Below are 56680 nucleotides of genomic sequence, written 5' to 3' on the forward strand. Positions count from 1 at the left end.
CCGCCGAGCCTGGTTTTCCGGCCGAGATCGTCGCAGTGATTGCCGACAAGGCCGATGCCGGAGGCCTTGCCAAGGCTGCAGCGCTCGGCATCCCAACCTATGCGTTCCTTCGCAAGGATTTCGACAGCAAGGATGCGCACGAGGCGGCGGTCCTTGCCGAACTCGAGCGGCTGTCTCCCGATATTATCTGCCTTGCCGGCTATATGCGGCTGTTGTCGGCGAACTTCATCCAGCGCCACGAAGGCCGGATCATCAACATTCATCCGTCGCTTCTGCCGCTCTTTCCGGGTCTCCACACCCATCAGCGCGCCATTGACGCCGGCGTGAAAGTGGCGGGATGTACGGTGCATTTCGTCACCGAGGGCATGGATGAGGGTCCGATCGTCGCGCAGGCGGTCGTACCGGTTGTCGACGGCGACACGGCCGACACCCTTGCCGCTCGCGTGCTGACGGTCGAGCACCGCACCTATCCGATGGCGCTCAGGCTGCTGGCGGAAGGCAAAGCCTGGATGGAAGACGGACGGGTCGTCACGCAGGGCATCAGTCCCGTGCCCGCGTCTTCAACTCTGATTTCGCCGGCCGTATAAACCACCACTACTTTGCCGAAGCCAACCGCCGGTCGAGCGCGTCGAGCACACGCCGGGTCAAGGCGGGATAGTCCTCGTCGAAATGGTGACCGCCTTCGATCGCGACGACATCGACGCCCGCGCCCTTCAGGTCAGGGCAGGCGTCGTCTTCTTCCTCGGTGCCGTGAATGCACTGCACCAAAGAGGGGTCGATGTGCTTGATATCGTCGAGCGGATCGCCGCCATCGCCCTGCCCGGCCGCGCCGAGCCAGCCAAGCACCGAAATCTTGTAGTCGACCTGATGCGATAGCGCCATCAGCGTGACCTGCCGCACATGGGCGCGCTCTGCGGGCGGGAGCAGATTGAAAGTGCGTGGCAGGATATCGGCACCGAAGGAGTAACCGATCAAGAGAACATTGCGGACGTTCCAGCGCTTGCGATAGTAGCTCATCACCTTGGCGAGATCGTCGGCCGTCGCCTGCGGTTCGCGCTCGGACCAGAAATAACGCAGAGAATCGATGCCGACGACAGGGACACCTTGCTGCTGCAGGACGTCTCCGACCTGCTTGTCGATATCGCGCCAGCCGCCATCGCCGGAATAGATCACCGCCATGGTGTCGCGTGTCGGCTTGGTATCGAGCACCGTCAGGGGCAAGCCGAATGGATTGTCTGCCGCGCTCTCGCTGTCGATCAGATCCGTCAGATGACCTGATAGCGCCGCATAGGCTTCGTCGTCGCTGTCTTCCTGCGTGATATCAGGGTGTTTTTCGATGAGTTTAGCCACATGGCTTCGGCCGTCGTCGGATGCCGTCGGCGTAAAGACGACGGAGATCGGGTCCGGCAGGGCACCGTCCGTCAGGCCGTACACCATGCGATCGGCCTTCAAGGTCTTCTCCGCCGGCGTGCAGAGCTGCTTCGTCAGCGCAACGCCTTCCTCCGGATCGACCGCAAGCGTCTGGCCGATGGTCGCAGCCGGCGTCTGTGCGGCGATGGCCAGCGCCATGGCCCCGCCCGCTCCGACCCCGGCCACAATCGGCGGGAGGTAGGCATCGCTCTTGAGGACGCGCTGGACCTGCTGGCTCAACGCTTCGATATCCGACACCGTGTAGATGCAGTCGCCGTCGTCCTTGGCGAGCGAGGCAAGATAGGCCTTGAGGTCGATACCGATGACGACCGCCTTGTCGTCGACAAGGGCGCGAGCGACCGCATCTTCCTTGTCGCTCCAGCCATCCGCATTGGACAGCAGAACAACAAGGGCGGATGCCTTGTCCTTCGGGACGAGGATATGGGGTGCCGGGATCATGCCGGTGTCGTAGGTCGCCGCCGTCTCCTGCCCTAAAGCCGGTGCAACCGTCGCGATGGCGAGAAGGGCGGCACCTGCCAGAGGCTTCCAGATCATCGGGATCCGCATCATTTCTTCATCACTCCCTTGAGGCCGCCGCCGATCAGGAATGTTACATCCATCAAGGCAAGGATCGGATTGATGCCGCCGCTCGCCACGAGATAGCGCGGCTGCCAATGGGGGTGGAACTTCGACTTGAAGGCGCGAAGTCCCTTGAAATTGTAGAAGCGTTCGCCGTGCTCGAAGAAGGTTCGCCCTGCCCGATCCCAGACCGGCGCGATCTGGCGCGAGGACATACCAGACAGCGGCGCCATGCCAAGATTGAAGGTCCGGTACCCCTCGGCCTTCAGATATTCCATCACCTTCGCGAACAGGAAATCCATCGATCCCTTGGGGGCATCCGGCGAGAAGCGCATGAGATCGACGGTGCCTTCCTGCTTGGTTGCCGTCACCAGGATATTGGCGAAGGCGACGATCCGTCCCTCGTAGGTGAGGATCGCGACCGGCTGTTCGGCCAGATACTCAGGATCGAAAGCCCCAAGCGAAAAACCCTTTTCCTTGGCATTGTGATGGGCAAGCCATGCATCGGAAATCGCCGTCAATTCGCCCATGATCGCCGGAACGTCTGCTGGAGCCACCATTTTGAACTCCAGCCCGTCGCGCTGGGCGCGGCTGACCTGCTGGCGCAGATTGGCCCACTTGCCGCCCTTCATCTCGAAACGGGCGAGATCGACATGGGCGAGCTCGCCGAGCCTGAAGGCGCGAAGTCCCGCATCGGCATAGTAGGCGAGCCCAAGTGGCGAAACCTGATAGAACACCGCGCGGCAGCCGCTGGCGCGGGCCCTCTCGAAGAACTGCCAGATCAGTTCCGGCCAGGCATCGACCGGCCCCACCGGGTCGAACAGCGCGATCCACGAGCGGGCGCGCTGGCCATACATGATGAAGGCGCGACCATCGGCGGAAAACATCAGGCTCTTGTCTCCCATGCGCACCAGATTGGCATCGGACATGTCCTGCGCCTCGACGATCGCCAATGCCCGCTCCATGGCATCGTCGGTTGCCGGCTCCGCGCCTGAGGCCGCCGGGCGCATCAGGCTCCAGATGGCAACAGCGCTGGCGCCGATCGTCACACCCAGAAGCGCACGCAGGCCGCGCGGCGCCTCGGCAGAGAATTCGAACTGCCACCAGAGTTCATGGCTGTATTCGACGTCGCGATAGACGAACAGCAGGACGACCAGCCCACCCAGGCAGATCACCCCGAGTGCCGTCAACCACGGCAGCGTCAGCGCCTGGCCGAAGAGCGAAGCCGGCCGAACAAACAGACGGCGGCTGGCGAGGAGACCGACGAGAAAGAAGGCAAGCATGCCGGCCTCGACCAGCGCGATCGCCTTGATCAGCGAAAGCAGCAGTGCGGCAACGGCGATTGCGACCGACGCCCACCAGGCGCCATCGAGCCGCTGTGCGAGCCCGCGCGAGACGATGACGAGCGCAAGGCCGAGCAAGCTTGCCAGAAAGTGCGCGCCCTCGACGATCGGCAGCGGCAGCAGACCCTCGAGGAAGGCGAGATTCTCATCCGGCGTCGGCGTGACGCTCGACAGCACCAGCATGATCGCCAGCACGATGCCGAGTGTTGCCAGGAGAAGCGGCGTGATACGGCCGCCGATACGGCGCACGCTGGAGGCGACGGGATGGCCGGAAAGCTGACGAAGCTCGGTGCCGATGACAACCGCGATCGCGATCAGCAGCGGCAGCACGTGATAAATGACACGGTAGAGAACCAGCGCACCGAGGATCGTGTCGACATCGGCGCTGTGACCGAGCGTGGCGATGATGATCGTCTCGAAGACGCCGAGCCCGGCCGGAACATGGCTGAGAACGCCGATACCGACGGCAAGCGAATAGATCGCCAGGAAGGCGGGCCAACCGATTGTGCCCGCCGGAAGCAGCACGTAGAGCACCGTCGCCGATGCCGCCAGATCCAGCGCCGTGACGAGGAACTGGCGCGAGGAGGTGCGCGAATCCGGCAGGCGCAGTGTGAAGCGCCCGAGGCTGACCTCATGACCGTCACGCGCCTTGACGAAGACAGCGAGCACGACGCCGAGAATGGCAACCGCGATCATCCGCAGCCAGAAGGGGTTAAGACCCGTCAAGGGCGCCACATATTCGCCGACGCCGAGCAGGCTCAGGCACGTGACCGTCAAAAGCCCAAGGCCGAAGGCGAGCGTCACGAAGGCGATGATCCGGGCGATGTTTTCCGGCTCGATGCCCAGCCGCGAATAGGACCGGTAGCGGATGGCGCCGCCACTCAAGGCGCCAAAGCCGGCCGTGTTGCCGACCGCATAGGCGCAGGCCGCCGTCAACGCGACATCGGCATAGGGCAGCTTGCGCCTGACGTAATCAAGCGCGCCGACATCGTAGAAGGTGAGCGCGAAAAAGCTCAAGGCGGTGAAGAACACCGCCGCGGCGACAGAGGTCCAGCTGGTATCTGCAAGCGCCTGGACCACGTCGCCGTACTGCACTTCGGAGGTCAGATGAAAGATCGCCAACCCGAAGAGGGCGATCACCAGCAATGTCGCAAGTGCCTGCAGATAGCGCCGGTTACGGCGCAGAAAGGGTCTCCATCCTACCTCGATCTGCTGATCGTCGTTGGCTGCACGTTCCGTAAGGGAGGACGTCATGGGTTGCCCATGTCATTGATGAAGACATCAGCGCTGTAGCCTACCCGAGAACGATCAAAAAGTGAAATATCCGTAATGTATTGTTCTCTTATAAAACAAGGTCTTATGCCGTGAGCTTGCCGCGGTTCAGCTGGGCCCACTGCAGCAGCATGATGGTTTTGGCATCGCAGATCTCGCCGGTCGCGATCATGGCGACCGCTTCATCAAAGGGAATTTCGAGAACCTCGATATCCTCGCCCTCATGCGCCAGGCCGCCGCCATCACCGGCCTTTTCTGTGACATCAACAAGCCCAACGAAGAAGCTGGTGCGCTCGGTGAGCGCGCCGGGGCTCATATAGGCATCGAAGAGGTGAGTGGCCTTGTCGACATGGTAGCCGGTCTCCTCCAGCACCTCACGGCAGATCGCGACTTCAGGCGTATCGTCGTCGAGCAGGCCGGCCGGCGCTTCGATCATATAGGCGGGATCGCCCTGCAGCAGCACCGGCACGCGCAGCTGGCGGACGAGCACGACGCTCTCACGCCTCGGATCGAACAGCAGGATGGTCGCGGCGCTGCCGTGATCATGCACTTCACGCGTGAGCGTCGCCGTGCCGCCGCCTGACATGTCCTGCTCAAGGGTGATTTCTTCCAGATGAATGAAACCGTCCGAGAGCGTGCGCCGCTCGATGATCCTGACACGGGGATCGTGGTGGTTCGTCATGGCGGGGTCCTTGGTCGGGAGAGGAAAGGATGTGGTCGCAGTCGACCGTCAGTGAATGTGTTCCGAAGGGGCGCAGCTTTCGCGTTCCATCTGCAAGGTCGTGTGGTGCAGGTCGAACTCGTCGCGCAACCGTTGTTCGATCGCACGCCGCACCGTCTCGCCGTCGGCCTCTTCCGCCAGAACGACATGCGCCGTCAGCGACGGCTGGCTCTGGGTGATCGCCCAGAGATGCAGATCATGCACCGAGGCAACGTCGGGCACGGTCGTGATTGCCGCATGGATATCGGCCAGGCGCATGCCAGGCGGCACGCCTTCCAGCAGAATGTTGACGCAGTCCTTCAGCAGCACCCAGGTGCGCGGAAAAACCATGAAGCCGATACCAACGGCGAGCAACGAATCGACCCATTGCCAGCCGGTAAACCAGATGATCGCCGCGCCTGTTATCACCGCCAGCGACCCGAGCATGTCCGACCAGACCTCGAGATAGGCGCCCTTGACGTTGAGGCTCTCGTCCTTGTGGCTGGTCAGAAGCCGCATGGAGATCAGGTTGACGACAAGACCGATGACGGCAATCAGCAGCATGCCGCCCGACTGGATTTCCTGCGGCAGCGACAGGCGCTGCCAGGCCTCGTAGAGAATGTAAAAGGCGACGGCGAGCAGCAGCAGGGCGTTGAAGGCCGCCGCGAGAATCTCGAAGCGGGCATAGCCGTAGGTGCGCAGCAGATCCGACGGCCGGCGGCCGACATGGATGGCGACCAGCGCGATGGCCAATGCCGCCGCGTCGGTCAGCATATGCATCGCATCCGAGATCAGCGCCAGGCTGCCGGTCAGAATGCCGCCGACGACCTCGGCCAGCATGAAGCCGCCCGTCAGCCCGAGCGCACCCCAGAGACGCGAGACTGGCGTGTTGCTGACATCCGCATGTTGATGGTCGCCGCTCATGAAGGCATCCGGTGGCTAGAGTCAGGGTGCCGGTTTCACCCAGACCCTGTTGTCATGGAAAGCCGCGCCGCCATAGGGCGCAACTGCATCGGCGCCAGTAAGCACATTGATGCCCTCCCCGTCGAGATGGGCGCCGTTCGGCCACAGGCCTTCAGCGATCACCACACCGCGCCGCGCGCCGCCGCCGACCACCACATGCAGGCGCACTTCGCCGCGTTGGTTGCCGAGCTTGACGATATCACCGTCGCCGACGCCAAGTGAGGCGGCGTCATCCGCATGCATCATTACCATCGGGCGGACTTCCTTCTGGATCGACGACGGGGTCTCGGCGAAGGTCGAATTGAGGAAAGAGCGCGCCGGCGAGGTAGCGAGACGGAAGGGGTGTTTCGCATCCGTGACCTCGATCAGGTCGACATGATCAGGGAACTCAGGCAGTGCCGCATGCGGCCCCTGCAGACCCATCGACTTCGGGGGACGGTTCGGCGCCGGCGTGCCGGTCCAGTCCGCCTTGAAGCGGAATTTGCCGTCGGGATGACCGAAGCCCTTGAGATAATGCGCGTCCTCGAACGCCGGCTGACAGTCGAGCCACTTCTCGCGCTTCATCTCGTCATAGCCGATGCCGTAGTTGGCAAGCAGCCGGTCGATATGCTGGCGCTCGCTCAACCCAAAGCCGGCATGATCGGCGACGCCGAGGCGCCTCGCCAGTTCCTCAATGACGAAGAGATTGGTGCGCACGGTCGATGGCGGCTCCACCACCTTCGGCCCAATCAGGATGTGTTGATGGCCGCCGCCGCGATAAAGGTCGTCATGTTCCAGGAACATCGTCGCCGGCAGCACGACATCCGCAAGCTGCGCCGTGTCGGTCATGAACTGTTCGTGCACCGCGACAAACAGGTCGTCCCGCAGGAACCCGCGTTTCACCAGCCTTTGTTCCGGGGCGACGTTCACCGGATTGGTGTTCTGGATCAACATCGCCGTCACCGGGCCGCCATGGCGCAGCGCCTCGGCATCGCCGGTCAGCACCCGCCCGATCTGCGACTGGTCGAGCATGCGCACATCAGGATCGTGGAATGCGGTGCCGACAAGCTCACGCTTGTCGAGCTTGAAGATGTCGTTGTTGGAATGAAACGCCCCGCCGCCTTCGTGCTTCCACGATCCAAGAACCGTGGCAACGGAGGCGGCTGCATGGATCGCCACCGATCCGTTGCGCTGGCGGGTAAAGCCGTAACCGAGGCGGAAAAAGCTCTTCGGCGTCGTGCCGACGAGTTTCGCGAACGCCTCGATCTCCTGGACGGACAGACCGGTGATCGCCGACGCCCATTCGGGGCTGCGCGACTTCAGATGCGTTTCGAGCCCGGTCGGGTCATCGGCGAATTCGGCCATGTAGGCGCGGTCGGCATAACCGTCGCGGAAGGCGACATGCATCACCGCGCAGGCGAGCGCCGCATCCGTGCCCGGTCTCAGCACCAGGCCCATATCGGCCTGCTTGACCGTGGGATTGTCGTAGATGTCGATGACGACGATCTTGGCGCCGCGATCCTTGCGGGCCTTCACCGCGTGGGTCATGACGTTGACCTGGGTGGCGACCGCGTTTGTCCCCCAGATCACCACGCAGTCGGACTTCGCCATCTCGCGCGGGTCGGGGCCGCGCAGCGAGCCGGTTGCCATCGAGAAACCGGTCCAGGCCATATTGGTGCAGATCGAGCCGAAGAAGCCGGAATAGCGCTTGGCGTGGCGCAACCTGTCGATGGAATCGCGTTGCACTTGCCCCATGGTACCGGCGTAGAAATAGGGCCAGATGGCTTCGGCCCCATGCTTCTGCTCGGCCCTGACGAACTGGTCGGCGATCTCGTCGAGTGCCGCCTCCCAGGAAATCTCCTGCCAGTTGCCGCTGCCCTTCGCTCCGGCGCGCCGCTGTGGCACCATCAGCCGGTCAGGATGATAGATGCGCTCGGAATAGCGCGCGACCTTGGCGCAGATGACGCCAGCGGTGTATGTGTTGGCGGCGGCACCGCGCACGCGGCCGATGCGGCCTTCGGCCGTCAGGTCCACTTCCAGCGCGCAAGCCGAGGGACAGTCGTGCGGACAGACGGAGTGGCCGATCGACTTTTCTGCTTTGATGGGGGTCGCAACGTTCATGGCTTTTCTATATGGCATCGACAATCGGGCTCAAAGAGCCAAACGCGCATCCATCGAAACAATTGATCACAGCCATCGGCGGCCCTCATGAACTATCGGCATATCTATCACGCGGGCAATTTCGCCGATGTTCTCAAGCATGCGGTGCTGGCACGGCTCGTCACCTATCTCCAGCAAAAGGAGAAGGCGTTCCGGGTTCTCGACACCCATGCCGGCATCGGTCTCTACGATCTGTCGAGCGAAGAAGCGCAGAAGACCGGCGAGTGGCGCGACGGCATCGGCCGGCTGCTCGAGGGTGATCTGCCAGCGCCGGTCGCAGCTATTCTCGAACCCTATCTGGCGACCGTTCGCGAGCTCAACACCGGTTCGGAGCTGACGCGTTATCCCGGCTCTCCGAAGCTGGTTCGCATGCTTTTTCGCCCGCAGGACCGTCTGTCGGCGATGGAATTGCACCCTGATGACTACGAGACGCTGCACCGGCTCTTCGACGGCGACTTCCAGAGCCGGATCACCGAGCTTGACGGCTGGCTGGCGCTTGGCGCTCACCTGCCGCCCAAGGAAAAGCGCGGCCTCATCCTGGTCGACCCGCCCTTCGAGATCGAGGGAGAATACGAACGGCTCGCCGACGGCCTCGCCAGGGGTTATCGACGCTTTGCCGGCGGCACCTTCTGCCTGTGGTACCCCCTGAAGAAGAATGCGCCGATCAAGGCCTTCCATGAGGCACTCAAGGCGCTCAACATCCCGAAAATGCTCTGCGCCGAGCTTGCCGTGCGCAGCGACCGCGACACCACGGGATTGTCGGGTTCGGGCCTGATCATCGTCAACCCACCCTTCACGCTCAAGAGTGAACTCGACGTGCTGTTGCCCTTCTTGAAAACCCGGCTCGGACAAGACCGTTTCGCTTCGGCACGCTGCTTCTGGCTGCGTGGGGAAGAAGCAGCAACTCGGGGCCTTGACTGAAAGGCTCTTAAAGCCGCAATCTTGCGAGACGATCCAGGGAGACGCCCATGACTCGCAAGCTCGCCGCAACGCTTCTGGCCTCGCTTTCCTTCGCCGCCACGACAGCGCCCGCCGCTTCGGCGGCCGACTATCTCGGGACCTACCGCGACCAGCCGACGTCCTATAGCGCGGGCGTCTGTGGCGACGCCTCGGTTCTCGGCTTCATCACCTCGCGGTTCGAATACAAGGCGGCGAACTATCTGCACGCCAATCTCTCGATCGCCGAGATCCGCAACATGGGCCAGAACCGGCTGGAACTACGCGACTACACGCACCGCGTCGAGCGCGAGTATTGCCGCGCGACTGCCGTCATGACGGATGGCGACCAGCGGCCGCTCTATTATCTCATCGAGCGCAACTGGGGCTTTGCCGGCATCGGCCGGAGCATCGAGTTCTGCGTCGGCGGCCTCGATCCCTGGTATGTCTACGGCGCACATTGCGCTTCGCTTCGCTGACCATGCCGAGGTATTGCCGACAGCGCCGGCTCCTGCCGGCGCTTTTCGTTGTGTTGGCACTTGTCGGCTGCAGCGAAGACAGCGCCGAGAAGAAGCCGCCATTGCAAACTGCAGGCCACACAAAAACGGATGTCGCCCTCCCCGTCGGCCAGGGCTTTGATTTCTACGTCCTCTCACTCTCTTGGTCGCCGACTTGGTGCGATGACAACGACCCATCAGGCAAAATCGGACAGTGCAAGATCGGCAGCAACCGCGGGCTGATCGTACATGGGCTGTGGCCGCAGGATGAGCGAGGGTACCCCGATTTCTGCCCGAGGCGCCAATCCGATCGTGTGCCGGAAGCGCTCGGCCGCCAGTATCTCGATCTCATTCCTTCGATGGGGCTGATCGGCCATCAATGGCGCAAACATGGCACCTGCTCGGGCCTCAGCCAGCAGGACTATTTCGCCGTGACACGTGCAGCGCGCGAGCGCGTTGCATTGCCGGCGGAACTCGGTGCTGCGCGTCGCGAAAATTCGATGTCCGTCAGCGCCATCGAGGCCGCGTTCGTGGCCAGAAATCCGGGCATGACGACAAACGCCGTCGCTGTTACCTGCGAGGGCAAGCGGCTGGAGGAAATCAGGATCTGCTTCGACAAGGCGCTGAGCTTCCGGCCCTGCCCCGAAGTGGATCGCCAGGCCTGCCGAAGAGACACCGTGACACTGCCTCCAGCATCCTAGGCCGATACCTTGCCAATGGGTGCGGGAGCCGCTCCTATGTTTTGAAACTGCGTGTGGCCTTCCGTACTCGATTTCGGGCGGTGCGCGCGAAAGTGAAAGATGCTCGATGAGAATACTCTACTCGCCCACATCCCCCTACTCCAACAAGGTCCGCATGGCCGCGCATTATGCCGGGTTTGCGGTTGAAAGCGTGCTGACCGATACCAATGCCAACTCGCCAGAGCTTATCGGCAGCAATCCGCTCGGCAAGATTCCGACGCTGATTACCGGCGATGGCAAGTCTATCTACGACAGCCGCACGATCATGCACTTCATCGACCGGGGAACGAAAGGCAAGCTCTACCCGAAGAATGCCGGCAAGCGCTTGGATATCGAAATCCTCGAGGCGCTGTGTGACGGCATTTGTGACTGCCTGCTGGCGATCGTCTACGAGAAGCGCATCCACCCGCCGGAAAAGGTCCATCAGCCCTGGATCGACATGCAATGGACGAAGATCGAACGCGGCCTCGACCATCTGAACGAAAACCTACCCAAGACCGGAGCCAAGCTGCATGCGGGGCATTTCGCGCTCGCGGCACTGCTGCGCTACATTGAGCTGCGCTTCAGCGGCGAATGGCAGCGGGGTCGCGCCAAGCTCAAGAACTGGCCGGCGAAGTTCGAAAAGCACTTTCCGGATTATTCCAAATTCAAAGCATAAAAAAAGGCCGGGTCACCCCGGCCTTCTTTCTTTGATCCGGCAGAAGCCGATCAGAACTTCACACCCATACCGACGCGAACGCTCTGCTCATCGTAACCGGTCGAGACGCTCGTACCGCCCATATGGAAGTCCTTCGAGCCGTAGTCCGTGTAGCGATACTCAACGCGGGCGGTGATGTTGTCCGTCACGAAGGTTTCGGCACCAGCACCAGCCGTCCATCCGACCATGGTCTTGTCGTCGGCGCCAGCCTGAGTTCTAACTTTGGCGTTACCGACGGCGAGACCGGCCGTGCCGTAAACCAGGACCGGGTTCAGATCGACACCGACGCGGCCGCGGATCGAGCCGTTCACACCTTGCGTAACGCTGCGGTTGCTGGAATGAGAATCGTTGCCGGCGTAGCCGATATCGGCTTCACCACCGTAAACCATTTGGCCGCTCTGAACGTTGTAGCCGCCATAGAGGCCGCCGCCAAATCCAACCGCGGGGTTGTTGCCGGTCGCGTCGGCTTCGCCATGGCGCCAATCAACGGTACCACCGACATAAGCGCCCGACCAGTTCTTCGCAGCCGGCTCGGTGTATTCAGCCGCCGGAGCCGCCGGAACTTCGTCGATCGCGTCTGCAGCGTGGGCGGCCTGGAAGGCGATGAGGGATACGGCCGAAGCCATGAGGGTGGTGGTGAACGTACGCATAAATATTCTCCTTTACGAACCGATGCCTCGAGGGTTGGGATCCCGCAATGAAACATCGGACAACTTTCAATTAACCCGCCCGGTTGAGCTGAAATTGGCCAGCAAATGAGGATTCACAAGAGCCAAAATGTGAAATTTTGGTGGCACAATCACGCCCAAAGTTTGATGTTGCTTTCACGCCACAGGAGTTTTATTAACCATCTTTCAAGATTAACGAAAGATATACTATATGGCTTCAAAATAATACAATTTACGCGAATTCCATTAATTTTTGCGAAATGAATCGTCAGGGAGAGTTTCAGGGCGGCGTTTCTTGCCTATATCTTCGTCCGCTGGCGCGAAGATTCGAAAAGCGGGATGAAACGTGAAGAAATCACTGAAGGCGGCACTCGTAACCGGTGGCGCCAAACGGATCGGCAAGGCTATAGTTGAAGACCTCGCGGCGCACGGCTTCGCGGTCGCAATCCACGCCAATGGCTCGCTCGATGAGGCGGAGGCGCTTGCGGCTTCGCTTGTCAAAACCGGGGTCGCAGCCGTTGCCGTGAAGGCGGACCTTACCGACACACAGGAAACCTTGGCGCTGATGGCGCAAGCCAACGAAGCGCTCGGACCGATCGACCTGATCGTCAACAATGCCTCGCTGTTCAAGAAGGATAGCCTCGACGCTTTCGACGAAGCCGTCTGGGACCGGCATTTCGCCCTGCATGTAAAAGCACCCTCCCTGCTCGCCCGCGATTTTGCCCGCCAGCTGCCACGCGGCGTCTCCGGCCTCGTCGTCAATGTGATCGACCAGCGCGTCTGGTCTCCAAACCCGCGTTTTTATTCCTATATGTTGTCCAAGTCCGCACTGTGGACGGCAACACAAACGATGGCTCAGGCACTTGCGCCGGATATTCGCGTCAACGGCATCGGCCCCGGGCCGACACTGCCGAACGAGCGGCAGGATCCTCGCGATTTCCAGGCTCAGGTCGATGCGGTGATCCTCAAGCGCGGTCCGGCGCTCGGCGAATTCGGGCGGACGATCCGATTCCTTTTCGACACGCCGTCGATTACCGGACAGATGATCGCGCTGGATGGCGGCCAGCACCTCGCCTGGGAAACGCCTGATATCAGGGAGATAGTGGAATGAACGGACGCGTGCCGACTGACGGCGGCATCCTTTATGACGGCAATGACATCGAAGACGACGACGACCTGATCGAGGCGCCTGAAGGCGTGCCCGCAGGCCCGGCGATCGAGTGGGCGGAGAATCGCAACGAGGTCGTGGGCCTCAAGGGCGCCGAACTGATCCAGGCCTTCGTCAAGCGGCTGCCGAACGGCCCTGGCGTCTATCGCATGTTCAATGAGGCCGGCGACGTCCTTTATGTCGGCAAGGCACGCAGCCTGAAGAAGCGCGTCGGCAACTACGCCCAGGGGCGCGGCCACTCCAACCGTATTTCGCGGATGATTCGCGAAACGGCGAACATGGAGTTCGTCACCACCCGCACGGAGATCGAGGCGCTTCTGCTTGAAGCCAACCTGATCAAGCGGCTCCGGCCGCGTTTCAACGTGCTTCTGCGCGACGACAAGTCCTTTCCCTATATTCTGGTCACCGGCGACAGCCGTGCGCCCGCCCTTTACAAACATCGCGGCGCACGCAGCCGAAAGGGCGATTATTTCGGCCCCTTCGCATCGGCGGGCGCCGTCGGACGCACGATCAACTCGCTGCAGCGCGCCTTTCTGTTGAGAACTTGCACCGACAGTGTGTTCGAGACACGCACGCGTCCTTGTCTTCTGCACCAGATCAAGCGCTGTTCGGCGCCCTGCACGGGCGAAATCAGCAATGAGGGTTATGCCGAACTTGTGCGCGAGGCCAAGGACTTCCTCTCCGGCAAGAGCCAGGCGGTGAAAGCGACGATTGCGGCGGCGATGGGCGAGGCTGCGGAAAACCTCGACTTCGAACGTGCCGCACTTTATCGCGACCGGCTCGCAGCACTCAGCCACGTTCAAAGCCACCAGGGCATCAACCCGGCCGGCGTCGAAGAGGCGGACGTCTTTGCGATCCACCACGAGGGCGGAACCTCCTGCATCCAGGTGTTCTTCTTCCGCACCGGGCAGAACTGGGGCAACCGCGCCTATTTCCCGAAGGCGGACCCATCGCTGCCGACGGCAGAGGTGCTTTCGGCCTTCCTCGCGCAGTTCTACGACGACAAGCCCTGTCCGCGGCAGATCCTGCTGTGCGAGGCAGTCGAGGAGCAGGAACTGCTCGGCCAGGCGCTCAGCGAAAAGTCGGGCTACAAGGTGTCGATCCAGGTGCCTCAACGCGGCGAAAAGAAGGATCTTGTTGATCACGCGCTTGCCAACGCCCGCGAGGCGCATGGCCGCAAGTTGGCTGAAACCGCGTCGCAGTCGCGACTGCTCGAAGGTTTTGCCGAAACGTTCAAGCTCGAACGCGCCCCACGGCGGATCGAGATCTACGACAACTCCCACATCATGGGCACCAATGCCGTCGGCGGCATGGTGGTCGCCGGCCCTGAAGGTTTCGTCAAAGGCCAGTATCGCAAGTTCAACATCAAATCGACCGACATCACGCCCGGCGACGACTTCGGCATGATGCGCGAGGTGATGACCCGCCGCTTCTCGCGCCTGCTCAAGGAAGAAGGCAAACCGGACCGGACTGCCGAGGTCGCCGAAGATGCAGCCTTCCCGGCCTGGCCGGACGTCATCCTGATCGACGGCGGCCAGGGACAGATGACGGCTGTCCGCACGATCCTGAGGGAATTGGATGTCGAAGACTGCGTGACGGCGATCGGCGTCGCCAAGGGTGTCGACCGCGACGCCGGGCGCGAGCGTTTCTTCGCGCTCGGGCGCGACAGCTTCACCCTGCCGCCGCGAGATCCGGTGCTCTATTTCATCCAGCGCCTACGGGACGAGGCGCACCGTTTTGCCATCGGCTCCCACCGCGCGCGGCGCAAGAAGGAGATGGTCAAGAACCCGCTCGACGAGATTGCCGGTATCGGGCCGACGCGCAAGCGAGCATTGCTCACCCATTTCGGTACCGCCAAGGCCGTTTCCCGCGCCGGCATGAACGACCTGATGGCGGTCAACGGCATTTCCGAAGCGGTCGCCCGGCTGGTCTACGAGCATTTCCATGAGGACGCGGCAAAATGACCGTTGCAGCGCAGCATGTCGAAGAGGACACGCGGAAGACGCTGTAATGGTTCAACCTTGCCGCATCGTTTCGCCCCCCGATCGATACCGATTTAAGGAATTATGCAGTGGCAATTCACCGGGCGTTCAGGTGAGATGCGCCAATTATGACAACCTTCGCACAATGATTTGTTGACCTGAGGGTCGCAAAGTCATTCTGTACCTCCGAGGAAGACAGAGAACCCGAATCCATGCCCACGCCCGTCGCCTACAGCATCCCCAACCTGCTCACCTATTTCCGAATCCTGATCGTGCCGCTGATCGTGCTCTGCTTCTTCGTCGAAGGCCGGCTGCACAGTTCGGATTTTGCGCGCTGGACGGCGGTCACTCTCTTTGCCATCGCCTCGATCACCGACTTCTTCGACGGTTATCTCGCCCGCATCTGGAAGCAGACCTCGAACATCGGCAAGATGCTCGATCCGATCGCCGACAAGCTGCTGGTCGCCTCGATCCTGCTGCTCGTTGCCGCCGACGGCACGATTGCCGGCTGGTCGATCTGGGCCGCCATCATCATTCTGTGCCGCGAGATCCTCGTTTCGGGTCTGCGCGAGTATCTGGCAGCGCTGAAGGTCAGCGTCCCGGTTACCCGCATCGCCAAGTGGAAGACGACGATCCAGATGGTGGCGATCGTCTTCCTGCTGGCCGGCCCCGCTGGCGACAAGATCCTGCCCTATACGACCGAGGCCGGTATCGTTCTGCTGTGGATTGCCGCGGCGATCACGCTCTACAGCGGTTACGACTATTTCCGCGCCGGCCTGAAACATGTGGTCAACGAATGAGCACCGTCAATCTCATCTACTTCTCTTGGGTGCGCGAACGCATTGGCAAGGGTGAGGAAACGCTGGAAGTCCCGGCCGACGTCGTCACCATTGCCGATTTGCTTGCGCATCTGAAAACCCTTGGGGAAGAATACGAGACGGCGCTCGAGCACCAGAACGTCATCCGCGCAGCGATCAACCAGGAGCATGTCGAGCATGGCGAACCGATCGCCGGCGCGCGCGAGATCGCTCTCTTCCCGCCGATGACCGGTGGCTGACGCCATGGGCGCGGCCGTCACCGTGCGCGTGCAGCGCGAGGACTTCGATCTTTCGGCCGAGGTTTCCAAGCTCTCTTCCGGCCGCCCTGACATCGGGGCGGTTGTGACGTTTTCGGGCCTCTGCCGCGACGAAGCGGGCACGCTGACCGCTCTCGAGTTAGAGCATTATCCTGGAATGGCCGAAGCCGAAATCGAACGCATCTGCAGGCTGGCGGTCGAACGCTTCGGGCTGCAAGCGGCAACGGCGATCCATCGCTACGGCAAGATCAATCCCGGCGAAAACATCGTGCTGGTGATCACCGCCTCGCCGCACCGGCAGGCGGCTTTCGATGGCGCCAACTTCATCATGGATTTCCTCAAGACCTCCGCTCCCTTCTGGAAGAAGGAGCACTCGAGCGACGGAACGGCCGGCGGTTGGGTCAGCGCCAAGGATGCCGACGACACGGCGCGTGATCGCTGGAAACGCTGACATCAGGGGATGATTTTCTCCTGCCGCGTCACCGCGAGCACGATGACGAGGAAGCCGAAGATCGCGAAATCCCGCCAGAGGATCGGGCCATACGCGCCCCAGAGCGTTTCGAGCAGGCCGATCGCTGCTGCACCGAGCGCGGCACAAAGCGGCGAGGTCTGGCCGCCGATCGCCGCGATGAACAGCACCTTGACCCCGAAGGTTAGCCCGGTGCCGAAATCCATGTTGCCATAGTAGGACGCGGCCAGGATGCCACAGCAGGCGGCGATCAGCGACGCGGCGCCATAGGCGGCGATATAGACACGCGCCGCATCGATGCCGCACAGGGCAGCAGCGCCACGATCCTCTGACACCGCTCGCCACGACCGCCCGGCGCGACTATGCGCCAGAAACCAGTGACCGCTCGCGACCAGCGCCACCATCAACAGCGTGTTGAGCAACTGGATCACCGTCAGCGTCACCGGGAACTTGGCATCGGACCAGAAGACGATGTTGCCGTTCAGAAACGGTGGCAGCCACAGGCTCTTCGTTTCCGACGCCAGCCGCGCGGTCTCCATCAGCACCAGAAGACAGCCAAGCGACGCGACGACGACAGTGTTGGCCGACGAGAATGCAAGCGGGCGCATCACATAGCGCCCGGCGACAAGCCCTGCCCCGACGCCGAGTGTGAGGCCCGCTGCGGCGCCGAGGCCGAGCGCTACCGGCAGCACCAGCCACAGTTGGTTCCAGCCGAAATTGGCAAACAGCACGAACATCTGGCCGGCGAAGGCAAAGAGAGCACCGTAGGTGAGATCGGCCCGGCGGGTCACGGCAAAGGCGATGGCATAGCCGAATGCCAGCGCAGCATAGAGCGCGGCGATAGGGACGGCATTGGCGATCTGCTGCAGGAAATAGAGCATGGCGCATCCGGGAGCGTGACAACATCAATATAACTGGTAAAATCACATTTACCAGTTAGGATTTGTTCATGACCTTCACCTGGACCGCACACCGATTTGCCGGCGGCGCGCTGGCGCTGGATGTCGCCAACTCCGTCATCCTGCGCTTTGATCCCGCGAGGCGGATCGATCGCTTTGCCGACGTCCCGGCGCTCGACGGCTTCGCCGGAGCCGCCAACCGGTTCTGCGCCGAGAGCCAACGCTTTGGCACGCTGTTGCCCGTTGCCGAGCCGAACCGCACCAGGCTCTTGACGTTGCGCGAGGCAACGGATCGGCATTTTCGGGCGCAGGCGGAGGCCGAGCAGCGGGTAGACTTGATGGCCGACCTGCTCGAGGCGATCGCCGCGGTGTTGCGTGGTGCCGGCAACGGTGGAGACGCCGTCGCGCTCGACACCGCTACGGCCCATTCCGCACTCAGCCTCGTCGCCAATCCCGAACCCGATCGGCTGAAGATCTGCCCCAATTGCGGCTGGCTATTTCTGGACAGGAGCCGCAACCGCAGCCGGACCTGGTGCGACATGGCCGTCTGCGGCAACCGCAGCAAGGCCAAGCGTCACTATCGCCGCAGCAAGGAGGAGGCACAATGATAATACGGACGATTGCAACGCTTGCGGCCATGATGACGGTGATGCTGATCGCCGGCTGCCAACGGGAGACCGGCCCCGATCCGCTAAAGCTGACTGGCAAGATGTTCATCTTCAACTACCGCCTCGCCTATGCCGTCTACACGATCACGCTCCAGAAGACGGAGCCCGTGCCCGAGGGTAGCATTGTCATCGCGACATTCGAGAACCCGGTGGGCGGCGAGTCGCTCAAGGTGACGCGCAAGCTCTTTCCAAAGCTCGACAGAGTGGTGCTGGAAAGTCCCGATCTGACTTGTGTGAAAAAGGAAAGGCCCTATGCGGTGACGATCGAGGTGAAAGGACCTGCGGGCGAAACGCTGCAGAAACTGGAGACCACCGTCACCTCCGATGTCGACCAAGATATCTTGCCGGCGAAGCCACTGGTCGAGGGTCCGGCATACGACAAGAATCCGGCGGTCTTCCGGGACGGCAAGGCGCCGGAGCATTTTGAAACGGCAAAGTGCCCGATATGAAAAAACCGGAGCGTTTCCGCTCCGGTTCAATCGAGTGATTTCAAGCCGTTATGGCCGGAAATGCAGATATTGAATTCAGCCGACGATTTCGGTGCCGGAGAACCAGTATGCGATTTCTTCAGCAGCCGTTGCCGGAGCGTCCGAACCGTGAACCGAGTTTTCGCCGATCGAAAGGGCGTGAACCTTGCGGATCGTGCCTTCATCAGCGTTTGCCGGGTTGGTGGCGCCCATGATTTCGCGGTTCTTGGCGATGGCGTTTTCGCCTTCGAGAACCTGAACGATGGTCGGGCCCGAAGACATGGACTCGACGAGTTCGCCGAAGAACGGACGTTCCTTGTGAACGGCGTAGAAGCCTTCAGCTTCGCGGCGGCTCATCCAGACGCGCTTGGAAGCAACGACGCGCAGGCCGGCGTCTTCGAGCATCTTGGTGATGGCGCCGGTCAGGTTACGCTTCGTTGCGTCCGGCTTGATCATCGAAAAGGTACGTTCAATCGCCATTGGCTCAATTCCCTTGTTTTCTTGAGAAGTGGCGGTTCATTAGCCGCCAATTCCGCGCAAAACAAGGGGGTTCACTCACGATTCGCCGCGAGCCTTGCGGGTTTCACGCCGCTGTCACAGAGCGGCCGATGCCATCGTGCAGGTCGAGGCAACGCTCGAACCAGTCTGTGACCGGATCGCCTTGGGAAAGCAGGCGTTGCGGCGAAACGATACGCGCCCATTGCAGCGCACCGAAGACGATGTAGTCGGCAAAGAGTGGCCGCTCGCCGCCGAGATAGGGCTGAAACTTCAGCATATGGCGCAGCGGCTCAAGCTTGTCGGAGAAGGTCGCAAGGGCCGCGCCTCCGGTTTCAGCCACCGCTTCGAGCGAAGTGCCGAAGCGCGCCTCGCGACTTTCGCGGAAATAGACCCGATCGACCGGATCGAGCCTGTCGTGAATATCCTTGATGATGATGCGAGCGATTGCCGGATGCAGCGTCGTCTGCGACCAGCCCTCGATGAAGCGGGCCATGGCCATGCCGCCCGGTCCGCCAAACAGCGACGGCCGATCCGGGTAGTTCTCGTCGAGATAGACGGCAATCTCAAAACTGTCCTGTACCAGCCGGTCGCCGTCGCGCAGAAGCGGCACGAGCTTGGTGGCGCCTTCCTCTACCTTGGGGATCTCGGTAAAGCCGATCGGAACGACGTCGAAGTCGAGCCCCTTATGCGCAAGCGACAGCTTGGTCTTCCAGACATGCGGTGAAAAAGGTCGGGCCCTGTCGGCACCGCAAAGCGAATAGAGTTTCCTGCTCACGTGATCTCCCGGCGAAAATTGGATCGTCTCACCTCATTCGACGCCAGACGGATCGAACGATCAAATGATTAAATTTCATGGGTGGCATTCGCCACAGGAATGCGGATCTGCGCTAACTTCGCGACCACGAAGGAGAAACAGATGCTCGATCATTTTCGCATGTTCGCCGACTACAACATCTGGGCCAACCGCCGGCTCTACGCAGCGGCCGCAGAACTTCCGGACAGCGAACTGAGGCAGAGCAAGGGTGCATTCTTCGGGTCAGCGCTTGCGACGCTCAATCATATCCTTGCCGCGGATCGGATCTGGATGAAACGTTTCACCGGCGAAGGCGACGCGCCGACAGCGCTGGATACGATGCTCCATGAAGATCTCGCCAGCCTTACCAGCGCACGCGAACGGGAAGATGCGCGAATGATTGCCTGGATCTACGGGCTCGATGAGGCGCGGTTTGCCGCCACCTTCAATTACACGACGCTGAGCTCACCAGTGATCGTCACGCAGAAGCTCGGGCCAACGCTCGCCCACGTCTTCAATCACCAGACCCATCACCGCGGCCAGGTGCACGCGACGCTGACAGCGCTTGGGCGTCCATCAATTGTGCTGGATCTCGCGTTCTTTTTGTGGACCGAAGGCGAAAAGTGGGCGAACTAAAACAGCCCATCTGGCACTCGGCCGCAGATGATTAAGCGACAGTCCGGGCTTGGGCCTTCCGTTCACAGCCGCCTTGAGCAATTGGCGTTGCAAGAGCCAGGCGGCGAGGCCAAGCGCGATGCCGCCTGCGATCGAGACTGTGGAAAAGAGCACCGTTGGGAGATGCGGCTGCAGCGGCGTCATCAACAGCTCCGGCACGAAACGGTGCAGGATGTAGATATGGAAGCCGGCAGCCGATAGCGGCAGCACCAGCTGCGCTGCCCAGCGCGGAACGCTGACGCGCGGCGCATAGACCAGAGCAACGAGCACGGCGATCAACAGCAGATACTTGATCTTCGTGCCGATCCAGACGCCCTCGTAAAGGCCGAAAAACAGGAAGGCGCCAGCTCCCGCGACCACCAGAAGCAGTCGCTGCAGATGCGTTTCGGCGATCGCGGCGCACCAGCCGATCACAGCGAGATAGAAGATCCATGGCAAGGTGAAGATCTGCCGGTTGCCGATCGGCCAGAGTATCGGCAAGGCCAGCCTGGCGATCAGCGCCACGCCGAGCAACAGCATGCCCATCGCAAAGGGCTGCCGAGCAGCAAGCCGCCGGAAGCGCTGGATCGCGAACAGCGCCACGAAGACCAGCATCATCTGGCAATAGGCTTCGATGAACCAATAGAGGTAGGGCACCATGCCACGGGTCTCCGGATCGGCGAAACCGAAATTGCCGACAAGGAAGATCGATGCCCAGGGGACTTCGCCCCAAACGGCGGCATAGGCGCCGACAATGAGATAATAGGGCACGAGGATCTGCGTGAGTGGTCGCAGAATAGCCAAGCCACCACCGGCCAGAAGCGGCCCCATCTGGAATCGGGCGAGGCTGAAACCGGCAAGGATAACCATGGCAGCCGATCCGCCCGGCAGCGGCCACAGGGTTTCGTGGTGAAGAACGACGAGCAATATAGCCAAGGCACGGATGATCAGATCCATTCCGATCCTTGCCGTCGCCGTTTCTCGCTTTTCCAGCGCCGCAAGTGTTGCGATCGGCATGGCCTCCCACATCTCCGGAGCCTGTCCAAGCGCCTTTTCGAGACCAATCGAGAGCTGCACGAAACGCAGCGAATCTCCGCCGAGCGAGAGGAAGCTATCCTCCGGCTTCACCCGTGCAGGATAGAACACTTGCTGGAAGAGGCTTTCGATACCTTCGCGATCGCCGTGGCCGGCGGCGATCGCCTGCTTTGCTGCAAGGCTCAGGGCACCATAGTCGACTTTGCCCGATGGCAACCTCGGGATTTCCGGCACGTGCGTGGCCATGATGTGGGCAAGTGTCAGGCCGCTCGCGGCAACGAGCAGGCGGCGCACGTCCTCGAGTCGGCCTTCGCCCTGAAAGAAGGCATGCAGCCCTTCGTCATCGCCGACGATTGCCGCCACAACACCGCGCCGCTCGAGCGCGTGCTCGAGGGTATCGTGGCCGATGCGCAGGCCAGCGATCTTGGACATGCGTTTCATGCGTCCAACGATGCGGAAAAGGCCATCGGTTTCGCGGACCGCCAGGTCGCCCGTATGCAGTTCGTCAAGGTCTGCGCCGCGGGCCAGGTCCTGCCGCGACGAGGCGTAGCCCATCATCACATTGGGGCCGCGATAGACAAGTTCGCCGGCGACACCGGCACCGGCAATCGCTCGCCCCTCATCATCCGCGATCGATAGCATGCCACCGGGAATGGCGACGCCGATCCGGTCTTCATTGCCCTTGAGCCGCGCGGGGGGAACATAGGCGATGCGGGCCGTCGCTTCGGTCTGACCGTACATGACGAATAAAGCGGCGCCTTGGGCGCGAAGATGCTCGTCATAGGCACGAACGCGCTCCGGCGCCATACGTCCGCCGGCAACCGTCATGAAACGCAGTTGCGGGAACGCACGGTCGCGAAAGCCGACCTTTTCCAGGAGTTCATAGGAATAGGGCACGCCGGAAAGATTGGTGCAGCCGCTGGCCGCAAGACCGTCAAGGAATCCTGGATCAAGGATCGAGCCGCTGGGAACGTAAAGGCTGGCGCCGACAGTCAGATGGGCGTTCAGCACCGAAAGGCCATAGGAGTAATGCAGCGGCAGGATCAAGCAGCTGCGATCGTCGGCGCCAAGCTCCAGATATTCGGCAATCGAGCGGGCATTGACCGAAACATTGCCAGCCGAAAGCCGCACCGCCTTGCCGCACCCGGTACTGCCAGAGGTCGACAGCAGGAGGCCGAGGTCCGGATGCAACGGCTTGTCACTGCCCCCCAGATGTTCGGTTCGCCAACGGCCGTCGATCCGGCAATAGGCACAGTCCGGTTCGAACATGTCCGTCCAGGCCGCAGTGCCGGCGGCGCGCGGCGCCTGCATGGCAACCACATGTCCGGCCTTAAGCGCTGCGAGATAGGCAATGATGGCATGTTCGGAGAGTTCGGGCTCAAGCTTTATCAGCGCGCGGGTGCGCGGAAAAAGTGCGACCTGACGGTCGACCCTTTCGTGCAGGTCGCGGTAGCTGACGAAACGCCGACCGGGAAGAACCAGAGCGGGACGCTCGCCCCACGCCGCAAGATCCGCGATGAATGAAGGGGGCATTGTCAAACCATCACTCTGCATTCGAGCCTCCCGCCCGATTTAGCAAGGCGGGATATAATTGTTGACAAGCTCCGTCAACTATAAACATGAACTAAAACAGCAACTTTCGACTTTCCGCTCCAATCGGTTGCGCCAGTCCCTCCTGCGGTGGGATTTCGACAACCATACCGGGCAGATCTGGTATCGCGCCTGGTATCTTCAGACTCCCTTAAACGCAGCGCCGCCATAGTGTTTTCGGATCCCATACAGGCATCGAGGACGACCACGGAATGACCAGGCAAGTTGCCGCGAACACCGGCCGATCGCAGACGAAAAGCACCACCATCATTTTGAAGGTGGCGCAATCCATGTCTCAGCTTGGCATCGCGGCACTGCCACGCAACTATGAACTTGTCTATGAAGCCTTGTCCGGCCGGCTACCGCAGCTTTCGCGCGATCTGGCGGCGCTCGGCGCCACGCCGCAGCAGGACGCCCTCGACGAACTCGGCCTCAAGCATCATCTGGTGGCTCACGGGGCACTTGCCGCCGACAGGGCAAGGGCAGCAGCACAGGAGGCCCTGAGCGAACTTGCTCTGCAGCTGAGGCACAGCCTGGCGCAGAAACACGCCTTCAGAAGCCAGCTCGACCGCTTCAAAGACCGCCTGGTCGCCGACCCGGTTGCCGGCCTGTCGGAGTTTGCCGACGACGCAGCGAGGTTGCGGGATGCGGCCGGCCTGCTGATGAATGAAGAACAGGCTTTTCAAACAGCCTTGCAGGTAAGCGCCGAGCGCTTTGCAGCGCTGGAAGGCGAGTTCGCCGAAAGCCGCAAACCGTTGACCCGCGACCCCGCCACCGGCCTGCCCAATCGCCTGGCCCTGGCGGCGCGTTTGAGAACAATGCTGGAAGCCGAAGGCATAACCGAGCCGGTTGCCCTGCTTGTCGTGTCAGTCGAGGGGTTGCGCGGTATCGCCGAGCAGCACGGCGGCAGCGCGGCAGAAAAGGCGCTCGGCAAACTTTCGACGCTGTTTCGCAAGTCGATCAAGAAGAGTGACTTCGTCGCACGCGTCGGCGGCCAGGAATTTGCGTTCCTCTGCAGCGACGTCACAGAGGAGAACGCCGAAGCAATTGCGCAGCGCATCCAGCAATCGGTGGAGGCGCTGCGCGTCGCCCTGCCCGGCCGTGCTTTCACGACCGAAACCCTTTCGCTCTCGGCCGGCATCGCGACGGCCCAGCCGATGGCGACGCCAGCCGACGTCATGCAGCAGGCCGAACTGGCGCTTGCGGCCGCCCGAACGGGATCGCGCTCGGGAATTCTTGCCTATACGCCGGAGCTTGGCGGCAAACGGGCGAAGATCTATTCGCCGCACGCTGCCTAAAGCGCGTCGCGATCTCCAGGGTTCATGCCGCTTCTGACTGCCGCTCATGCACGGCCATCCGGCTCGTGCCGATTTCGCAAGCCTTGTCACCCAGCCGACCGAGCAGGCGATGAAGATCCGTGCGCTCATTGTCATCGAGCGCCGAGAAAAGCTCTTCGATCATCTGACGACGTGGCCGGAGCGCCGCTTCGAGGCCGGCCCGGCCGAGGTCGGTAATCGAGATGATCTTTGCTCGCCGGTCCTCGGGATCCGGCTCGCGGACGACCATCCCGTCGCGCTCAAGTCCGTCGATCGCCTCAGTGACGGTTCGCGGGGCAAAGCTGAGTGCCGAAGCGATGTCGGCGCAGCGACATGGACCGAGTTCGCTGAGATAGAACAGGAACTTGCTGCGCGCGAGCGAGACGCCTTCTTCACTCATGGACGCGTTCACCAGGCGGTGGACGCAGTGGTAGAGTTCGAAGAGCCGCTCAGCGACGTGAATTTTTTCTGTCATGGCAAATCACCTCATTGGCAACGCCAAAACGAGATAACCCGGCCCCGCTTGGCGGGACCGGGTTATCTGGTCGTCCGTTTGGCGTGGGTTATTGACTGTCCTGACCGGTCTTGCCGAAGGCCTTCGCATTGCCGTTGGCAATCGCGCCTGTCGCCGCGGCGTCAACCGCCTTGTTCTCGATACCGGCATAGTAATCACCACCGTCGACGGTGTTTGCGGACACGCCGGCACCTGCCGAAGCGTCTGCACGACCGGTAAAGAGCGGCTTCGGGCTGACGCCTTCATAGTAGCTGCCGCCGGCAAAGGCGGTGGATGCGCCGGCCAACGTTGCCGCTGCAACGAGAAGCGTTGCGATGGACTTTTTCATGGGAGTTTTCCTTGATGGGGATGGAGCGTCATGGGGCTGGAAGCCCCATGACCGGAGACGGAATGCGCCTTAGCGGGAGATGCCCTGGTAGTATTCGCCTTCGCCGCCCTGAACAACCTGCGGCCTGGCATCGTAATTGTGGACCGAGCCGGTGGACGTACGGTCGACATATCCGGCTTCCGAACCGCGGATGTTCAAGGCGGAGCTACCGGCGGCCTTGGGAGCGCGTTCGGTAAACAGCGGGGTCGGGCTGATGCCTTCGTAATAGCTGCCGCCGGCAAAGGCGGCGGAGGCGCCGCCGAGAACGGCTGTTGCAACGAGAGCTGCGGCGAGTGCGGTGTGGATCGTGGTTTTCATCGTCTTTGCTCCTGGGAGGCTCGTTCGCTTGAACGAGGGTTTCATCAAAACTACGTTTGGCCGGATCGGTCTTTCCTGGAACGCGGTGGCCTTGCCGATGGCGTTCAGTCGATCGAGGCGGTCGGAAGAGCTTTCGCTGCCCTTCGCTTAAACAGATGGTCCCTCACGATGAGGATGTGTAGTATCGATTGTCGGAACGCGTTGTTCATGAATTGATAACAATGGCCCCTTGAAATCCGCGAACCAGACATCCACGCGCCGGGCCGAAACTGCAGTCGCGACGCACCTCTTGCCTTCCGGCTCAAGTCCGGGCAAAAGGCCGCAATGATCCAGATTTCCGGCCTTTCCGCCCGCATCGCGGGCCGTCTCCTCATCGAAAACGCATCCGTGACGCTTCCGGCGGGCACGAAGGCCGGGCTAGTCGGACGAAACGGTGCCGGCAAGTCGACGCTGTTCCGTATCATTACCGGTGAGTTCGCTTCGGAAGCCGGCACAATTTCGCTGCCCAAGAATGCGCGGATCGGCCAGGTCGCACAGGAAGCGCCCGGCACCGAGGAACCGCTGATCGAGATCGTGCTCAAGGCGGACAAGGAACGCACGGCGCTGGTCGCCGAGGCGGAGACCGCGACCGACCCGCACCGTATTGCAGAAATCCAGACCCGGCTCGCCGATATCGGCGCCCACTCGGCGGAGGCGCGTGCGGCGAGCATTCTCGCCGGCCTCGGCTTCGATCACGAAGCGCAGCTGCGCCCTGCCTCCTCCTTCTCCGGCGGTTGGCGGATGCGCGTGGCGCTCGCAGGCGTTCTCTTCTCCGAGCCGGACCTGCTGCTGCTCGACGAGCCGACCAACTATCTCGACCTCGAAGGTACGCTCTGGCTCGAAGATTACATTCGCCGCTATCCGCACACCGTCATCATCATCAGCCACGACCGCGATCTGTTGAACACGGCGGTCAACGCCATCGTGCATCTCGACCAGAAGAAGCTCGCCTACTATCGCGGGCCTTACGACCAGTTCGAGCGACAGAAGGCGGAAGCCGACGAGTTGCAGATGAAGGCGAAGGCCAAGAACGACGCGGCGCGAAAGCACCTCCAGAGCTTCATCGACCGCTTCAAGGCCAAGGCCACCAAGGCCCGCCAGGCGCAGAGCCGCGTCAAGGCACTGGAGCGCATGGGTACGATTGCGGCCGTGATCGAGGATCACGTTCAGGGCTTCTCCTTCCCAGAGCCGGAGAAAGAGGCCGCATCGCCGATTATCGCCGTCACCGGCGGAACCGTCGGATACGAGCCCGGCAACCCGATCCTCAAGCGCCTCAACCTGCGGATTGACACCGATGATCGCATCGCGCTGCTCGGCTCGAACGGCAACGGCAAGTCGACCTTCGCCAAGTTCATCTCCGGGCGGCTGGCGCCAGAATTCGGCGAGTTGAAGATCGCGCCGAACCTCAAGGTCGGCTTCTTCGCGCAGCACCAGCTGGATGATCTGATCCCGACCCAAAGCGCCGTCGAACATGTGCGTCGTCGCATGCCGGAAACACCGGAAGCCAAGGTGCGCGCCCGCGTGGCGCAGATGGGCCTGGCGACCGAGAAGATGGAAACGCCTGCCAAGGACCTCTCGGGCGGCGAGAAAGCACGCCTGCTGATGGGGCTGGCTGCCTTCGACGCGCCCAACCTGCTGATCCTCGACGAGCCGACCAACCATCTGGATATCGACAGCCGCAATGCGTTGATCACCGCGCTCAACGACTATTCCGGCGCCGTGATCCTGATCTCGCACGACCGCCACCTGATCGAGGCGACCGCCGACCGGCTGTGGCTCGTGCGGGACGGAACGGTGACGAGCTACGACGGCGACCTGGAAGACTATCGGAGCCTGATCGTCGGCGGCCCTAAGGCCAAGGAGGACAAACCCAAGGCAGCCGGAGCGGACGATTCCCTGTCAAAGGCGGACCAGCGCAAGGCCAACGCGGACAAGCGCGCATCGCTGGCACCTCTCAGAAAAAAGATCAACGAAATCGAATCGCTGACGGGAAAGCTGGAGAAAGTGATTCAAGCGCTCGACGCTGAACTCGCCGACCCAACGCTTTACGAAAAGTCGCCGGCGAAGGCCGCGCAGAAGGCCAAGGAACGCTCCGACGCAGTCGACAAACTTGCGCATGCCGAGGAACAATGGCTCGAGCTCTCGTCCGAGTACGAAGAGGCGATGGCCATCTGATCCGACACTTTCGAAATGGCTGTCCCGGCACGTCGCCGGTCAGCCGAGTTCGAAGGTGGTGATGCCGTAGATGCGGGCGAGCGGCAGATCGGGCACGACGCCTCGATACATCCGCGCCGTTTCGAAAACCGGTTTCATGTTGTAGCGCTCGCAGAGCGCACGCGCCGAGGCATTCGGCTCGGGAATGTCCAGGTGGATCTCCTCGCCCTTCACCGTCGCAGCCAGCTTTCGAAACACCAGGTCGGCTGCCGTCTCGCTTTCGGAAAAGAGCGGACCGATCCTGTAGCCCTGCCGGCAGGCGCGCAAGGTGCCGTAGCCGGCAATCGCACCGTCCCGGAGCAGCACGACGCTTCGTCGCGTACGGCCCGGTCTCAGCCATTCGGTGAGAAAAGTGTCGCGCCGGGCTGGCATGAAGCGACGGTCGTAGTCGATCAGCATCGGCATGTGGATCGGCGCAACCTCCACCAGGTCCGTACCCGGAGGCTCGACCGCGTCGACGATGCCGCCATAGCGGATATTGGCGTGGGCGAGAACGAAGCCAGACCGCCGGTAGTTCTCCTGCTCGGCAACGACACCGTCGAGACCGACAATGCGTTGTCCCGCCGCCGCCAAGGCGTGCTGCCACATCTGGCCGCCGATACCCTGCCGGCGGAAATCCGGTGCCGTTATGTAGAAGCCAAGGAAGGCATAGTTCTCGTCGTAGCGCACCAGCGATATGGCGGCTGCGAGCTTGTCCTCGCGCTCCGTCACCCAGTATCCTTCCGGATCCGCCGCCCAGAATGCCGCCGCATCGTCGAGCCCCGGGTTCCAGCCTTCGCGGGCCGCCCAATCGATGATGGCATCGAGTTCGTGGCGGCTGGCATGGCGGATTTCGTGGTGCATAATCTCTCCTCGTTCTGCCGGTCACCGCGCGTGTCGCGTTTGCTGCACATGTGGATTGGCATCATGGATTGTAGAAGCTACTGCATGCTCCTTAAATCCTATTCGATTTAAGGATAAAAACATGCAGCAATTCAAAGTGCTACAGCGACCTTTGCGCGTCTGATAAGACGCGCGGCGCTGTAGGGCACAGGAGGCCAGAAAGAATGGGTCCGTTGCCGTTTGTTTGGCGTTCAGCAAACCGGGCTCGCGTCTCTTCGGCAGTGCTTGCCCGCGCCGCGCAATCTGCTACAAGAACCGACAATAAATCATACTAATATGAGCGAAACACCATGCCTCCAATTCAAATCGCGCTTGTCGGCGTCGGCAAGATCGTTCGTGACCAGCACCTGCCGGCCATTGCCAAGAACGACGACTACCACCTGATTGCTGCGGCGAGCCGCCACGGCACCGTCGATGGCATCGATAATTTCAAGTCGATCGAAGCGATGCTGGAGGCCGTTCCCGCAATCGACGCGGTATCGCTCTGCATGCCACCGCAATACCGGTATGAGGCCGCGCGCACGGCCCTTGAGGCCGGCAAACATGTCTTCCTCGAAAAACCGCCAGGCGCCACATTGAGCGAAGTCGCGGATCTGGAGGCTCTGGCTGCATCTAAGGGGCTGTCACTGTTTGCAAGCTGGCATTCGCGCTATGCACCGGCAGTAGAGGCAGCGAAGTCGTTTCTCACCGCGACCGCAATCCACGATGTGAAGATCATCTGGAAGGAGGACGTGCGGCACTGGCATCCGAATCAGGAATGGATCTGGGCGGCCGGTGGCCTCGGTATCTTCGATCCGGGTATCAATGCGCTGTCGATCGTAACGCATATCCTGCCACGGCCGCTGTTCATAACCGCAGCCACGCTGGAATTCCCGGAGAACCGCGACGCCCCGATCGCCGCCACGATCGCCTTCACCGACGCGAACAAGCTGGCGGTTTCGGCAGAGTTCGACTGGCGCCAGACCGGTAAACAGAGTTGGGACATCGTCGCGCAGACCGCATCAGGCGAAATGGTGCTTTCGGAAGGTGGCGCAAAGCTCTCGGTCGACGGCAAGATTGTGCATGAGGAGCCGGAGCAGGAATATCCGATGCTCTACAAGCGCTTCGCCGAAATCATCAGGGCCAAGACGTCGGACGTCGATCTGGCGCCGCTGCGCCATGTCGCCGATGCCTTCATGCTCGGCCGACGCAAATTCGTCGAAGCCTTCCACGACTAGGCGTCCGGACAGGATCGAAAAACAAAACCCGCGGTTTGCCGCGGGCTTTGTCTTCTTGAAGCCGTTCTTGCGTCGCTCAGGCCTTCTTTTCCCAGCGTCCGTCACGGTTCTGTTGCCAATAGGTGAGGTTGTGGCCCTCACCCTTCAGCCGCTTCCAGTGACCGCGAGCGGCTTCGAGCTGTTCCTGGTCGTAGCCGTCGAACATGAAGACGATCCGCTCGTAAGTATCGACCGGTGGCGGGTTGGCACCGTCGACGACGAAGCGAACGGTTGCGGCATTGTGATTGCCATCGTCCGCCACCAGGAGAACCGGCTGCTCGGCAGCGAGTTCCCCGGCATCTGTCCCGTGCGGCAGGAAACTTTCGTCCCTGTAAACCCAGAGATGCGTATCGAGCGCATCGCGCCTCTCGGCATCGACCGTCTGCACCACCACCCTCCAGCCGCGCTCGACGCTTTTATCGAGCAGCGGTGGAAGTGCGTCCTCGAGCTTCGATTCCGTCAGGTGATAGAAAAGGACCTCGATCACACCGATCTCTCCACGACCTTCACCGCGGCTCACGATGCCGCTCAGGACTCATAGCTCGCGCGGACCAGCTCATCGAGCAGGCGAACGCCGAAGCCGGAGCCCCAGGATTGATTGACTTCGTCGGTCGGCGAGCCCATGGCGGTTCCGGCGACATCGAGATGCGCCCAGGGCGTATCCTTGACGAAACGCTGCAGAAACTGCGCCGCCGTAATCGCGCCGCCATGACGTCCGCCGGTGTTTTTCATGTCGGCAAACTTGCTGTCGATCATCTTGTCGTATTCCTTGCCGAGCGGCATGCGCCAGAGGCGCTCCTGCGTGGCAATGCCGGCGGCCAACAGCTGGCCGGCCAGGCGGTCATCATTCGAAAACAGGCCGGCGTGATGGGTCGCGAGCGCAACCATGATGGCGCCTGTCAGCGTCGCAAGGTCGATCATGGCCTGCGGCTTGAAGCGGTCGTTGCAATACCAAAGTGCATCGCACAGAACGAGACGTCCCTCGGCATCGGTGTTGATGACCTCGATCGTCTGCCCTGACATCGAGGTGACGATGTCGCCTGGGCGTTGTGCGCTGCCATCCGGCATGTTTTCCACAAGCCCGATGATGCCGACGACGTTGACCTTGGCGTGACGGGCAGCGAACACGTGCATCAAGCCGGTGACGGCGGCAGCACCACCCATGTCGCCCTTCATCTCTTCCATGCCGGCCGCGGGCTTGATCGAAATGCCGCCGCTGTCGAACACGACGCCCTTGCCGACGAAGGCGACCGGGCGATCCTTGGACTTGCCGCCCTTCCACTGCATCACGACCAGCCGCGGCGGACGCGTCGAGCCCTGGGCAACGCCGAGCAACGCACCCATTCCAAGCTTCTTCATTTCCTTTTCGGTGAGGATTTCCACCTCGACGCCGAGCTTTTCCAGCTCCTTCGCCTTGGCGGCGAACTCCAGCGGACCGAGGACGTTTGCCGGCTCGTTGACCAGGTCGCGGGCGAGAAATACGCCCTCGCCGACCGCCTGCGCCGTCGCAAAAGCCTTCTTCGCTGCAATCACCGCGCCGGTAACGATCGTCACCTTGACCGGCTTGCCTGCCGGCTTGGCATCGTCGTCCGCTTTCTTCGTCTTGTAACCGTCGAAGCTGTAGGCGTTCATTTCCATGCCGAGCGCAAAGTCGGCCGCCGCCTTGCCGGTGACATCGAGGTCGGGGACGTCGATGAAGATCGTGGCCTTGTCGGCTCCACGCAATTTTGCGGCTGCCGCGCCGCCTGCCTTCAGCCAATCGTGATCGGTCAATGCATCGGTGTCACCAAGACCAAGAACCACGATCCGGTCCGCGGGCGAGCCATGCGGGGCAATGATATCGAGGGTGGAGAATGCCTTGCCGCTGAACTTCTTGACCTTCGCCGCCTTGGCCAGCACGCCTTCCGGATCGGCGACATCGGCGCCCGCCGCCTGTCCTGCGGCGGCTTTCAGGAGGACCGCAACACCACCCGCCGGGCGATGGGACTTGGCGAAGGTGAACTCAAATTTCATAGACATTACAAAACTCCGGGCATTTTTCGGTCTTACACGACCCGCCCTGTTACCGGGGGGTGACAGTGACAAACATTCGCTGCGTCTACCACCGTCAAAGCTGTGGTCGGCACCCTTCTCGCTTTTCAACGGCTTGGCAAGATGCCCGCAGATGTTTACATGCGGTTAACCGAGGTTCTTCGTCTTAAATTATCCCAGTTGCTTTACGATTTGAGCAGCGCCGGACGTGAGACGGAAGCTCGGTTCCCGCTGATGGCGGCGGCAGCAACAGGCGTTTCGATGCGGCGGTGCGGCACAGAAACATGAGCATGGATTTGGACCGGAAACGGACATGAAGCTGATCGAACGCTACATTTTCCGGCGTGCCCTGACCATGTTCCTCGCTACGCTTTTGCCGTTGCTCGGCATCGTGTGGACGACGCAGGCCCTGACCAACGTCAACCTGGTTACCGATAGCGGGCAGTCCGTCTTCGCCTTCCTGAAGCTGGCAACGCTCATTCTGCCGTCGGTCGTGCCGATCATTCTGCCTTTCGCCCTGGTGATCGGCGTAACCCAGACGCTCACGACGATGAATACCGATTCGGAGCTGACGGTGCTGAACGCGGCCGGAAGCTCGCGCATGACCATCATCCGGCCGATCATCTATCTCGCCGCTGGCCTTAGCGTCCTGTCGTTCGTGGTCGACAATTTTGTCGAGCCCTATTCGCGCGTCGCTGTGCGCAAGATGCTAGCAACGGCCAACGCCGACCTGCTTTCCTCGGTCGTCCAGGAGAACGCCTTCCGCAAGATTACTGACGGCCTCTATGTCCAGGTTGGCGGCCGGCGCGGCGGTGGTGTGCTTGAGGGGATTTTCGTTGCCGATTCGCGCAACCCGGCTTTCGAGCTCGTCTATTATGCGCGCGAAGGTGCCGTGGACGAGAAAAGCTCGGCGCTGGTCATGAAGGACGGCGAAGTCCAACGCAAACTGCCGGACGGCGGCGTGTCGATCATCAAATTCGATTCCTACGCCTTCGATCTGGCCGACATGACGAAGGCGACCCGCGAAGCGACGATACGCGCCAAGGATCGCGACCTTCCCAATCTTTTCAATCCGGATCCCAATGATTCTGTCTACCAGGGCAACCCGCTTGCCTTCACCGCCGAACTGCACCGCCGCCTGACGGAATGGACGTTCCCGCTGGTGTTCGGCCTGATCGCGCTTGTCTTCTGCAGTGATGCACGCTCGCACCGCGAGGCGCGCGTCCATCCGATGGTCAGCGCACTCGGCTCTGCCCTCGTCATCCGATGGATGACGTTCTATGCGGGCAACAGCGCCGAGGATTCCGTCTGGTTCGTTCCGTTGATGTATATCGTGCCCCTTGCGACCGGAGCGCTCGCCATTCACCAACTCGCCAGCAACCGGCGTCTCGACATTCCGATGACCTGGCAGGAAAAGCTGTCCGAGCTGATGGTTCGCCTTCGCCTCGTGCGCCCCTCATCTGACGGGAGCAACGCATCATGATTTTCACCACACTCGGCCGCTACTTTCTGACCCGTTATGCTGTCACGACCTTCTGGTTTCTGGTCGGCATTTTTTCGCTGGTCTTCATCATCGACTTCAGCGAACAGGCGAGCCGCCTGTCCAACCTTCCGCATTATTCGGTCACCGGCGCGTTGCTGATCAGCGCGTTCCGGATCCCGACCATCCTGCAACAAACCGTGCCCTTCGTGGCACTCTTCTCGGCGATGGCGGCTCTGATCTCGCTCAACCGCCGCTACGAGCTCGTGGTTACCCGCGCCGCGGGCATTTCGGTGTGGCAGTTCCTGCGCCCGTTCGTGCTTGGCGCCTTCCTGTTCGGCGTACTCGCCGTGCTTGCGCTAAACCCGCTCGCAGCCTGGGGCACGAAGAAGGAAGAGACCCTGCTTGCTGCCCTCGGGTCATCGCGCACCTCGGATGCCGGCTCGATTCCCTGGCTGCGACAGATCTATGAAGGCACCGATACGATCATCGGCGCACGCTCGGTTCAGGATGGCGGCACCACACTTCTGAACGTCACCGTCATCCACTTTGATCCACAGGGTTCGATCATTCTGAGACAGGATGCCGCCTCCGCTAAACTCGAAGATGGTTACTGGCTTCTTAATGGCGTAACGGAAACAAGCAGCGGACAGCTGCCTCGCCGTCTGCAAACGGCACAACTCCGCACGAATCTGAAGCCAGAGTTTGTTCAGGAAAGGCTTGCAAAGGCTGATTCCATTCAGTTTTTCGACCTTCCGCGGAAGATCGAGGTGGCGCGCTCCTTCGGCTTTTCCACAAACGGCATGGAAACCCAATTCCACTCCCTGTTGTCACTGCCGCTGCTGCTTGTCGCCATGACGCTGATCGCTGCGTGCGTGTCGCTGAAATTTAGCCGGTTCAACCAATCGCGCTCGGTGATTCTCGGTGGAATCCTGTCGGGCTTCGTGCTTTATGTCGTCACCGTGCTTGTCAAAGCATTCGGGAGCAGCGGTATTGTACCTCCCTTCGTTGCAGCCTGGTTGCCAGTTGTTGTAGCGATGGCGCTGGGCTCGACGATTCTTTTAAATCAGGAGGATGGCTAGTGGCGGTAGGCAACCGCAAACGTACAAAGCTGATCAACGCTGCCCTGCTCGCAGGAGTGGCGCTGCAGACACTTGCCATGGGAATGAGTGCACCCGCGCTCGCGCAGCAGACGTCGGAGCGCCTTGATTCGCTGCGCCCGAACATGCCGGAAGATGCCAAGCTGCTTCTGTCCGCCAATGAGCTTGTCTATAACAAGGACGCCGAAAAGGTCATCTTGCGCGGCAACGTGCAGATCGATTACGGCGGCTACAAGATGGTGGCCCGACAGGTCGAATACGACCAGAAATCGGGCCGCATTCATGCCACCGGTGAAATCCAGTTGATCGAGCCGGGCGGCAATGTCGTCTATGCCGAAAAGATGGACGTCACCGATGACTTCGGCAACGGCTTCATTGATGCCTTGCGGATAGAGACGACCGATCTGACACGGCTTGCTGCGACCAGCGGCGAACGGCGGAACGGCGAAGAATTCATCCTCAACGAGGCCGTTTACACCGCGTGCACGCCCTGCACGACGAAGCCCGATCACCGTTCGCTGTGGCACATCAAGGCCCAGCGCGTCGTCCAGAATGGACGTACGCGGACGGTACGGCTGGAAAACGCCCGTTTCGAGCTTTTTGGCAAGCCCATCGCCTATATTCCGGTGATGGAACTGCCTGATCATACGGTCAAGCGCAAGAGCGGCTTCCTGTTCCCGCAGTTTCAGTACACACAGAAGCTCGGCGCAGGCGTGGGCGTCCCCTACTATTGGGCGATCTCGCCCTATATGGACGCGACCGCCACCGTGACGGGCCTGAGCCGCCAAGGCTTCCTGCTCGAAGGCGAGTTTCGCCAGAGCTTCCACAACGGCCTTCACACCTTGCGCTTCGCCGGCATCAGCCAGCTCGACAAGAGCCGCTTCACGCCTGGTACGGTCGACGCGCTTGAAACGAACCGCGGCATGGTCGCTTCCAGGGGCGTATTCGAGATCAATCCGCGCTGGAGCTTCGGCTGGAACGTCCTCGTCCAATCCGACAACAACTTCGCCAAGACCTACGAACTGTCGACTTTCGACGGAACGACCTACGTCAACCAGGCGTATCTGACCGGGCTTGGCAAGCGGAACTTCTTCGACCTGCGCGCCTTCTATTTCGATATCCAGGACGCAGATCCGAACAGCATCGCTGAAAACCAGCAGCCTACCGCGCAGGTTCTGGATTATTCCTACAAGGCGCCAGAGCCGGTATTGGGAGGCGAACTTTCGGCGACGGTGAACCTCACCAACATCAAGCGAAACCGGCTTGACCTTGACGCCGTTCCAGACGTCAACAGGTACCTAGGTCTCGAGGGCACGTCGCACCGCCTCACGGCCGAACTCGAATGGAAGCGTACCTACATTGCTCCGGGCGGGTTCGTGCTGACGCCGTTGCTTGCCGCGCGCGGTGATGCGCTCGGCCTGAACATGACGGATCCGGGGCCTGGTTATGCCGGGGATTATGACAACAGCGACGCCGCGACGCGGCGGATGCTGACGGCGGGCCTCGAAGCGCGCTATCCGATCCTCTTCGTCGGCGACAACAGCAGCCACGTACTTGAGCCGATCGCCCAGATCTATGCCCGTCCCGACGAGCAGCATCCCGGTGGCCTGCCAAACGAAGATGCGCAGAGCTTTGTCTTCGACGCGACGAACCTGTTTGATCGCGACAAGTACTCCGGCTTCGACCGCATCGAAGGCGGCACGCGCGCCAACGTCGGTCTTCGCTATACCGGGACATTCGACAGCGGCTACGGCTTGCGCGGCATCGTCGGCCAATCCTACCAGCTTGGCGGTTTGAACTCGTTCGCAACGGAAGACTTGGTCCAGGCGGGAGCGAATTCGGGCCTCGAGAGCACACGGTCCGACTACGTCGCCATGTTCGGTGTCGATGCGCCGTCTGGCCTTATGGCCAGCCTTTCCGGCCGTCTCGATGAAGAGGACCTGGCGCTGCGTCGCGCCGATGCCACCGTGGGGTATCTTGGCCTTACCTGGCAGGCGGCAATGACCTATACGCGCATCGAGGCGCAGCCGCTTTACGGCTCGCTCGACAACCAGGACGAAATCCAGACCGCGGCGGCCTACAGGTTCCACGATTACTGGTCCGTCTTCGGCGCGATAACCTACGACATCAACAACGATGTCATCTCGCGCAATGGCTTCGGCATCACCTATGACGATCAAGACACGCTGTTCTCGCTCGTCTACAAGCAGGAACGCGATACCGACAACACGATTGCGAACGACTGGTCGATCGGCGCCCGCATCAGCTTCCGTACGCTTGGCGACGTCAATGTCGGCGACACGAAGTTCGAAGAGCTGGACTACTATTGATACGCTTCGATCCGAGGGGCATTCGCCACATGTTTGCCCCTCTGCCCGCTGTCGGGCCGGCCAAACGGTCTTGTCATCGTTTGGCCGCATGTATTATGCATTCCCTCCGACAAGATAGAACAACGGCGTGAGCCGGGCTGCGGATCGAAGCACCAGGCTTCGCCCGCGCGAAGGACAGGAAAAGATGATGGGCGGGAAAATGTCGATCTTGAGGACGCTTTCGGCACTGGCTTTGGCCGGCAGCCTGAGCATTGCCGTTTGCGCCAGCGCGCAAGCTGCAAGCCAGGTGACGGTAACGGTCAACAACACCGTGATCACCTCCGGCGACGTTGCCAAGCGCGTCGCCTTCCTTCGCCTGCAACGCCAGGCTGGTGGCGCAGAAGAAGCCAAGAAGCAGCTCGTCGACGAGGTGCTTAAGCGTGGCGAGATCGCGCGGATCGGCCAGTCGGTCAGTACGCAGGACGTGGACGCGGCCTATGCGCGCTTTGCAGCCGGCAACAAGCTCTCGCCGGAGCAGCTCGGCAAGATTCTCGATCAAGCCGGCGTTGGTTCCGACCATTTCAAGCAGTTCATCGCGGTGCAGATGAGCTGGCCTCGCGCCGTCAACTTCCGTTTCGGCAACTCAAGTCGCCTGCAAGGCGCTGATCTCGTCAAGCGCATGATGGAAGGCGGAGGCACCAAGCCGGTCACAACGGAATACTATCTCAAGCAGGTCATCTTCGTCATTCCGGAGAAGAAGCGCGGCGCCATCACCGGCAAGCGTCAGGCGGAAGCCAACGCAGCGCGTGGTCAGTTCCCGGGATGCGATACCGCCAAGGTTTTCGCGGCAAACTACCGTGACGTTTCTATCCGCGATCTCGGCCGCATGCTTGTCCAGCAGTTGCCGGACGAGTGGAAGCCGCTCGTCGAGAAGGCCGGCGACGGCAACACGACGGGAACACGCGTGACCGAAAAGGGCGTCGAATTCCTGGCGATCTGCAAGAAGCGCCAGGTCAATGACGACACCGCAGCCGAAATCGTCTTCCGCGCCGAGGACATCGGCAAGAAGAAGGCCGGCGGTGAAGACCCGAACAGCGAAAAGTACCTCGAAGAACTGCGCAAGAAGGCGCAGATCGTCAACAAGTAAGATCAGCGGGCAAAAATGCGTGACACGACCGGCGGGCCCCTTGCCCTGACCATGGGCGATCCTGCCGGGATCGGACTCGACCTTAGCCTGACCACCTGGCTTGGCCGCCGTGAACGCGCGACCCCGCCATTCCTTTTCATCGGTGACCCCACAGTTCTCGCGGCGCGGGCAGCATTGCTCGGGCATACGGTTGCGATCCGCGAGACCGATTGCCGGGATGCCGTCTCCATTTTTGCCGACGCCTTGCCCGTTCTGCCGGTGCGCTGCCCTTCTCCCGTCATTGCTGGCGAGGCCGATTCTGCCAACGCTCCGGCCGTAACGGGGTCGATTGACACAGCGGTACAGCTGGTCATGGATGGCGAGGCTTCAGCCGTCGTCACGAACCCGATCGCCAAGGCCGTGCTCTACGAAGCCGGCTTCCGCTTCCCCGGCCATACCGAATACCTTGCTGATCTCGCGGAGAAGGCCACCGGCGAGCCCCTGTTGCCGGTGATGATGTTGGCCGGCCCCAAGCTTCGTGCCGTGCCGGTGACCATCCACATCCCGCTGAAAGACGTGCCCGCCCAGCTCACGGCAGATCTGATCTATCGAACCTGCACCATTACCGCGGCGGATCTTCGCACGCGCTTCGGCCTCGACAGGCCGAAGCTGGCACTCGCCGGGCTCAATCCCCACGCCGGCGAAGGTGGAGCGCTGGGCGCCGAAGACGATGCCATTATCCGTCCGGTCGTCGAACGGCTGCGCGCCGAAGGCATCGATGCAACCGGGCCTCTGCCCGCCGATACGATGTTTCACGACCGCGCGCGTGCGACCTATGACGTGGCGATCTGCATGTATCACGACCAGGCGCTCATCCCCGCCAAGGCACTTGGTTTCGACGATAGCGTCAATGTCACGCTCGGCCTCCCCTTCATCCGCACGTCGCCCGATCATGGCACCGCCTTCAGCCTCGCCGGAAAGGGCATTGCCAGGGACGACAGCCTGCTCGCAGCCTTGAAGCTCGCGGCAGAACTTTCCAACAATACCGCAGGAGTTATCGTCTGATGGCCGCTCTCGACGGGCTCCCGCCGCTTCGGGATGTCATCCAACGCCATGGCCTCGACGCCAAGAAGGCGCTCGGGCAGAACTTCCTGCTCGATCTCAATCTCACACAGAAGATTGCCCGGACGGCCGGCCCGCTCGAGGACGTGACAGTCATCGAAGTCGGCCCAGGCCCGGGCGGCCTGACGCGAGCAATCCTAGCACTTGGCGCAAAGAAGGTAGTGGCGATCGAAAGGGACGCGCGCTGCCTGCCGGCGCTTGCCGAAATCTCCGGCCACTATCCGAACCGTCTCGATGTCATCGAGGGTGACGCGCTCAAGATTGACTTTGAGGAGATCACCGGTGGTGGCCCGGTCAAGATCATCGCCAACCTGCCCTATAATGTCGGCACGCAGCTTCTGGTCAATTGGCTGCTGCCAAAGACATGGCCGCCCTTCTGGCAGTCGCTGACACTGATGTTTCAGCGCGAGGTAGGCTTGAGGATCGTGGCCGACGCTGACGACGATCATTACGGGCGTCTGGGGGTTCTGTGTGGCTGGCGAACGAACGCCCGCATGGCCTTCGACGTGCCGCCGCAGGCCTTCACGCCCCCGCCCAAGGTGACATCCTCGGTCGTGCATCTGGAGCCGGTCGCCAATCCGATCCCCTGCGCGGTGTCGTCTTTGGAGAAAGTGACGCACGCCGCCTTCGGCCAGCGCCGCAAGATGCTCCGCCAGAGCCTGAAGCCGCTTGGTGGCGAAACGCTGCTGGCAAAAGCCGACATCAATCCACAGCGGCGCGCCGAAACGCTCTCCGTGGAAGAATTCTGTCGGCTGGCAAACTGCCTCTAGAGCATTTCCAGGAAAAGTGCGAAGCGGTTTTCCGTCAGGAAATGCATAAAAACAAGGAGATAGAGCGTTTCTGCGACTCCGCTTAAACCGGAAACGCTCTAGCGCATGTCGCCCGAAAGGGCGCTGCGGCTTTGCGGGAGCGGCAAACGTACCCGCGATAGCAATATCTACGGATGGCCGGCATTGCCGGCCATGCCTCCGGTCAGAACGGGTTTTCCGTCAGAAGTCCATTGACGAATTCGAACAGGCCCGGGCGGCGATCTCGGCGCAGGCGCTCGGCCTCGACGATGGCGCGTACCGCCGAGAAGGCGCGGTCGAGATCGTCGTTGAGAACGATATAGTCGTACTCGCGCCAGTGCTCGATTTCTGCACGTGAATTGGCCAGACGCGTGGCGATCACTTCCTCGCTGTCCTCGGCGCGACGATGCAGCCGCGATTGCAGCTCGGCCATCGACGGCGGCAGGATGAAGATCGAGACGACGTCGCCGGCCATCTTCTCCTGAAGCTGCTGTGCGCCCTGCCAGTCGATATCGAAAAGCATGTCGCGGCCTGCAGCCATCGCCGCTTCGACGGCGTCGCGCGGTGTGCCGTAGAAATTGCCGTGAACCTCAGCCCATTCCAGCAGCGAGTCGGTCGCCCGCAATGCTTCGAACTCGCGGATAGACTTGAAGTGATAGTGCCGTCCATCAATTTCGCTCGGACGGCGCTGACGCGTGGTCACGCTTACCGAAATGCTCATATCGGGATCGGCTTCCAGCAGATTGCGCGCGATCGTCGACTTTCCCGCACCCGAGGGTGAGGAAATGACCAGCATCAGCCCGCGGCGGGCGATCTTGATGGGCGAAGGGGTCGCCGGTTTCATGCGTTACTCCAGATTTTGAACCTGTTCGCGGAACTGATCGATCACCACTTTCAACTCGATGCCGGCGGCGGAGACCACTGCCGCATTCGATTTGGAACAGATCGTATTCGATTCGCGGTTAAATTCCTGTGCCAGGAAATCAAGCTTGCGGCCGACCGGCCCGCCTTTCGACAAGAGGTCGCGGGCAGCGACAATATGAGAGCCAAGCCTGTCCAGCTCCTCTCTCAAATCGGCCTTGGTCGCAAGCAGTGCCACTTCGGCATGCAGCCGGTCGCGATCGAGCGAAGAGCCGCTGCCCATCACCAGCGCCACCTGCTGCGCCAGCCTTTCGGCAATTGCCCCCGGGCTGCGCGAGGGATCATTCTCGACTGTTGCCGTCAGTGCTTCGATGCTGCCGACCTGCGCCAGCAGGATCTGACAGAGCGCCCCGCCCTCTTCGGCGCGCATGCTGCGCAGATCGCTGAGAGCAAGCTTGAGGCCCGTCATGATATCGTCGTCGAGGGACGCGCGTTGCGCTTCACTCTCCTCGGGCTCACGGAAGTCGACAATGCCTCGGATCGCCAGCAGCGTGTCGAACTTGAGCGGTGCGGGATCGACGAGGTCTCCGAGCTGTTCGCGCAAGGTCAGGACAGCCGTCAGCGCCGCCTGGTTCACCACCGCTTCGACAGCGCTCTCCGCTCCACTGACGGACAGGCTGATCTGCAGATTGCCTCTTGAGAAAAATTCTGCAGTGAGCCGGCGCACATCCGGCTCGAACCGCTCAAGTCCCTGCGGCAGGCGAAGCCTGACATCGAGGCCCTTGCCGTTGACGGAGCGCAATTCCCAGGCCCAGCGATGCCGGCCGCTGCTGCCTTCTCTCCGGGCAAAGCCGGTCATCGATTGGAGTGGCATCCTCACCTCCGTGGCATTTTCTGGAAAAGCAATAAGGCGACGGCGCGGTATCCCGCAAGGGATATCCGCGCCGTGACAAGTCCGTCCACAATGCAGGCCGTTGTTACTGAGGCTGTGCCGTCGTTGCCGCGTCCTGGGCGGCCTTTGCCGCTTCGGCTGCCTTTTCGGCTTCGACCTTGCGCCAGCGGCGAACATTGGCGTTGTGTTCATCCAATGTCACGGCAAAGACGTGGCCGCCCGTGCCGTCGGCCACGAAGTAGAGTTCCGGTGTGCGCGACGGATTGGCAACGGCTTCAAGTGCGGCGCGGCCCGGGTTGGCGATCGCCGTCGGCGGCAGGCCCTTGATGATATAGGTATTGTAGGGCGTATCCTTATCGAGGTCCGACTTCAGGATCGGCCGGTCCGCCGGTTTCCCGTCACCGCCGAAAATGCCGTAGATGATCGTCGGATCGGACTGAAGGCGCATGCCCTTGTCGAGCCGGTTGATGAAGACCGAGGCAACACGCGGGCGCTCGTCGGCGCGTCCGGTTTCCTTCTCCACGATCGACGCAAGCGTCACGAACTCCTCGACAGTCGAGACCGGGAGGTTCGGATCGCGCTTTTCCCAGATCTGGTCGACAAGCGCCTTCTGGGCAGCCGCCATCTGCTGGACGATTTCGACGCGCTTGGTGCCGCGCGTAAACTTGTAGGTGTCAGGCTTCAGCGAACCTTCGGCAGGCAGCTCCTGCGGCAGGTCGCCGACGAGGACTTCGTCATCGGACAAGCGATGGAACATCTGCTTGACGGTCAGACCTTCCGGCAGCGACACGGAATAGAGAATGGACTTGCCGGATTTCAGGAGCTGCATGATCTCCTGCATCGATGATCCAGCCTTGATCTCGTACTCGCCGGCCTTCAGTGTGTCGTTGTCCAGATAAGCCTCCGAGACGAACCGGAAGACGCGGCCATCGGTGATGATGTTGCCACGCTCGAGGCCGCTGGCGATCTCGCTGATACCGGCGCCGCTTCTGACGATGAAGTTCTTGTTGGCTTCGAGCGGGCCTGCTTTTTCGTACTGATGCATCGCATAATAGACGGTACCGGCCGCTGCGAGCGCGACGAAGACGATAACGGTCATGACGAAATTCAGGAAGATCACGACCTGGCTGCGCGCCTTGCGCGAACGCTTCGTAGGCGGCTGCGGCGCCTTCTCGGGGCGCAAGGCTTCGCTGGCCGATTTCGGAATGATCGGCCCGTTGTTCCCGGTGTCGCTGCGGCCGAATTGCGCCGCGCCGTTCTCGTTTGAGTCGCTCACGATTGTCCCGAACCCGAAATTCGCATCCTCATTCTAGCTGCCGCGGTGCGAATTTCGGCCTGGACCGTGGCAGGTATAAAACAAAACGTTTGAGCCGCAGCCATCCCCTTGGATTGGCAGTGGAATAAATGGTCTCGGCGCACCCGCCGGTCAACGGCGTTTTCGCTCGAAGACAGCCAGCATGCGCCCGGCAATAGCGATACAACAAACTGTCAGATGTGCCTTGCGCGAACATAGCCGTCAGGCAGCGCCAATCCCTGAAAAGGGCCGACACGTCCTCCTGCTACATGCTTGTAGCGAGCAATGCGGCAAAAGCAGGATCAACGGGCCAGTGACATGCATCGCCCCGTTGATAATTCGGCAATATCAAACGCCGGTGTAGCGGCGCAGAACCAGCGAAGCGTTCGTGCCGCCGAAGCCGAAGGAATTCGACAGCGCGACGTTGATTTCGCGCTGGCGCGCAACATGCGGTACGAGATCGATCTTGGTCTCGACGGAGGGATTGTCGAGGTTCAGCGTCGGCGGTGCGACGCCGTCGCGAATCGCCAGCGCCGAGAAGATCGCTTCCACAGCGCCGGCGGCGCCCAGCAGGTGGCCGATCGCCGATTTGGTCGACGACATGGAGATCTTCGAGGCATGCTCGCCGACCAGCCGCTCGACGGCGCCAAGCTCGATCGTGTCGGCCATCGTCGATGTGCCATGGGCGTTGATGTAGTCGACGTCTGCCGCCGTCAGGCCGGCGCGCTTCAGCGCCATCTGCATGCAGCGGTAGGCACCGTCGCCATCCTCGGACGGCGCGGTAATGTGGTAAGCATCGCCAGAGAGACCGTAGCCGGCGACTTCAGCATAGATCTTGGCGCCGCGCGCCTTGGCGTGTTCCAGCTCTTCAAGGATCACAATGCCGGCACCCTCGCCCATGACGAAGCCGTCGCGGTCGACATCATAGGGACGCGATGCCTTCTGCGGATCATCATTGTGCTGCGTGGATAGCGCCTTGCAGGCGGCAAAGCCGGCCAAAGAGATACGGCAGATCGGCGATTCGGCGCCACCGGCAACCATGACGTCGGCATCGCCGAGCGCGATCAGGCGGCCTGCGTCGCCGATGGCGTGGGCGCCGGTCGAACAGGCGGTGACCACAGAGTGATTGGGACCACGCAGCTTGTGGCGGATCGAGACCTGACCCGAGGCAAGGTTGATCAGACGGCCGGGAATGAAGAAGGGCGAAATGCGCCGAGGCCCCTTGTCGCGCAGCGTATAGCCGCCTTCGACAATGCCTTCGAGACCGCCGATGCCCGAACCGATCAGGACGCCGGTTGCAATCTGGTCTTCGTCGTTTTCGGGCTTCCAGCCGGCATCGGCCAGCGCCATGTCGGCAGCGGCCATCGCATAGACGATGAAGGGGTCAACCTTGCGTTGCTCCTTCGGCTCCATCCAGTCGTCGGCATTGAAGGTGTTGTTCGAGCCATCGCCGAACGGAATGCGGCACGCGATCTTCGCGGGCAGATCTTCGACTTCGAATTCCGTGACCTTGCGCGCAGCATTGTCGCCCGCGATCAGGCGCGCCCAAGTTGCCTCGGTTCCGCAACCCAAGGGAGATACCATGCCGGTACCGGTGATAACGACACGTCTCATAGTCCGCGACCCACCCTGACTGTTCAATTTCAGAGCCGGATCGGACCACGCGTGACGAACCCGATCCGTGCATCCATTTTAAGTTCTTGTAGCAACGATCAGAGGGAAATGCGGGACCGCTTTGCTGATCGAAAACCCGCGCCCAGCGCGAGACAGCCCACTTCCCCTGGGCTGATTACGGGCCGCTGAACGCGGCCCGCCAATGGCTTGATCGCAAAAGATCAGGCCTGAGCTTTTTCGATGAACTTGACGGCGTCGCCGACAGTCAGGATCGAATCCGCGGCATCATCCGGGATTTCGACGCCGAATTCTTCTTCGAATGCCATGACCAGTTCGACGGTGTCGAGCGAGTCCGCGCCGAGGTCATCGATAAAGCTTGCGCCTTCGCTGACCTTTTCGGCGTCGACGCCAAGATGATCAATAACAATTTTCTTTACGCGTTCTGCGATATCGCTCATGTCGGAGTTCCTCGACCTTCGTTTCTCTGGGCGCCTTTCTGGCACCGGTACTCTCAATAAGCCTGATAGACCAAGACGGTCCAACGGGCAATCCATCCAACCAGAACCGCGGCAAACCCAAGGCAGCCAAGGCTGCCGGACACCTGGCGGGGCCGGTCGACTGCTAACAGTCATGGCCCGATTAACACGGTTTAAGTCTGCCGCAAAGTGCGAAAATGCCTGACAATCGCTTGCTCAACATTGAATTTCAGGCATTTGGCCGGTGGTGTGCCGGAGCATTGCAGGCCAAGATCACGCCCGTTTCGCGTGCGTGGCATGCAGGCCCCGGACACCTCGTCAGATCATTGCCATGCCGCCGTTGACGTGTATGGTCTGGCCGGTGACATAGCCTGCCTCGTTCGAAGCGAGATAAACGACGGCAGATGCAATCTCGGCACCGGTGCCCATGCGCCTCATCGGGATCGCTCCCATGATGCCTTCCTTCTGCTTGTCGTTCAGCTTGCCGGTCATGGCGCTCTCGATGAAGCCGGGCGCAACGCAGTTGACCGTGACATTGCGGGTGGCGATTTCCTGGGCGAGCGACTTCGAAAAGCCGATCATGCCGGCCTTCGAGGCGCAGTAGTTGGCCTGGCCGGGATTGCCGGTGACGCCGACGATCGACGTGATGTTGACGATACGGCCGAAGCGGCGGCGCATCATCGGATGGGTCAGCTCGCGGGTCAGGCGGAACACGGCGGTCAGGTTGACCTCCAGAACATTGTCCCAGTCGACGTCGCTCATACGAACAAAAAGGCCGTCCTTGGTGATGCCGGCATTGTTGACGAGAATGTCGACGCCGCCCAGTTCAGCCTCGGCCTTTTCGCCGAGCGCCTTGACTTCGGCGCGATCGGAAAGATTGGCCGGGAACAGCTGGACACGCTCGCCGAGTTCGTTGGCAAGCGCCTCGAGCTTTTCGACGCGCGTGCCGTGAAGGCCGACGATTGCGCCCTGAGCGTGCAGCATGCGGGCGATTTCTTCGCCGATACCACCGGATGCACCGGTTACAAGAGCCTTACGGCCGGAAAGATCGAACATCGGATTGATTCCTTATAACTGGAGCACTCAGGCCAGAAGCGCCGAGAGCGCGGTGTCGATATCGGCAGGCGTGTTGACAGTAATACCGGTGACTGACTTGTCGATCCGGCGGGCAAGCCCGGTAAGAACCTTGCCGGAGCCCACTTCATAAAGCGTCGTGACGTTGTTGGCGGCGAACCATTCCACCGTCTCGCGCCAGCGAACCTGGCCGGTGACCTGCTCGACGAGAAGGCGCGCAATCTCTTCGGCGTTGCTGACGGGAGCGGCCAGGACGTTGGCGATAACGGGCACGGACGGATTGTGCTTTTCGACCTTGGCAAGCGCTTCACGCATTGCCTCGGCGGCAGGCGCCATCAGGCTCGAATGGAAGGGCGCAGAGACCGGCAGCATCAGCGCGCGCTTGGCGCCTTTTTCGGATGCAAGTGCCGCAGCCTTTTCGACGGCCGCCTTCTCGCCGGAGATCACCAGCTGACCGCCGCCATTGTCGTTGGCGATCTGGCAGGAGCCGAGAGCAGAAGCTTCGCGGCAGATCGCGTCGACGTCCGCATGCTCAAGACCGATGATGGCCGCCATCGCGCCCTTGCCAACGGGCACGGCCGCCTGCATGGCGTTGCCACGGATGCGCAGCAGGCGCGCGGTGTCGGCGATCGAGAAGGTTCCGGCGGCACAGAGCGCCGAATATTCGCCGAGCGAATGTCCGGCCACGAACGAGACTTTGCTCTTCAGATCGAGGCCTTTGGCTTCGAGCACACGGATCACCGCCATCGATACCGCCATCAGCGCCGGCTGGGCGTTCGCCGTCAGCGTCAGCGTTTCCTCGGGGCCGTTCCACATGATCTCGGAGAGTTTTTCGCCGAGCGCGTCGTCGACCTCGGCAAACACTGCCGCTGCTTCCGGAAACGCGTCCGCCAGATCCTTGCCCATGCCGACAGCCTGGCTGCCCTGGCCCGGAAACGTGAATGCAATACTCATGGGATTGTCCCTTCCCTGGTTTTCCTCTCCATTCACATTCCTGACCGGCGAGTCAAGCGCGCGGGCCCGGCTTTGCGGGCTTCAGCCGGCCTTTTGCCCTTGATCTTCGCCAATCAAGGCGTAAGTTTGCCGCGCATCGCCGCCCTGCCCGATCGACCGTCCCCTGGGCTTGCGGCCTTCACCCAATTCTGCCGCGGGCACCCCTTTCCTCCCGGGTCGAGGCTCGCCTTTCACAAGGACCATCACTGCATGCGTTACAACACGCTTGGCCGGACCGGCATCAAGGTTTCCGAAATCTGCCTGGGCACAATGACCTGGGGCTCTCAGAATTCCGAGGCTGAGGCGCACGAACAACTCGACTATGCGTTCGACAAAGGCGTGAACTTCATCGACACCGCCGAACTCTACCCGACGACCCCGCTTTCCGCCAAAACCTACGGCAATACCGAGCGCATCATCGGCGAGTGGCTGGGCGAGCGCGGCCGCCGTGACGACGTCGTTGTCGCCACCAAGGTCGCTGGCTCCGGCCGCCCCTACATCCGCAACGGCGGCCCGATCACCCCTGAGGGCATCGGCGAGGCGGTCGACGCCAGCCTCAAGCGGCTGAAGACCGAATACATCGATCTCTACCAGATCCACTGGCCGAACCGCGGCCACTACCATTTCCGCAACGCCTGGTCTTATGAGCCCGCCAAGCAGAACAAGGCCCATGTGGCCGCCGACCTGAAGGCTATCCTCGAAAAGCTCGGCGACGTGGTGAAGGCAGGCAAGGTACGCGCGATCGGCCTGTCCAACGACACCGCCTGGGGCACGATGAAGCTGATCGACATGGCGGAGCGGCACGGGCTGCCGCGCGTTGCCTCGATCCAGAACGAATACAATCTTCTCTATAGGGCCTACGACCTCGACCTTGCCGAACTCTCACACCACGAGGACGTCGGGCTGCTCGCCTATTCGCCGCTCGCCGCCGGCCTGTTGACCGGCAAGTATCTTGACGGCGCCAGGCCGACTGGGTCGCGCCTTGCGATCAACGGCGATCTCGGCGGTCGCTTCACGCCACACCAGGAACCGGCCGTCGCCGGCTACGTGGCGCTTGCCCGCGAACACGGGATCGACCCGTCGCAACTGGCGATCGCCTTCTGCCTCGCCCGCCCGTTCATGGCGTCCGTCATCATCGGCGCAACCTCGATGGATCAGTTGAAGACGGATCTCGGCGCTGCCGGAATGACGCTGTCGCAGGATGTCATGAACGGCATTCGTCGCCTGCACCGGCTCTATCCGATGCCGATCTGAGCGCGAAACAGCAGATGGCCGTGCCCCAGACGAAAGCGGAATTGCTGAACGCCATCGAGACCGAATTCGCCAAGCTCGAGCGCGAACTCGATGGCATTCCGCCGGCGGGATTCGCCGAACCATCGCTCGATGGACACGCCAAGGGCACGATGATGAGCGTCGGCGACCTCGTCGCCTACCTCACCGGTTGGGGCGAACTGGTGGTCAAATGGATCGAATGGGACGAGCAAGGTCTGCCGGTCGACTTTCCGGAAACGGGGTACAAGTGGAACGAGCTCGGTCGTCTCGCGCAGAAATTCTACGGCGACTACCGAGCGCTCCCGCCTTCGGAACTCCTGTCTCGCCTCGCGGCCAGCAAGGACGCATTGGTCGCACTGATCGAGGCGCGTGACGATCAGACCCTCTACGGACAGGCGTGGTACGGCAAATGGCCGCTCGGCCGGATGATCCAGTTCAACACGTCCTCGCCCTATGCCAATGCGCGAGGTCGTTTGCGCCAGTGGAAGAAGCTCAAGGGAGCCGCTTAAAGGGCAAAGCGTGGCGAAAAGACCGCGCAAGCCTTGCCTTTCGATGAAATATGCGTATAAGCGCGCTGTTCGAAATGCCCGGTCTTCTGGCTGGTGGCTGAACGGAGGGCCGGCTTCCTCGAGGGGAGCCGTTAGGATTGCAAGTCTTTCCGGCCTCCCGTGTCTCCGCTCTCGACCGTCTCGATACAACACTTTCTTGCCGGCTGCCTGTCAGCCAATAAGAACAGTCGTTGAGGCTTAGCCGCCGATGTCCGGGCTGATTAACGCAAGAAAGGTAAGCCACAATGGCTCTTTATGAACACGTATTCCTGGCCCGCCAGGACATCACGCCGCAGCAGGTCGACGGTCTCGTCGAGCAGTACAAGGGCGTGCTCGAAGCAAACGGCGGCAAGGTCGGTCGCGTCGAGAACTGGGGCCTCAAGTCCCTCACCTACCGCATCAAGAAGAACCGCAAGGCTCACTACGTTCTCATGGACATCGATGCTCCGGCAGCGGCCGTTCATGAAATCGAGCGCCAGATGCGCATCAACGAAGACGTCCTGCGCTACATGACGATTGCCGTCGAGAAGCACGAAGAAGGCCCGTCTGCCATGATGCAGAAGCGCGACCGCGACGACCGTCCGCGCCGCGATGGCGACCGTCCGGAGCGTGGCTTCGGTGACCGTGGTCCGCGTCCGGACCGTGGCGACCGCGAAGACCGCCCGCGTCGTCCGCGCGAAGACCGCGCTTAATCAAGAAGCTTTAGGAGATTAAAGACAATGGCTGAAGTTTCTTCCGCTCCGGTTCGCCGCCCGTTCCACCGTCGCCGCAAGACCTGCCCCTTCTCGGGCGCAAACGCTCCGCGGATCGACTACAAGGACATCCGTCTTCTGCAGCGCTACATTTCCGAGCGCGGCAAGATCGTTCCTTCCCGCATCACGGCCGTTTCCCAGAAGAAGCAGCGCGAACTCGCCCAGGCGATCAAGCGCGCCCGCTTCCTCGGCCTGCTGCCCTACGTCGTTTCGTAAGAACGGCTGACGTTCCGTTGGTCGCCTGACTCAACGGAAACCGACTCTAGGGCAAGGCGCTCCCCTTGGGTGATCGCCTTGCCCTCTCCCTTCCGCGTTGGGCGCGGATCGGAACCCGTGTGGAAACACTCGGAAATCCCATGTTGGGGTTGAGCCTTTGGCCATCCCCTAACTGCACGAAGCAGGACAGCGAACGTGAACAAGTTGAACAAGACATCGCTGCTGACCGGCGTTCTCGCCGGCTTTACCGCTGCCCTTCTGTCGATGGGCGCGAATACGCAGTCGTCGCTTGCGATCGTTCTTTATGCCGCTTCGGCGCTTCCCATTCTCATTGCCGGTCTTGGCTGGGGCAATGCGGCCGCCATCACGGCCATCGTCAGCGCCGGCGCTACTGCCGCCGCTCTGGTCTCGCCCTATTTCGCGCTGCTGATTCTCGTCGTGACGCTCATTCCGGCCGGCTGGCTCAGCCATCTCGCCAATCTGGCGCGCCCGGCCACTGAGCTCGGCGGACCTGATGGCGCGCTTGCCTGGTACCCGCTTTCCGACATTCTCAGCCACCTCGCCGGCCTGGTGACCGCGGGCATGATCATCGTCGGCTTCATCGTCGGATATGATTCTGATGTGTCCGACCGTATGGTCGACATCGTCATTCAGGCGGTGAAGGCGCAGGAACCGCTCTACAACCCCGATGCTGCGGCGATCTCCCAGATCAAGTCGATCTTCACGCTGGCGCTGCCGCTCATCCAGGGCGCCGTCTGGGTGGTGATGCTGTTTTCCGCCTATTATGTCGCCACCCGCATCGTGCAGATGTCGGGCCGGTCGCTGCGCCCCCGCGAAGACATTCCGTCGACGCTGCGCATGCACCGCAATGCGATCTTCATCTTTCTCGGCGGCCTTGTCCTGACCTTCTTGGGTGGCGCGCCTGCCACGATCGGCGCGCTGGTCTGCGGAACCTTCGGTGCAGGCTTCCTGCTCGCCGGCTTCGCATCCTTCCATTTCCGCACGCGCGGCAAGTCCTGGCGGCTTCCCGTGCTGTGGATCGCATACCTGTCGGTGCTCGTGTTCACGATCCCGGCAATCTTCTTCCTCCTCACGGGCCTGACCGATACGCGACGCACCATCGCAGTCACCCCGGTGGAAAAAAACTGACCAACGAAAACTGAACTCTGAAAGGAAACGAACATGCAAGTCATTCTTCTCGAACGTATCGCAAAGCTCGGCCAGATGGGCGAAACCGTAAAGGTTCGCGACGGCTTCGCACGCAACTACCTGCTGCCACTCGGCAAGGCACTGCGCGCCAACGCTGCTAACAAGGCCCGTTTCGAATCCGAGCGTTCGACGCTCGAAGCCCGTAACCTCGAGCGCAAGTCGGAAGCCCAGAAGGTTGCCGAGAACCTCGACGGCAAGTCCTTCATCATCGTCCGTTCCGCTGGCGAAACCGGCCAGCTCTACGGTTCGGTTGCCGCTCGCGACGTCATCGAAGTGCTGGCTGCAGAAGGCTTCAACATCGGCCGCAACCAGGTCGACCTGAACCACCCGATCAAGTCGATCGGCCTGCACAACGTCACGCTGCACCTGCATTCGGAAGTCGAAATCGCGGTTGAAGTCAACGTTGCCCGTTCGGCTGAAGAAGCTGAGCGCCAGTCAAAGGGCGAAAGCCTGACCTCGGCCGACGCCATCTACGGCGTTGACGAAGATGCCCTGAAGCCGGAAGACTTCTTCAACCCGGAAGCCGAATTCGAAGGCGAAGAAGAATAAGCCTTACAGGCCATTCTGAATGCGAAAGCCCGGATCCTTGGACCCGGGCTTTTTCTTTGCTGTCGGCTTGACTTCAGCTGTGGGCAAGCTCGGCCACAGGTGCTGCATCCTTGTCCACACGTACGACGACCGACAGGCCGGGCGACAAGAGATCGGCAAGCGGCTGGCCGGGATCGACGGCGATCCGGACGCCCACGCGCTGGGCGACCTTGGTAAAATTGCCGGTGGCGTTGTCCGGGCGGATGATGCTGAACTCGGAGCCGGCGGCAGGCGCAAAGCGCTCGATGTGCCCGGTCAGCGTGTTCCTTTGCAGCGCATCGACCGAAATGGTCACCGGCTGGCCGGCCTTCATGCCGTCGAGCTGCGTTTCCTTGAAATTCGCAAGCACCCAAACATCATGCGGCACGACGGCGAGCAATTGCGAGCCGGCGGTGACATATTGGCCGAGGCGCGCACCGATCTCGCCGAGCTTTCCGTCACGGGGAGCGACGATCCGGGTGTTTTCCAGATCGATCCGGGCCAGTTCGACGGCGGCCTCGGCGCCGGCAACGGCAGCCTGCAGACCGGCACGGGCGCCAAGCGTGGTGGCCAGTGCTTGGCGCGAAACCTCCAGCCCCGCTTCGGCCTGGTTGACGGCGGCCTGTGCCTGTTCGAACGCTGCGCGCGATTGATCGGCTTCGCTGCGTGTCGAGATGCCCTTCTCCGCCAACGGCCGGATTCGGTCCCAAGATGCGCTCGCTCTGTTGAACGCAGCCTTCGCGCTGTCCAGCTGTGCTGCGCTGGCAGCAATACCGGCCTTGGCCGACAGTTCCTGCTGACGCGAATTGGCATGCGATGCCTTCTGGGCGGCAAGTGTCGCCTCTGACTGGGCCAGTTTCTGGGCGTAGATCCGGTCGTCGATCCTGACGAGCAATTGCCCGGCCTTGACCTCCTCGTAGTCGTGCACCGGCACCTCGGCGACATAACCTGACAGTTGCGGGCTCATGACCGTCAGGTAACCCCTGACATAGGCGTTCTCCGTCATCTCGACGGAACTGGGGAACGGCGGCAGTCGCCAGGCATAGAGAACCAGGGCGAGGCCCGAGAGGCCGGCGAGCAAGACGATGATCGTGGTGGGTGAGCGCAAGGATTTCAGCATGGTCGTCAACTCTGTTCGTCAAGAAGAGAAGGCGGGTGCGGGAGGCGCAAGGCGCGCCGCGATCCGCTTGTAAAGGATATGCACCAGCAGACCGGCCAACGCGCAAAGGGCAATGCCGGACGCCAGCAGAAAGGCATCGTTGTAGGCGAGAATGTTGGCCTCGCGGGTAACCTGCTGCCCCAACAACGCCACGCCCTCGCCGTTCAGCAAGGTCCTGTCGCCGATCACCCGGCCATAGCTTGCGGCCAGCTGGCTGAGGCGCTGGGCGATGAGCGGGTTCGACATCACGATCTGCTCGGCCAGCACATTGGAATGGAACTTCTCCCGCAGGGTGACGAAGCTTCCGAAGGTCGCGGTGCCGATCAGGCCACCGATGCTTTGGGTGAACAGGAAGATGACGATGAAGCTGAGAATGTAGCTCGGCCCCTTCATCAGCGCCGCCTTGAAGCCGCTGGCCATGGCCGGCGGCAGGAACAGAGCGGTTCCGGCGGCGATCATGGCCTGGCTGATATACATCTGCTCGGGTCGTGTCAGATTGGTCGCCTGGCTGTCGATATAGGCACCGCCAGCCAGCAGGCTCAGCGCCAGAACATGCACGAACTCGGCGTGGTCAGGATTCATTAGTGCGGCGCACAAAAGGCCGCCGGCGATCGATGCGCCGAGAATGACCCAATAAAGCGTCGCGACCTGCTCGAACTGCAATCCGAGCAGCTGATAGAAGTTTGCCGCGATCGCCGACTGCTCCGAGGCGACAAGGCGAAAGACCAGCAGCACCGCGGTAAAATGCAGGATCTCCCTGGAGGCGAGCCAGCGAACGTCGATCAACGGCAGTTCACGATTGAGTTCGATCAGCACCACGCTGGTCAGCGCCACGATCGCCACAGCCAGGAGCACACCCAGCCACGGCGCTTCGAACCACCAGTAGAGCCGCCCCATGGTCAGCACGATGGCGATACAGCCGAAGCCGACAGCCACCAGCAGGTAGCTCAGAATATCGGTGCGCTGGATCACTTTGGCGTGCGGCACCGGCGTCAGCGGCAGCAGGTAGATGATCGGCAGCGCCATCAGCGCCAGGGCCATCTCGAGCGTATAGAGCCCATGCCATTGGCCGTATTCGATCAGCTTCGGCGAGATCAGCCGGGTGATCGGTGCCGAAATGGTCGTGCAGGTCAGCGCCAGGGCAAGACCGACCGTCAGCTTGCGCGCCGGCAGGAAGGCCTCCAGCATGTAGAGGAAACCGAGCGTCGACATGGGGGCCGCCGCGATGCCACTGATGAAGCGAACGACGATCGCCGACTGCAGATCGGAAACAAAGACGTTCATCAGCGAAACGATAACAAAGCCGACAATGCCGATTTCTGCGAACCGGCGCAGTCCGTATTGCGCCCGGATTTTGACGAGCGCGATCGAGAGAGAGACATTCGGCGCCATGTAGGCTGCCGAAAGCCAGGCGGCCTCGATCGAGGTGGCGGAAAGTGATCCCTGCAGCTGGGTAAGATTGGCGAGCGCCAGATTCATGCCGAGGCCCTGGGTGAGGAACAGTAGCGCCGAGCAGACGACGTAGGTCGCGGACCTGGCAACGCTCATCGGCCGTGGCACGGGCATCGTTGCGGTGGCCGTGACTTGCTGTTGTGCTGGCTCGCCAGAGGGCGCCTCCGCCTCGTCGTCGCCAAGGGCTGTCCTGTTGTCGTTTGCTGCGGGCCTTGCGGCGGCACTCATCGATGTCATTCCTTCGCCAGCGATTGAACGTTATCGGCGATGGTGCGCACGACCTTCAGCACCGCCGCGACCTCGTCTTCACCGACGCCCTGCAGCACTTCTGCCCGGATCTCGTCGGCAAGCTTCAGGATCTCGTCGGCGATGGTGCGCCCAAGTTCGGTCATGTGGATCTGCTTGGCCCTGCGATCCGACACCTCGACCCTGCGCTCGATGAAACCCTGCTTTTCCATTCCGTCCAGCAGGCGCACGATCGTCGGCGTCTCGATATCCAGTTCGTCGGCCAGTTCGCGCTGGTTCAAGCCATCCTTCTTGGTTAGCGCAAACAGCGCCCTCGCCCGAGCCAGGGTCAGGCCACGCTCCTTCACCCTGGCATCGAAGACAGCCCGCAGCTTACGATTGACCATCGACAAGGCGTCGAACAGTTCGCGATTGACGATGGGCTGATACATAGTACCTTTTCCATATTAGTAGCATGCTAATTATTCTGCTCCTATCTAATCCATCCCAAGGCAATTTTCAAGACGGCGTTTTGAGAGGGGGCAAACGGCGCTAGAATTGGCGCAGTCGCCGATTGCAGCGATTCGCGGCGTCAACGTCGTTCTTCATGCGGACTTTATTTTTTGCACTTTCGTGATGTCGGCCTGTGGATCAGTCGAACAACGGGCAAATGCGATGGGCCGCGCCACATGGTCTGCGACTGTGGCACTGCTGCACTTGACCCGCAGAGACGCAGACAGCAAACCGGGTGCACACCAGAAGAGGCAGAGACGAACGACCATGAACGACGCAGCGCGAAAGCTCGCCCCTATCGGCAAGGACCAATCGGACCAGCATTACCGCGAGGCGCCGAACAACCTTGAAGCCGAACAGGCGCTGCTCGGCGCGATCCTCGTCAACAATGATGCGTTCTATCGCGTCTCGGACTTCCTGAAGCCGGTCCACCTGTTCGAACCCCTGCATCGCCGCATCTACGAGGTTGCCGGCGACATCATCCGCATGGGCAAGACCGCCAACCCGGTGACGATCAAGACCTTCCTCAAGGCCGACGAAAAGGTCGGCGACCTGACGGTCGCGCAGTATCTTGCCCGCCTTGCCGCCGGCGCCGTCTCGATCATCAACGCCGAAGACTACGGCCGCGCAATCTACGATTTGGCGCTGCGCCGTTCGCTGATCACCATCGGCGAGGACATGGTCAATATCGCCTTTGACGCACCGCTCGACATGCCGCCGCAGGGCCAGATCGAGGACGCGGAACGGCGCCTGTTCGAGCTCGCCGAAACCGGCCGCTACGACGGCGGTTTCCAGTCCTTCAACGATGCGGTCGCGCTTGCCATCGACATGGCCGGCGCGGCGTTCGAGCGCGACGGCAGCCTGTCGGGTATTTCGACGGGCATCCTGTCGCTCGACGCCCGCATGGGCGGCCTGCAGCGCTCGGACTTGATCGTACTTGCGGGACGTCCCGGCATGGGCAAGACCTCGCTTGCCACCAACATCGCCTACAACATTGCCGCCGCCTACGACCCGGAGGTTCAGGCGGACGGTTCGTTCAAGGCCAAGAACGGCGGCGTCGTCGGCTTCTACTCGCTCGAAATGTCGTCCGAACAGCTGGCAACGCGTATCATCTCCGAGCAGACCGAAGTCTCCTCCTCGAAGATCCGCCGCGGCGACATCTCCGAAGCCGACTTCGAAAAGCTCGTCGCCTGCTCGCAGATGATGCAGAAAGTTCCGCTGTTCATCGACCAGACCGGTGGTATCTCGATCGCCCAGCTCTCCGCCCGTGCGCGCCGCCTCAAGCGCCAGCGCGGCCTCGATTGCCTGGTCGTCGACTATATTCAGCTGATGACCGGCTCGGGCAAATCGAGCGACAACCGCGTGCAGGAAATCACCCAGATCACCACCGGCCTGAAGGCACTCGGCAAGGAGCTGAACGTGCCGATCATCGCGCTGTCGCAGCTCTCCCGTCAGGTGG

55 protein-coding genes (2 of these 55 only partly in view) are annotated in these 56680 nt (G+C 61.6%); 29 read left to right on the forward strand and 26 right to left on the reverse strand.

The window, feature by feature from the left end; genetic code table 11:
- Positions 1-587, forward strand: the 3' portion of a protein-coding gene (gene purN / locus IB264_RS05165) for a phosphoribosylglycinamide formyltransferase (protein ID WP_025426495.1). 85 nt of this gene lie to the left of the window's left edge; only the last 587 of its 672 coding nucleotides appear in the window; its start codon lies beyond the left edge, outside the window; its stop codon occupies positions 585-587.
- Between the two features lie 7 nt (positions 588-594).
- Here purN and IB264_RS05170 read toward each other — a convergent pair whose 3' ends face one another.
- From IB264_RS05170 to IB264_RS05190, 5 genes are all read right to left on the reverse strand, one after another.
- The gene (locus IB264_RS05170) at positions 595-1980 is read right to left on the reverse strand and encodes a virulence factor family protein (RefSeq protein WP_025426494.1); all 1386 of its coding nucleotides are present in this window, start codon (positions 1978-1980) and stop codon (positions 595-597) included.
- The gene (gene mprF / locus IB264_RS05175) at positions 1977-4586 is read right to left on the reverse strand and encodes a bifunctional lysylphosphatidylglycerol flippase/synthetase MprF (protein ID WP_025426493.1); all 2610 of its coding nucleotides are present in this window, start codon (positions 4584-4586) and stop codon (positions 1977-1979) included. Before mprF ends, IB264_RS05170 begins: the two co-directional genes overlap by 4 nt.
- 103 nt (positions 4587-4689) lie before the next feature.
- The gene (locus IB264_RS05180) at positions 4690-5286 is read right to left on the reverse strand and encodes an NUDIX domain-containing protein (protein ID WP_025426492.1); all 597 of its coding nucleotides are present in this window, start codon (positions 5284-5286) and stop codon (positions 4690-4692) included.
- Positions 5287-5334: 48 nt separating this feature from the next.
- Positions 5335-6228, reverse strand: a complete 894-nt coding sequence (locus tag IB264_RS05185) for a cation diffusion facilitator family transporter (RefSeq protein WP_025426491.1) — start codon at positions 6226-6228, stop codon at positions 5335-5337.
- Positions 6229-6249: 21 nt separating this feature from the next.
- The gene (locus tag IB264_RS05190; RefSeq protein ID WP_025426490.1) at positions 6250-8385 is read right to left on the reverse strand and encodes a molybdopterin-dependent oxidoreductase; all 2136 of its coding nucleotides are present in this window, start codon (positions 8383-8385) and stop codon (positions 6250-6252) included.
- Positions 8386-8454: 69 nt separating this feature from the next.
- On the opposite strand from IB264_RS05190, the gene IB264_RS05195 reads away from it, so the two are divergent.
- The 4 genes from IB264_RS05195 (at position 8455) to IB264_RS05210 (ending at position 11237) form a co-directional block, all read left to right on the forward strand.
- Complete coding sequence (locus tag IB264_RS05195; RefSeq protein ID WP_025426489.1) at positions 8455-9327, forward strand: 23S rRNA (adenine(2030)-N(6))-methyltransferase RlmJ; 873 nt, start codon at positions 8455-8457, stop codon at positions 9325-9327.
- A 47-nt stretch (positions 9328-9374) separates the two neighbouring features.
- Complete coding sequence (locus IB264_RS05200) at positions 9375-9821, forward strand: hypothetical protein (RefSeq protein ID WP_025426488.1); 447 nt, start codon at positions 9375-9377, stop codon at positions 9819-9821.
- A 2-nt stretch (positions 9822-9823) separates the two neighbouring features.
- The gene (locus IB264_RS05205) at positions 9824-10540 is read left to right on the forward strand and encodes a ribonuclease T(2) (RefSeq protein ID WP_051509200.1); all 717 of its coding nucleotides are present in this window, start codon (positions 9824-9826) and stop codon (positions 10538-10540) included.
- Positions 10541-10646: 106 nt separating this feature from the next.
- A complete protein-coding gene (locus IB264_RS05210; protein ID WP_025426486.1) occupies positions 10647-11237 on the forward strand; it encodes a glutathione S-transferase in 591 nt (196 codons plus the stop codon).
- A 50-nt stretch (positions 11238-11287) separates the two neighbouring features.
- Here the strand turns inward: IB264_RS05210 and IB264_RS05215 are convergent, their stop codons facing one another.
- Positions 11288-11926, reverse strand: a complete 639-nt coding sequence (locus IB264_RS05215) for an outer membrane protein (protein ID WP_025426485.1) — start codon at positions 11924-11926, stop codon at positions 11288-11290.
- Between the two features lie 364 nt (positions 11927-12290).
- Between IB264_RS05215 and IB264_RS05220 the strand changes: the two genes are divergently transcribed.
- The 5 genes from IB264_RS05220 to IB264_RS05240 all read left to right on the forward strand — a co-directional run bounded on the left by IB264_RS05220 (position 12291) and on the right by IB264_RS05240 (position 16620).
- Positions 12291-13055 (forward strand): SDR family oxidoreductase, encoded by a 765-nt coding sequence (locus tag IB264_RS05220; protein ID WP_025426484.1) that lies wholly within the window; start codon positions 12291-12293, stop codon positions 13053-13055.
- Positions 13052-15076, forward strand: a complete 2025-nt coding sequence (gene uvrC / locus IB264_RS05225; protein WP_025426483.1) for an excinuclease ABC subunit UvrC — start codon at positions 13052-13054, stop codon at positions 15074-15076. Before IB264_RS05220 ends, uvrC begins: the two co-directional genes overlap by 4 nt.
- A gap of 230 nt (positions 15077-15306) precedes the next feature.
- A complete protein-coding gene (gene pgsA, locus IB264_RS05230) occupies positions 15307-15894 on the forward strand; it encodes a CDP-diacylglycerol--glycerol-3-phosphate 3-phosphatidyltransferase (RefSeq protein ID WP_025426482.1) in 588 nt (195 codons plus the stop codon).
- Complete coding sequence (gene moaD / locus IB264_RS05235) at positions 15891-16151, forward strand: molybdopterin converting factor subunit 1 (RefSeq protein ID WP_025426481.1); 261 nt, start codon at positions 15891-15893, stop codon at positions 16149-16151. Before pgsA ends, moaD begins: the two co-directional genes overlap by 4 nt.
- A gap of 4 nt (positions 16152-16155) precedes the next feature.
- Positions 16156-16620: a molybdenum cofactor biosynthesis protein MoaE gene (locus IB264_RS05240; protein ID WP_025426480.1), complete on the forward strand. Its 465-nt coding sequence runs from the start codon at positions 16156-16158 to the stop codon at positions 16618-16620.
- A gap of 2 nt (positions 16621-16622) precedes the next feature.
- On the opposite strand, the gene IB264_RS05245 is transcribed toward IB264_RS05240, so the two are convergent.
- On the reverse strand, positions 16623-17519 hold the full coding sequence (locus IB264_RS05245) for a branched-chain amino acid ABC transporter permease (protein ID WP_025426479.1): 897 nt from the start codon (positions 17517-17519) through the stop codon (positions 16623-16625).
- A gap of 68 nt (positions 17520-17587) precedes the next feature.
- Here IB264_RS05245 and IB264_RS05250 point away from each other — a divergent pair, with 68 nt between their 5' ends.
- Together IB264_RS05250 and IB264_RS05255 are read left to right on the forward strand one after the other, a co-directional pair.
- Positions 17588-18145 (forward strand): CGNR zinc finger domain-containing protein, encoded by a 558-nt coding sequence (locus IB264_RS05250; RefSeq protein WP_025426478.1) that lies wholly within the window; start codon positions 17588-17590, stop codon positions 18143-18145.
- On the forward strand, positions 18142-18654 hold the full coding sequence (locus IB264_RS05255; protein ID WP_038575989.1) for a hypothetical protein: 513 nt from the start codon (positions 18142-18144) through the stop codon (positions 18652-18654). The genes IB264_RS05250 and IB264_RS05255 overlap by 4 nt, the downstream gene beginning before the upstream one ends.
- A 75-nt stretch (positions 18655-18729) precedes the next feature.
- Here the strand turns inward: IB264_RS05255 and ndk are convergent, their stop codons facing one another.
- Positions 18730-19152 (reverse strand): nucleoside-diphosphate kinase, encoded by a 423-nt coding sequence (gene ndk / locus IB264_RS05260; protein ID WP_025426476.1) that lies wholly within the window; start codon positions 19150-19152, stop codon positions 18730-18732.
- 103 nt (positions 19153-19255) lie between these two features.
- On the reverse strand, positions 19256-19945 hold the full coding sequence (locus IB264_RS05265; RefSeq protein WP_025426475.1) for a glutathione S-transferase family protein: 690 nt from the start codon (positions 19943-19945) through the stop codon (positions 19256-19258).
- Between the two features lie 141 nt (positions 19946-20086).
- On the opposite strand from IB264_RS05265, the gene IB264_RS05270 reads away from it, so the two are divergent.
- Entirely contained in the window at positions 20087-20599 is a 513-nt protein-coding gene (locus tag IB264_RS05270; RefSeq protein WP_025426474.1) for a DinB family protein, read from the forward strand.
- Here the strand turns inward: IB264_RS05270 and IB264_RS05275 are convergent.
- A complete protein-coding gene (locus IB264_RS05275) occupies positions 20540-23185 on the reverse strand; it encodes an AMP-binding protein (protein ID WP_373688500.1) in 2646 nt (881 codons plus the stop codon). The two genes, IB264_RS05270 and IB264_RS05275, sit on opposite strands and share 60 nt — an antisense overlap.
- A gap of 269 nt (positions 23186-23454) precedes the next feature.
- Between IB264_RS05275 and IB264_RS05280 the strand changes: the two genes are divergently transcribed.
- Complete coding sequence (locus IB264_RS05280) at positions 23455-24540, forward strand: GGDEF domain-containing protein (RefSeq protein ID WP_025426472.1); 1086 nt, start codon at positions 23455-23457, stop codon at positions 24538-24540.
- 22 nt (positions 24541-24562) lie between these two features.
- On the opposite strand, the gene IB264_RS05285 is transcribed toward IB264_RS05280, so the two are convergent.
- The 3 genes from IB264_RS05285 to IB264_RS05295 all read right to left on the reverse strand — a co-directional run bounded on the left by IB264_RS05285 (position 24563) and on the right by IB264_RS05295 (position 25757).
- Entirely contained in the window at positions 24563-25033 is a 471-nt protein-coding gene (locus IB264_RS05285) for a MarR family winged helix-turn-helix transcriptional regulator (protein WP_025426471.1), read from the reverse strand.
- A gap of 88 nt (positions 25034-25121) precedes the next feature.
- Positions 25122-25400: a hypothetical protein gene (locus IB264_RS05290; RefSeq protein ID WP_025426470.1), complete on the reverse strand. Its 279-nt coding sequence runs from the start codon at positions 25398-25400 to the stop codon at positions 25122-25124.
- 69 nt (positions 25401-25469) lie between these two features.
- Entirely contained in the window at positions 25470-25757 is a 288-nt protein-coding gene (locus IB264_RS05295) for a hypothetical protein (RefSeq protein WP_025426469.1), read from the reverse strand.
- A gap of 324 nt (positions 25758-26081) precedes the next feature.
- Between IB264_RS05295 and IB264_RS05300 the strand changes: the two genes are divergently transcribed.
- Positions 26082-27971 carry an ABC-F family ATP-binding cassette domain-containing protein gene (locus tag IB264_RS05300; protein WP_025426468.1) on the forward strand — a complete coding sequence of 630 codons (1890 nt, stop codon included), beginning with the start codon at positions 26082-26084 and terminating at the stop codon, positions 27969-27971.
- A gap of 39 nt (positions 27972-28010) precedes the next feature.
- On the opposite strand, the gene IB264_RS05305 is transcribed toward IB264_RS05300, so the two are convergent.
- Positions 28011-28853, reverse strand: coding sequence for a GNAT family N-acetyltransferase (locus IB264_RS05305; RefSeq protein WP_025426467.1), 843 nt, complete (start codon positions 28851-28853; stop codon positions 28011-28013).
- Positions 28854-29182: 329 nt separating this feature from the next.
- Between IB264_RS05305 and IB264_RS05310 the strand changes: the two genes are divergently transcribed.
- The gene (locus tag IB264_RS05310) at positions 29183-30109 is read left to right on the forward strand and encodes a Gfo/Idh/MocA family protein (protein ID WP_025426466.1); all 927 of its coding nucleotides are present in this window, start codon (positions 29183-29185) and stop codon (positions 30107-30109) included.
- 76 nt (positions 30110-30185) lie between these two features.
- On the opposite strand, the gene IB264_RS05315 is transcribed toward IB264_RS05310, so the two are convergent.
- Positions 30186-30635: a DNA polymerase III subunit chi gene (locus tag IB264_RS05315; protein WP_025426465.1), complete on the reverse strand. Its 450-nt coding sequence runs from the start codon at positions 30633-30635 to the stop codon at positions 30186-30188.
- 41 nt (positions 30636-30676) lie between these two features.
- A complete protein-coding gene (locus IB264_RS05320; protein WP_192433204.1) occupies positions 30677-32167 on the reverse strand; it encodes a leucyl aminopeptidase in 1491 nt (496 codons plus the stop codon).
- Positions 32168-32492: 325 nt separating this feature from the next.
- Here IB264_RS05320 and lptF point away from each other — a divergent pair, with 325 nt between their 5' ends.
- The 6 genes from lptF (at position 32493) to rsmA (ending at position 40086) form a co-directional block, all read left to right on the forward strand.
- Positions 32493-33662 carry an LPS export ABC transporter permease LptF gene (lptF, locus tag IB264_RS05325; protein ID WP_025426463.1) on the forward strand — a complete coding sequence of 390 codons (1170 nt, stop codon included), beginning with the start codon at positions 32493-32495 and terminating at the stop codon, positions 33660-33662.
- Positions 33659-34741, forward strand: coding sequence for an LPS export ABC transporter permease LptG (lptG, locus tag IB264_RS05330; RefSeq protein ID WP_025426462.1), 1083 nt, complete (start codon positions 33659-33661; stop codon positions 34739-34741). The genes lptF and lptG overlap by 4 nt, the downstream gene beginning before the upstream one ends.
- A complete protein-coding gene (locus tag IB264_RS05335) occupies positions 34741-37089 on the forward strand; it encodes an LPS-assembly protein LptD (protein WP_192433206.1) in 2349 nt (782 codons plus the stop codon). Before lptG ends, IB264_RS05335 begins: the two co-directional genes overlap by 1 nt.
- Positions 37090-37273: 184 nt before the next feature.
- Complete coding sequence (locus IB264_RS05340) at positions 37274-38215, forward strand: peptidylprolyl isomerase (RefSeq protein ID WP_025426460.1); 942 nt, start codon at positions 37274-37276, stop codon at positions 38213-38215.
- 15 nt (positions 38216-38230) lie between these two features.
- Positions 38231-39259, forward strand: a complete 1029-nt coding sequence (pdxA, locus tag IB264_RS05345) for a 4-hydroxythreonine-4-phosphate dehydrogenase PdxA (protein ID WP_025426459.1) — start codon at positions 38231-38233, stop codon at positions 39257-39259.
- On the forward strand, positions 39259-40086 hold the full coding sequence (gene rsmA / locus IB264_RS05350) for a 16S rRNA (adenine(1518)-N(6)/adenine(1519)-N(6))-dimethyltransferase RsmA (protein ID WP_025426458.1): 828 nt from the start codon (positions 39259-39261) through the stop codon (positions 40084-40086). Before pdxA ends, rsmA begins: the two co-directional genes overlap by 1 nt.
- 202 nt (positions 40087-40288) lie before the next feature.
- Here rsmA and gmk read toward each other — a convergent pair whose 3' ends face one another.
- From gmk to fabD, 7 genes are all read right to left on the reverse strand, one after another.
- Positions 40289-40948, reverse strand: coding sequence for a guanylate kinase (gene gmk / locus IB264_RS05355; protein WP_025426457.1), 660 nt, complete (start codon positions 40946-40948; stop codon positions 40289-40291).
- A gap of 3 nt (positions 40949-40951) precedes the next feature.
- The gene (locus IB264_RS05360; RefSeq protein ID WP_025426456.1) at positions 40952-41839 is read right to left on the reverse strand and encodes a YicC/YloC family endoribonuclease; all 888 of its coding nucleotides are present in this window, start codon (positions 41837-41839) and stop codon (positions 40952-40954) included.
- Positions 41840-41942: 103 nt separating this feature from the next.
- Entirely contained in the window at positions 41943-43133 is a 1191-nt protein-coding gene (gene mltG, locus IB264_RS05365) for an endolytic transglycosylase MltG (RefSeq protein ID WP_025426455.1), read from the reverse strand.
- A gap of 366 nt (positions 43134-43499) precedes the next feature.
- Positions 43500-44765, reverse strand: coding sequence for a beta-ketoacyl-ACP synthase II (fabF, locus tag IB264_RS05370; protein ID WP_025426454.1), 1266 nt, complete (start codon positions 44763-44765; stop codon positions 43500-43502).
- A 221-nt stretch (positions 44766-44986) separates the two neighbouring features.
- Positions 44987-45223, reverse strand: a complete 237-nt coding sequence (locus IB264_RS05375) for an acyl carrier protein (RefSeq protein WP_003531676.1) — start codon at positions 45221-45223, stop codon at positions 44987-44989.
- Positions 45224-45559: 336 nt separating this feature from the next.
- Positions 45560-46297: a 3-oxoacyl-[acyl-carrier-protein] reductase gene (fabG, locus tag IB264_RS05380; RefSeq protein ID WP_025426453.1), complete on the reverse strand. Its 738-nt coding sequence runs from the start codon at positions 46295-46297 to the stop codon at positions 45560-45562.
- A 27-nt stretch (positions 46298-46324) separates the two neighbouring features.
- The gene (gene fabD / locus IB264_RS05385; protein ID WP_025426452.1) at positions 46325-47269 is read right to left on the reverse strand and encodes an ACP S-malonyltransferase; all 945 of its coding nucleotides are present in this window, start codon (positions 47267-47269) and stop codon (positions 46325-46327) included.
- A 249-nt stretch (positions 47270-47518) separates the two neighbouring features.
- Between fabD and IB264_RS05390 the strand changes: the two genes are divergently transcribed.
- The 6 genes from IB264_RS05390 to rplI all read left to right on the forward strand — a co-directional run bounded on the left by IB264_RS05390 (position 47519) and on the right by rplI (position 51854).
- Positions 47519-48562: an aldo/keto reductase gene (locus IB264_RS05390; protein ID WP_025426451.1), complete on the forward strand. Its 1044-nt coding sequence runs from the start codon at positions 47519-47521 to the stop codon at positions 48560-48562.
- A 14-nt stretch (positions 48563-48576) separates the two neighbouring features.
- A complete protein-coding gene (locus IB264_RS05395; RefSeq protein WP_025426450.1) occupies positions 48577-49089 on the forward strand; it encodes a ClbS/DfsB family four-helix bundle protein in 513 nt (170 codons plus the stop codon).
- A 284-nt stretch (positions 49090-49373) separates the two neighbouring features.
- Entirely contained in the window at positions 49374-49820 is a 447-nt protein-coding gene (gene rpsF / locus IB264_RS05400; RefSeq protein WP_025426449.1) for a 30S ribosomal protein S6, read from the forward strand.
- A 27-nt stretch (positions 49821-49847) separates the two neighbouring features.
- Positions 49848-50096, forward strand: coding sequence for a 30S ribosomal protein S18 (gene rpsR, locus IB264_RS05405; protein ID WP_025426448.1), 249 nt, complete (start codon positions 49848-49850; stop codon positions 50094-50096).
- Between the two features lie 264 nt (positions 50097-50360).
- On the forward strand, positions 50361-51245 hold the full coding sequence (locus IB264_RS05410; protein WP_225906189.1) for a DUF2232 domain-containing protein: 885 nt from the start codon (positions 50361-50363) through the stop codon (positions 51243-51245).
- Positions 51246-51278: 33 nt separating this feature from the next.
- Positions 51279-51854: a 50S ribosomal protein L9 gene (gene rplI / locus IB264_RS05415; RefSeq protein WP_025426446.1), complete on the forward strand. Its 576-nt coding sequence runs from the start codon at positions 51279-51281 to the stop codon at positions 51852-51854.
- Positions 51855-51927: 73 nt separating this feature from the next.
- Here the strand turns inward: rplI and IB264_RS05420 are convergent, their stop codons facing one another.
- The 3 genes from IB264_RS05420 to IB264_RS05430 all read right to left on the reverse strand — a co-directional run bounded on the left by IB264_RS05420 (position 51928) and on the right by IB264_RS05430 (position 55160).
- Complete coding sequence (locus IB264_RS05420; protein WP_025426445.1) at positions 51928-52992, reverse strand: HlyD family secretion protein; 1065 nt, start codon at positions 52990-52992, stop codon at positions 51928-51930.
- An 18-nt stretch (positions 52993-53010) separates the two neighbouring features.
- Positions 53011-54597, reverse strand: coding sequence for an MFS transporter (locus IB264_RS05425; RefSeq protein ID WP_038576834.1), 1587 nt, complete (start codon positions 54595-54597; stop codon positions 53011-53013).
- 119 nt (positions 54598-54716) lie between these two features.
- Positions 54717-55160 (reverse strand): MarR family winged helix-turn-helix transcriptional regulator, encoded by a 444-nt coding sequence (locus IB264_RS05430; RefSeq protein WP_025426443.1) that lies wholly within the window; start codon positions 55158-55160, stop codon positions 54717-54719.
- Between the two features lie 328 nt (positions 55161-55488).
- On the opposite strand from IB264_RS05430, the gene IB264_RS05435 reads away from it, so the two are divergent.
- Positions 55489-56680: the 5' portion of a replicative DNA helicase gene (locus tag IB264_RS05435; RefSeq protein WP_025426442.1), read on the forward strand. Its footprint extends 311 nt past the window's final position; 1192 of the gene's 1503 nt are visible here — the first part of the coding sequence; it begins with the start codon at positions 55489-55491; its stop codon lies beyond the right edge, outside the window.

The sequence above is a fragment of the Ensifer sp. ENS11 genome (genome assembly GCF_014851895.1).
Taxonomy (GTDB): Bacteria; Pseudomonadota; Alphaproteobacteria; order Rhizobiales; family Rhizobiaceae; genus Ensifer; species Ensifer canadensis.

Coding starts and splice junctions, on each gene's coding strand:
- IB264_RS05170 (WP_025426494.1), bottom strand. CDS start 1,980: ATGATGCGGATCCCGATGATCTGGAAGCCTCTGGCAGGTGCCGCCCTT.
- mprF (WP_025426493.1), bottom strand. CDS start 4,586: ATGACGTCCTCCCTTACGGAACGTGCAGCCAACGACGATCAGCAGATC.
- IB264_RS05180 (WP_025426492.1), bottom strand. CDS start 5,286: ATGACGAACCACCACGATCCCCGTGTCAGGATCATCGAGCGGCGCACG.
- IB264_RS05185 (WP_025426491.1), bottom strand. CDS start 6,228: ATGAGCGGCGACCATCAACATGCGGATGTCAGCAACACGCCAGTCTCG.
- IB264_RS05190 (WP_025426490.1), bottom strand. CDS start 8,385: ATGCCATATAGAAAAGCCATGAACGTTGCGACCCCCATCAAAGCAGAA.
- IB264_RS05195 (WP_025426489.1), top strand. CDS start 8,455: ATGAACTATCGGCATATCTATCACGCGGGCAATTTCGCCGATGTTCTC.
- IB264_RS05200 (WP_025426488.1), top strand. CDS start 9,375: ATGACTCGCAAGCTCGCCGCAACGCTTCTGGCCTCGCTTTCCTTCGCC.
- IB264_RS05205 (WP_051509200.1), top strand. CDS start 9,824: ATGCCGAGGTATTGCCGACAGCGCCGGCTCCTGCCGGCGCTTTTCGTT.
- IB264_RS05210 (WP_025426486.1), top strand. CDS start 10,647: ATGAGAATACTCTACTCGCCCACATCCCCCTACTCCAACAAGGTCCGC.
- IB264_RS05215 (WP_025426485.1), bottom strand. CDS start 11,926: ATGCGTACGTTCACCACCACCCTCATGGCTTCGGCCGTATCCCTCATC.
- uvrC (WP_025426483.1), top strand. CDS start 13,052: ATGAACGGACGCGTGCCGACTGACGGCGGCATCCTTTATGACGGCAAT.
- pgsA (WP_025426482.1), top strand. CDS start 15,307: ATGCCCACGCCCGTCGCCTACAGCATCCCCAACCTGCTCACCTATTTC.
- moaD (WP_025426481.1), top strand. CDS start 15,891: ATGAGCACCGTCAATCTCATCTACTTCTCTTGGGTGCGCGAACGCATT.
- IB264_RS05240 (WP_025426480.1), top strand. CDS start 16,156: ATGGGCGCGGCCGTCACCGTGCGCGTGCAGCGCGAGGACTTCGATCTT.
- IB264_RS05245 (WP_025426479.1), bottom strand. CDS start 17,519: ATGCTCTATTTCCTGCAGCAGATCGCCAATGCCGTCCCTATCGCCGCG.
- IB264_RS05250 (WP_025426478.1), top strand. CDS start 17,588: ATGACCTTCACCTGGACCGCACACCGATTTGCCGGCGGCGCGCTGGCG.
- IB264_RS05255 (WP_038575989.1), top strand. CDS start 18,142: ATGATAATACGGACGATTGCAACGCTTGCGGCCATGATGACGGTGATG.
- ndk (WP_025426476.1), bottom strand. CDS start 19,152: ATGGCGATTGAACGTACCTTTTCGATGATCAAGCCGGACGCAACGAAG.
- IB264_RS05270 (WP_025426474.1), top strand. CDS start 20,087: ATGCTCGATCATTTTCGCATGTTCGCCGACTACAACATCTGGGCCAAC.
- IB264_RS05275 (WP_373688500.1), bottom strand. CDS start 23,185: ATGCCCCCTTCATTCATCGCGGATCTTGCGGCGTGGGGCGAGCGTCCC.
- IB264_RS05280 (WP_025426472.1), top strand. CDS start 23,455: ATGACCAGGCAAGTTGCCGCGAACACCGGCCGATCGCAGACGAAAAGC.
- IB264_RS05285 (WP_025426471.1), bottom strand. CDS start 25,033: ATGACAGAAAAAATTCACGTCGCTGAGCGGCTCTTCGAACTCTACCAC.
- IB264_RS05290 (WP_025426470.1), bottom strand. CDS start 25,400: ATGAAAAAGTCCATCGCAACGCTTCTCGTTGCAGCGGCAACGTTGGCC.
- IB264_RS05295 (WP_025426469.1), bottom strand. CDS start 25,757: ATGAAAACCACGATCCACACCGCACTCGCCGCAGCTCTCGTTGCAACA.
- IB264_RS05300 (WP_025426468.1), top strand. CDS start 26,082: ATGATCCAGATTTCCGGCCTTTCCGCCCGCATCGCGGGCCGTCTCCTC.
- IB264_RS05305 (WP_025426467.1), bottom strand. CDS start 28,853: ATGCACCACGAAATCCGCCATGCCAGCCGCCACGAACTCGATGCCATC.
- IB264_RS05310 (WP_025426466.1), top strand. CDS start 29,183: ATGCCTCCAATTCAAATCGCGCTTGTCGGCGTCGGCAAGATCGTTCGT.
- IB264_RS05320 (WP_192433204.1), bottom strand. CDS start 32,167: ATGTCTATGAAATTTGAGTTCACCTTCGCCAAGTCCCATCGCCCGGCG.
- lptF (WP_025426463.1), top strand. CDS start 32,493: ATGAAGCTGATCGAACGCTACATTTTCCGGCGTGCCCTGACCATGTTC.
- lptG (WP_025426462.1), top strand. CDS start 33,659: ATGATTTTCACCACACTCGGCCGCTACTTTCTGACCCGTTATGCTGTC.
- IB264_RS05340 (WP_025426460.1), top strand. CDS start 37,274: ATGATGGGCGGGAAAATGTCGATCTTGAGGACGCTTTCGGCACTGGCT.
- pdxA (WP_025426459.1), top strand. CDS start 38,231: ATGCGTGACACGACCGGCGGGCCCCTTGCCCTGACCATGGGCGATCCT.
- rsmA (WP_025426458.1), top strand. CDS start 39,259: ATGGCCGCTCTCGACGGGCTCCCGCCGCTTCGGGATGTCATCCAACGC.
- gmk (WP_025426457.1), bottom strand. CDS start 40,948: ATGAAACCGGCGACCCCTTCGCCCATCAAGATCGCCCGCCGCGGGCTG.
- IB264_RS05360 (WP_025426456.1), bottom strand. CDS start 41,839: ATGCCACTCCAATCGATGACCGGCTTTGCCCGGAGAGAAGGCAGCAGC.
- fabF (WP_025426454.1), bottom strand. CDS start 44,765: ATGAGACGTGTCGTTATCACCGGTACCGGCATGGTATCTCCCTTGGGT.
- IB264_RS05375 (WP_003531676.1), bottom strand. CDS start 45,223: ATGAGCGATATCGCAGAACGCGTAAAGAAAATTGTTATTGATCATCTT.
- fabG (WP_025426453.1), bottom strand. CDS start 46,297: ATGTTCGATCTTTCCGGCCGTAAGGCTCTTGTAACCGGTGCATCCGGT.
- fabD (WP_025426452.1), bottom strand. CDS start 47,269: ATGAGTATTGCATTCACGTTTCCGGGCCAGGGCAGCCAGGCTGTCGGC.
- IB264_RS05390 (WP_025426451.1), top strand. CDS start 47,519: ATGCGTTACAACACGCTTGGCCGGACCGGCATCAAGGTTTCCGAAATC.
- IB264_RS05395 (WP_025426450.1), top strand. CDS start 48,577: ATGGCCGTGCCCCAGACGAAAGCGGAATTGCTGAACGCCATCGAGACC.
- rpsF (WP_025426449.1), top strand. CDS start 49,374: ATGGCTCTTTATGAACACGTATTCCTGGCCCGCCAGGACATCACGCCG.
- rpsR (WP_025426448.1), top strand. CDS start 49,848: ATGGCTGAAGTTTCTTCCGCTCCGGTTCGCCGCCCGTTCCACCGTCGC.
- IB264_RS05410 (WP_225906189.1), top strand. CDS start 50,361: ATGGGCGCGAATACGCAGTCGTCGCTTGCGATCGTTCTTTATGCCGCT.
- rplI (WP_025426446.1), top strand. CDS start 51,279: ATGCAAGTCATTCTTCTCGAACGTATCGCAAAGCTCGGCCAGATGGGC.
- IB264_RS05420 (WP_025426445.1), bottom strand. CDS start 52,992: ATGCTGAAATCCTTGCGCTCACCCACCACGATCATCGTCTTGCTCGCC.
- IB264_RS05425 (WP_038576834.1), bottom strand. CDS start 54,597: ATGCCCGTGCCACGGCCGATGAGCGTTGCCAGGTCCGCGACCTACGTC.
- IB264_RS05430 (WP_025426443.1), bottom strand. CDS start 55,160: ATGTATCAGCCCATCGTCAATCGCGAACTGTTCGACGCCTTGTCGATG.